Genomic DNA, 54801 nt, shown 5'->3' on the forward strand with positions numbered 1-54801 from the left:
TGACGTGATGTTGTCCGTCGCGATGCTCGCGTTCGCGCTCTCCCAGACCGACCCGGCCGAGAGGCCTGCGGTCGCCGAACGTGCGCGGAGGATCTTCCGCGACGCCTTCGCCCCGCGCGCACGGGAGTAGGAGCGCGCGAACCGTTGCGCCCGCCCCGGCGGCGTGCCTAGTCTCGGGGTATCCGACGAGCACGGAGGACCAGATGGGTTACCCGGAACGGCAGGACTCCCTCCCCGACTTCTCGACGCCGCTGGTTCATGAGGACGAACTGCCGTCGCACGGCGACACCGTCTCGACCGGAAGTCTCCCCGACGTCGAGCGGGTGACGACACTGATCGAGGCCGCTCACCGCCGCTACCGCGACCTCGACGAGGGGAAGGTCGCCGACTACATCCCCTCGTTGGGCGCGGCCGACCCGGCGCTCTTCGGAATCAGCGTCTGCGGGGTCGCGGGGCTGACGACCAGCGTGGGCGACGCTCAGCACCGGTTCTCGATCCAGTCGGTCTCCAAAGTGTTCGTGTTCGCGCTGGTCTGCCACGAACTGGGGCACGCGAATGTGTCGCGACTGGTCGGCGTCAACAACACCGGCCTTCCGTTCAACTCCGTCATGGCGGTGGAGCTGGCGGACGGCGACCCCCGCAATCCGCTGGTCAACGCGGGTGCGCTCACGACGACGGGTCTCGTGCCGGGAACGACGTCGGCAGCGAAGTGGAAGTTCATCCAGGACGGCCTCTCGCGCTTCGCGGGGCATCCGCTCGAGCTCGACATCGACGTCTACGAGTCGGAGGCCGCCACGAACCAGCGCAACATGGCGATCGCCCGGCTACTGCAGAGCTACGGGCGCATGGACTTCGACCCGATCAAGATCACAGATGTCTACACCAAGCAGTGCTCACTGCTGGTCTCGGCCGAGGACCTCGCCGTGATGGCGGCGACCCTGGGTAACGGGGGCGTGAACCCGATCACCCGTGAGACCGTCATCGACCCGTCCGTCTGCCGCGACACCCTCGCCGTGATGGCCACCTCGGGACTCTACGAGTTCTCCGGCGACTGGCTCTTCGAGGTCGGGATGCCCGCGAAGAGCGGCGTCTCCGGCGGCATCATCACGGTCGCACCCGGCAAGGGCGGACTCGGCACCTTCTCGCCGCGACTGGATCCGGCCGGCAACAGCGTTCGCGGGCAGCGAGCCGCGCGCTTCCTCTCGGGCGCCCTCGGCCTCGACATCTTCGCGTCGAAGCCCTTCGAAGCCGAAGCTGCGGTTCACTGACACCACCGTGCGGCTCATCGCAAACTCATAGCCTGCTCCGGGCTTTCTCCGAGCCGCCGTAAGGATGCGCAAAGAATCCGGCGTGATCGTGTTAACACAACCGACGATCAGCCTGGAGGCAGCACTGATGGAGACGCGACCATGAGCGCCGTAGCGACGCCCCGTCACGTCGGTGCGCGCCCCGGAGGCGCGAGGGCCCAGCGGCGGCACTCCCGTCTGGTGCGCATCGTGCTGGCGGCCGGGCTCTTCGGTGTGCTCTGGATGTGGTGGTCGAGCGTTCCCGCCGGCTACGCGGGGACACCGGCGAACCTCGCCACGACGCTGGGGGAACTGGCCGGTCTGCTGGGCGCCTACCTCGTCTGCGCCCAGCTGCTCCTCATCGCACGCGTGCCGTGGTTCGAACGCGCCGTCGGCCTGGACCGGCTGGTGTCGTGGCATCGATCGCTCGGGGCGACCGTGGTGTTCCTCGTCCTCGCCCACATCGCCTTCATGGTGCTCGGCGGCATGATCCTCGACCGATCGTTGCCGTGGACCGAATTCGTCGTGATCCTGCAGGACTATCCGGACATGCTCACGGCGCTCATCGGGACGATCGTGTTCCTGCTGGTGGGGCTCACCAGCGCACGCCTGATCCGACGGGCCCTCTCCTACGAGGTCTGGTACTGGATCCACGTCACCGCGTACGTCGCGATCTTCCTCACGTTCTTCCACCAGCTCAGCGGCGGCGTGCACTTCGTGTCGGATCCGCTGAACCGCGTGCTGTGGCTCCTGCTCTACCTCGGAACCGCCGCCGCGATCGTCACCTGGCGATTCGTGCTTCCCACGCTCGACGCGTGGCGGTTCCGGATGCGCGTCGTCGCGGTCGTCCCCGAGACGGAGGACACGACGAGTGTGTGGTTCCAGGGCAAGAACCTCGAGCAGCTCGGCGTCCGGGCAGGCAACTTCCTGAACTTCCGCTTCCTGTCGTGGGGTCACCTCCTGACCGCGCATCCGTACTCCGTGTCGTGGGTGCCGCGGGACGGTCACATGCGCATCACGGTGGGTGGGCTCGGCGACCACTCGCGGCTGCTCCGACAGATGCGGCCCGGGACCCTCGTCTTCGCGGAAGGTCCGTTCGGGCACTTCACCGCCGATCGAGTGAGCCGGGATCGGGTGCTGCTGGTCGCCGGCGGCGCCGGGATCGGTCCGATCCGGGCACTCGCGGAGGAGCTGCAGGCACGCGGGTTCCAGCCGGTGGTGCTCTACCGCGCGCACTCGGCCGCACACCTCGCCCTCTTCGAGGAGCTGCGGGCGATGCCGGGGGTGTCGGTCGTGCCACTGGTCGGTCGTCGAGCGGAGCTCGGCTACGACCCCCTGTCGGCCGCGGCGCTGCGGTCGATCATCCCCGACCTCCAGAACTGGGAGGTCTTCATCTGCGGACCGGAGGGCATGGCAGCTACCGTCGAGAGCTCTCTGCGGGAACTGAAGGTCCCGGGACGGTTCGTCCACCGCGAAGAATTGAGCATGTCATGAGACGCACGAAGTGGCGGGGAACGATTCTCTTCGTCCTGATCCTGACCGTGATGGGGCTGACCGCCGGGCTCCGGCTGTACGGGGTGGGCGCAGAGGCGGCCGTACCGACCGCCGCGGCCTCCACGGCGACCACTCCGTCGTCGAGCGCGACGACCACGACCGCTCCCGCGCCGACGGCGTCCGCCGCGGCTCCGTCGGCGGCGCCGACGCCGACCCCTTCGGCGTCGGCCGCTACCGCGCCGAAAGTTGTCGACGGGGCCGTGGAGGACACCCCGTACGGTCCGATTCAGGTCGAAGTCACCTTCGCGGGCACGAAGATCACGGCCGTGAAGACTGTGCAGACGCCCTCGCAGGAGGGTCGCTCCGTTCAGATCAACGACTACGCCACGCCGATCCTCGCCCAGGAGGTGCTCGCCTCCCAGTCGGCGCAGATCGACACGGTCTCCGGCGCGACCTACACCTCCGACGGCTACGCGCAGTCGGTTCAGTCGGCGATCGACCAGCGATGAGGTTCCTGGAAACCGTCATGGGCATCCCGATGTCGGTCGACATCAGGAACGAGAGCGACGAGGTTGCCGACGAGGCTGCCGCCGCCGCGTTCGAAGTGTTGCGCGACGCCGACCGGCGGTTCAGCCGCTATCGCCAGGACAGCGAGCTTCAGGCCGTCAACGGGGGACGGCTGGAGGAGGCGGGCTACAGCGACGACCTCCGGGAGGTTCTCCGGATCGGGCGGGCGGCCGCCGACGCGTCGGGGGGAGCCTTCACGCTCCGGGCATCCGACGGCTCGCTGGACACGGACGGCGTGGTCAAAGGCTGGGCGGCGGCGAGAGCGGCCCGCGCGCTCGACGGCCACGGCATCCGGAACTTCTGCCTGAACGCGGGCGGCGACGTCGTGGTCGCGGGGTCGCCGGACGGCCATGCCGCCTGGAACGTCGGTGTGCGTTCGGTCGACGATGCTCAGACGATGATGGCGGTGCTCGCGGTGACCGATTGCGCGGTGGCGACCTCCGCCGCGTACGAGCGGGGCGACCACATCGTCGACGGCCGCACGGGCCGGGCGGCGAGCGGGCTGCGGTCCGTCACCGTCGTCGCGCCCGACCTCACGACGGCGGACGTGCTCGCGACGTCGGTCTTCGCACTGGGAGAGGACGGTGTCGACTGGGCGCTCGGTCACGGCGCGCTCGGCGTGATCGCGATCGCGGACGACGGGCGGCTCCTCGCCGCCGGTGCGCTTCCGCTCGCCGTCGCCAGCTGACGCTGCAGCGACGCCGACGGCTCGCGCTACATTTTTCCGGCCGACGCGAGGGGTGCGGCGGCGGCCCGCACGTGCATCCGCTCGCCTTGGCTGTTGAACAGGCACAGCACCTCGAGCACCTCCGGTTCCGGGTTGCCGAACGCGTGCGGAGTGCGGGTGTCGAAGTCCGCGGCTTCGCCCGGCTCCAGCAGGAACTCCTCGTCGCCCAGCATCAGCCGGAGCCGGCCCGAGATGACGTAGAGCCAGTCCCAGCCGTCGTGGACGCGCTGGGTGTACTCGGCGTCGGGCCGGGGCGGGAGGATCTGCTTGAAGGCGTTCCACTCGGCGGTGCTCCGGGAGAGCGGGACGGTCGTCACGCCGTTGCGCAGAAACGGGCGCGGATGCACGCGCGGATCGCCCGTCGGCGGCGCACCGACCAGGTCGTCGAGCGGCACCCGGTATAGGCGTGCCAGCGGGAGGAGGAGCTCGAGGGTCGCGCGCCTGCTGCCCGACTCCAGCCGCGACAACGTACTGAGCGAGATGCCGCTCGCGTTCGCCGCGGCGGTCAAGGTCATGCGGCGGCTCTCCCGAATGGCCCGGATGCGAGCCCCGGCCGTCGCGAGCACCTCGCGGATGTCGTCGCCCATGTCGCCATCTCCCTTGCTGTTTCAGCAACCAAGCTTGCCAGAGCTGCGCCGCGCGATCCAGAGTCGAGGCATGCGAGACGACATCATCGACACCGAGCTCGACACCGACCTCGACACCGAGATCGCCATCGTCGGAGGTGGCCCGGCCGGCCTGAGCGCTGCGCTCGCGCTCGCCCGAGCTCGCCGTGCCGTGACCGTGATCGACGGCGGCCGGCCGCGCAACCGTTTCGCCTCGCACATGCACGGCGTCCTCGGTCACGACGGCCTTCCGCCGACCGAGCTGCTCCGGCTGGGCCGTGCGGAGGTCGAAGGCTACGGCGGCAGGTTCATCTCGGGTGACGTGACCGAAGCATCACTCGAGGGCGACACCATCCTGGTCGGCACGCCGGCAGGAACGGTTCGCGCCCGCCGCCTGCTCGTCGCCACGGGCATCCGGGATGAGCTGCCCGCCATCGAGGGCCTTCGCGAGCAGTGGGGGTGGGGCGTCGTGGTCTGTCCGTACTGCGACGGCTGGGAGCGCCGCAACGGTGTCATCGGCGTGATAGCGACGTCGCCGGTGAGCGTGGAACAGGCGCAACTGCTGCGGCAGTGGTCCGACCGCATCGTCTACTTCACCAATGGTGTCGGCGAGCCGGACACAGAGACAGAGCGCCGGATGCTCGCGCGAAGCATCCGGATCGAGCGCCGCGGTATCCGCCGGATCGTCACCGACGCGGCCGACACGCTCACCGGTGTGGAACTCGACGATGCGACGGTCGCCGAGCTGGGTGCGATCTTCACCGGCCCCACGATGGTCCCGCGCGACGACCTGCTGCGGGCGCTCGGCGCCGCCACGACGGTGGCGCACGGGAGCGTGTGGGTCGAGGTGGATGCCGACGGCCGCACCAGTGTGCCCGGTGTCTGGGCGGCGGGCAACGTCGTCGACCCGCGGGCGAACGTGCCCGTCTCGCTGGGCGCGGGCGCGCTGATCGCGGGGGCGATCAACGCCGACCTCGTGCGCGACGACGTCGAAGCGGCGGTGTCGGCAGCAGGGGTTGGCCGCTAGGCGCAAACATTGAGCCTTGAGAGTGGCAGATTGTCAACGATCAAGTCATGACCGCGTTGTTGCCGCACCGGCACGGCATCTAGCCACGAGCTTTTCCTATGCAGTGAACGCCGTCGCGGTGCGGTCGATCCCATCCATTTGCTTTGTGTGAGAATTCACAGATAACTTTGTCGTTGTCAGAAATTTCACCATGAGGAGTTACACATGACACGTTCGAAGAAGTCATGGCGGCTGATCGCTGCCGGCGCAACTATTGCAATCGCTTCATCAGTTGCTCTGGCGATGCCAGCTCAGGCCGCCGAGAAGTCCCTTGGAAACATCAAATGCGGGACCTTCCTGCCTGCCAACCCGGAGATTCACTCGATCTCGTCGGCGAAGGGGAACGTCGTCCACGAGATCTACGGCGCTTGGCAGTGCAGGCATGGCCGGTGACGAGCAGCGTCACGGCCGGCTACTCGAGCTCGTACTCTTCGTGGGACGTGCACCACTGGCTGTACTACAAGAACGAGAGTGGCGGTCGGATCAAGGGATCTACCGGAGTCACCTCCGGAAGCCTGCAGTGCCGGTAGCACCATCGGCTTCGGTGTGGCGAGTGGCAGTTGCGGTGCTGCTCGCCACCCCGCCGGTTCTCGCGCTCGGGGCATGCACCACGTCGAGTGGAGAAGCCAGCTCCACCAGTGAAGTTCGCCAGAAGTACCCCACTCCGATGGACTTGGCCCAAGCACGGGCTGAGTGCCTCAATGATCGCGGGTGGGGGGTCAAAGTGAATGAGAACGCCGAGATCGAAGCCGCCTATCCGAGCAACCGCCAGTCGGAGTATGAAGCGGACAACAGGCAATGCCTCGTTGAATTGGGCATCGATCCAGATGCGCCCACTTCTGAAGCAATCGTGGTGGACGCTTACCGCATCTACAAAGACGGCGCCAACTGTCTAAGCGATGCTGGCTGGGACATATCTGACTCACCATCACTTCAGAAGTTCAAGGACACTTACGAGTCTGACCCGTGGTATCCATGGAGCGAAGTGCCCGAACAGGACGCGACCGAGGCATTGAAGCTGTGCCCGGGTCCCGAGCCTACGTATTGAACGGCTGTCCTTGACTAAAGAACGCCAGCAAAGTCGGACAAGGCGGGTAGTCGGCTGGATCGCCGGCCTTGCTGCGGGAAGCGCATTTCTGCTTGGGACGGGGTGGGCTGGTGCGGAGGCGTTCCGCCCGAAGGCCGTCCCATCGGAAGCAACCAGTTTCGTATATGCCAGGGCTCAGATTGGCACTGTCGTGGACACGGTGCAATTGCGGGTTACTGCCGAATGGCAGCCGAGGGAGCCCGTGATGAATCAGGCCGATGGAACGATCACGAGCATCGACACTGACCCCAACAGCCCGATCAACGAAGGGGCGACCCTCTTCACGGTTGACCTTCGCCCTACTGTTGCTGGAGTTGGGGCGACGCCATCCTTTCGAGCGCTTGCCCGGGGAGCAAAAGGCCAGGACGTAAAACAACTCCAATCCCTCCTGTTCAGCCTTGGCTTTTACGAGGGATCGCTGGATGGCGGATTCGGAGCAGCGACGGAGGCCGCCGTCAGGCGATGGCAGTCCACAACGTCCGTCGCGGAGGACGGAATTGTGTAGCCAGGAGACGTCCTCTATTTCAAACAGCTGCCCACCAAGGTTTCACTAAACCGTGAGGCGCTCGTCGTGGGAAAGCGGGTAGCTGGCGGAGACTCGGTTCTACACGTCGTCGAATCGACGCCCTCGTTCAGCTCGGTTGCGACCCCTGCTCAAGCAGCCTTGCTCCCCGAGGGGACTGAAGTCGTCGTGAACTCATCGCACGGAGAGTGGCGTGGCCGAGTTGGCAGCCAACGCCCAAACGAGGACGGAAGCGTCACCGTTGCCATCGGTGGAGTTGGCCATGCCTCATTGTGCGGACGTCAGTGCGACAGGGTTCCTGAAACTCGCTCCCAGCTGCAGGCGTACGCGATCACTGTCCCGGAACAGATTGGAGTGCGCATCCCGGCGGCGGCAATCAAGACGAACGCCTCGGGGACCACGATTGTTATCGACAGGAAGGGCAAGCCCACAACCGTGCATGTCCTCGCCACAGCGCACGGACAATCGGTCGTGGAAGGGATCGCCGAAGGCATCGAGGTGCGAGTCGAGGCGGCGCGGTGATCGAAGCGCGAGGGGTCGCGTTCAAGTACCCAGGCACCGCGCATCTCTTCGAGCGATTGGACGCAACATTCGGGCAGAACGAGATGGTTGCGCTTACGGGCGCATCCGGGCGCGGGAAATCCACCTTGCTGTACCTGCTGGGCCTAATGCTCCAGCCTGTTGAAGGGGAAGTCTATGTATCGGGCGTCCCTGTTTCTGGTCTGCGAGACCGGGACCGGTCCAAGCTTCGAGCTCATCACTATGGCTTCATCTTTCAGGATGCTGCGCTAGATCCCTCCCGAACCGTGCTGGACAACGTGATAGAAGGCTCTCTCTACCGGGGTGACTCCCGCGCCAGCGCGAGGCTCAAGGCCATGGATCTGCTCGAACAGTTCGGAGTAGAGCCACGAAGTGATGCGAAACCGGGCCAGGTGTCCGGCGGGCAAGCTCAGCGAATCGCGCTTTGTCGCGCGCTACTTGGCGAACCCGCCCACCTCCTGGCTGACGAGCCCACCGGGAACTTAGACCCCCGAACCGCCGAAACAGTAATCGAGAGCTTGTCTGAACGCGCGCGCGAAGGCGCGACGGTCATAATTGCGACCCACGATCCCGTGGTCATTGAGCGATGCGACCGGCGGCTACACCTCCCATGATTGCCCTGCTCCGCGAGGCGGCTATGTCCGCAATCACCCGCGTGATTCCAACTATTCTGGCGATGACGATAGTCGCCGGCGCGACGACGACGGTGCTGATGACGACAGGTCGCACGGAGGGGGCTCACCAACGGATCCTCGCCACTGTGGACCAGGCGGGAACGCGCGCCGTGTCGCTGACCGCGCCGCCAAGCGCCGGTCTCGATTCTTCAATCGTGGAGCGTCTAGCCGGAATCGACGGAATCGCTTGGGTGGGTGCGTTCGGTGTCGCGCAGGATGGACGAAACAATCTCCTCCGGGGAGGAGAGGCAGTTGCCACGCGTTCCTTCTGGTCGACGAAGAACGGCTATATCCATCTGCCGGAGGGACGTGCGGAAGGAGGGTGGGCATCGGGCAAAGCCGTTTCCCGGTTGGGCATGGTCGATGGAATGGGTACGGTGCAATTGGACAGCGGTGTCAGCATCGACGTGGTAGGAACCTTTGAGCTCCCAGCGTTCCTCGATGGGCTGGAACCTTCCCTGCTGGTGCCACAGAGCCCAACGCAATACGAGCCAGTCACGTTAGTGGTTGCAATCGCAGACTCTCCTAACCGGGTGCAATCAGTTGGGCATATGCTCATTTCGGTTGCGGACCCCGCTGATGCAGAGAAGCTCAAGCTGCAGACAAGCGCAGAGCTTGCCAAATTGCGGTCGGCTATTGATGGCGGGCTGGGAGACTACGGGCGCGAGATCATGATCGGCAGTTTTGCTGTCACTGCCATTTTGATTGCGGCAGTACTGCTCTCTCTGGTGACAATGCGACGCAAGGACTTCGGGCGCAGACGCGCTCTCGGCGCTACTCGGGGCTATGTAGTTGGACTGATCACTACACAAGGTGCGACAACCGGTGTGGTTGGAGCGCTGTTTGGGGGGCTCACCTCCGCCATAGCACTCTATGGAACCGGTAGTCCATTGCCGTCTGTTGGGTTCATGCTTTCCATCATGCTGCTGATGTCAGTCATCGCCACTATTTCCTCCATTCCGCCAGCGGTGGTGGCTTCGGGACGAGACCCGGCCGCCGAACTGCGCGTTCCATAGCGACGCGCGACCCCCTCCTCCAGAACTGACGGCAGACCCAAGCGGATGCCGTTTGTCGGAGGCGGCCGCCCCAACGGAGATCGATACGCTTGTCGCCGGTGGGCGCGTCGCGAGGGCCAGACCAACGGCACGGGCGGACCCTTGTAGTACGGGCGCTTGGCACGCTCGTTCTCCAAGGAGGATGCCCATGAGCATCTTTACGATCACGGACGAAACCTACCGGGCCTCGTTCATCGGCGGCCCGCTCGACGGCGAGCTCGACCTGCGTCACACCACCGCTACCGAACCGGCCGCCTGGATCAGCATTCACGTAAAAGGTGACGGTGCCGCCTACTACCGCTGCATCGGCGGACACGGAGTCTCGGGGTTGGTCACGTGGGACTACTGGTACGAGTACACGATCCTTGACGACTAGCAGCACGACGTCGAAGCGGCGGTGTCGGCGGCGCCTGTGGCGTGACTCGGCCACCGCGCGCTCGTCGTTTGCCAGTAGGTATCGTCGACACGCCCGGGATAACTGCAACTAGTGGCAAACGACGGGCGCGCGCGGACCTGACCGCCGAAGCAGCGGTGCTCAGGTGATGGCGTCGTGCAGCGCTCGGGCGTTATCGGCGAGCCAGGTCTGACGCCGCAGGATGCGGTCCCCGACGCCTTCGTCCCACATCCGCTGCCAGCCGCCGCCCCATTCGGCCGCGTTGCGACGCATCAGGTGCCACGATCGCTCGGCCCCGTTGCGCGCCACCTCGACGATGCGTGCGCGATCGTCGGCGTCGAGTCCGTAGGCGTCGAGCAGCGCTGCTCCCCGGGCGGCGGCGTCGACCTCGGCGAGGGGCGCGGCGCGGTCTTCGGGCGGCATCCAGGCCGACCACCACAGCAGCAGGTTCACCAGCTCCTCGACGCGGGTCGCCGGGCGCACGAGGTCGAAGTCGATGAGGGCCGCGGCGCGGCCGTCCCGGAAGACGACGTTCTCGGGCGTGATGTCCAGATGCGCGAGGAGTACGCCGGGGCCGGCGATCGAGGGCGGGCATCCGGGAGGATCGGTCGGGCGCGCTGCACGCGACCAGTCCGGCGTTCCCAGGTCCGCGATCGCGTCGTCGTAGGAGCGCACCAGCCGCGCGACGCTGACCCCTCGCGCCTCGTCGCCGACCCACTCGGGCCACGGCCGGTCGGCGACCTCGCCCTCCAGATAGGTGAGCACGTCGCGGTTCGAGCCGTCGACGCCGAGGAAGTGCGGGGCTCCGGCGAAGCCTGCGGACTCGAGGTGGCCGAGCACACGCCGGACGAGTGCCGACGACCCTCCGACCGGACGACGCACGGTGTCGCCCACCCGCACGAGCCCTTCCGTCACGTCGCCGCCGAGAAGGGGTGTCTCCGGATGCACACCCGGCTGTTCGACGTAACGGATGGGCTCATCGATCATCGGCCCATCCTGTCAGAGCACACCCGTGCCGCGCGCGCCGCGCCCTTCCGAAACGCGCGCTTTCGTTCCGTCAGGCGGCATCCGGGATCGCCGGAGCCGCGGCCGGACGGGAAGGTGCCGCGGAGGCGACGGCAGCGTCGGCGCCGCCTCCGTGCACGACACTCGCTGTCGTCTCGCGGGCGAGGAAGCTGCCCAGTTCGCCGATCGTGCTCATCAGCGGTGCGGGGAAGACGACCAGCGTGTTCTTGTCGACGCCGATCTCGACGAGCGTCTGCAGGTTGCGCAGTTGCAGGGCGAGCGGATGCTCCATCATCGTGTCGCTCGCAGCGCCCAGTGCGGCTGCGGCCAGCGATTCGCCCTCGGCCGCGATGATCTTGGCGCGCTTCTCCCGCTCGGCCTCCGCCTGCTTCGCCATCGCCCGTTTCATCTCGTCGGGCAGCAGGATGTCCTTCAGCTCCACGAGGGTCACCTCCACGCCCCAATCGAGCGTCTGCCGGTCGAGGATCTGTCGGATGCTCACATTGAGCGTCTCCGTCTCGGCGAGCGTCTCGTCCAGACTGTGCTGGCCGACCACCTTGCGCAGGGTCGTCTGCGCGATCTGGTCGATGGCCTCGGTGACCGACTGGATCGCGATGACCGACTTGACCGGGTCGACGACCCGGAAGTAGGCGACGGCCGAGACGCCGACGCTTACGTTGTCCCGCGTGATGATGCCTTGCGACTGGATGGGCATGGTCACGATCCGCAGTGAGACGCGGTGCATCACGTCGGCGATGGGGATGATGAAGCGGAGGCCGGGGTCGCGCGTGCGGTGCAGCTTGCCGAACCGCAGCACCACTCCGCGCTCGAACTGTTTGACGACTCGCACGGACATGAAGAACAGGATGATCGCGATGAGAAGGACGATCGCCAGCACGACATAGAACACAACCATGAGACTCAACTCCATGGCGCCGGGTGGATCTCGACGTCGCTCACGCTCATTGTCTCGCCGCCGGACGCCCATGTGGCCATTCGTCGGCATCCTCACAGCGACCGCGATCCCTTCGTAGAGGAACAGAGCGGCGGAACGCGGAACGGCCGGTGCCTCACGGGGAGGCACCGGCCGCGGAGCCGACAACAGTCCTACTCAGCTGATCTTGCGGCGGTAGGCCGCGATCGCGAAGGCGTAGGCGACGACGAGGATGCCGACGAGCCAGGCCAGGGCGACCCAGATGTCGTTGCCGACGGGTTGCCCGGCGAACAGCGCCCGGATGGTGTTCACGATGGAGGTCACCGGCTGGTTCTCGGCGAACCAGGCGACCGGGGCCGGCATCGACTCCGTCGGCACGAACGCCGAGCTGATGAACGGCAGGAAGATCAGCGGGTAGCTGAACGCGCTCGCCCCGTCGACGGTCTTCGCCGTGAGCCCGGCGATCACGGCGAGCCAGGTCAGGGCGAGGGTGAAGAGGATCAGGATGCCGGCGACGGCCAGCCAGACGGCCACGGATGCTCCCGTGCGGAACCCCATGATCAGCGCGACGCCGATGACGATCGCGACCGAGACCACGTTGGCGGCCAGGGACGTGAGCACATGCGCCCACAGCACGCTCGACCTCGCGATCGGCATGGACTGGAAGCGTTCGAAGATCCCGCCCTGCAGATCGAGGAACAGCCGGTACGCGGTGTACGCGATGCCCGATGCGATCGTGATGAGCAGGATGCCCGGGAGCATGTAGTCGATGTACGACTCGTTCGTTCCGATGTTGATCGCACCGCCCAGCACGTACACGAACAGGAGCATCAGCGCGATCGGGGTGACCGCGGTGGTGATGATCGTGTCGGGGCTTCGGAGGATGTGGCGCAGCGAGCGTCCGGTCAGGACGCGGGTGTCGCCGAGGACGTGGGTGGTCATCGGGATTCCTTTCGTGCGGGGACCGTGACGCTGGTGTCGTCGTCGGCGGTGGCGGTCTCGCCGGTCTCCCCGACGAGGGTGAGGAAGACTTCCTCGAGGGAGGGCTGCTTCTCCACGTATTCGACCTTGGCCGGGGGGAGGAGCTGCTTGAGTTCGGTGAGCGTCCCGTTCTGGATGATCGTGCCCTTGTGCAGGATCGCGATGCGGTCGGCGAGCTGCTCGGCCTCGTCGAGGTACTGGGTCGTGAGCAGGACTGTCGTGCCCTGTCCGGCGAGCTGCTTGACGGTCTGCCACACCTCGATGCGCGCCTGGGGGTCGAGCCCCGTTGTCGGCTCGTCGAGGAAGATCACCGGGGGGTTGCCGATCAGGCTCATCGCGATGTCGAGCCGGCGTCGCATACCGCCGGAGTACGTCGCCGCCTTCCGGTTCCCTGCATCGGTGAGCGAGAAACGTGCGAGGAGGTCGTCGGCGATCGCACCCGGGTTCTTCAGGTGACGCAGCCGGGCGACGAGCACGAGGTTCTCCCGGCCGGTGAGCACTTCATCGACCGCGGCGAACTGGCCGGTCAGGCTGATCGACTGCCGCACGTCGCCGGGCTTCGCAGCCACGTCGAAGCCGTGGACCGTCGCGGTGCCCGCGTCGGACTTCAGCAGGGTCGAGAGGATGCGCACCAGTGTGGTCTTGCCCGCACCGTTCGAGCCGAGGAGCGCGAAGATGCTCCCCGCCTGGACGTCGAAGTCGACGCCTCGAAGCACGTGCAGGTCTTTGAAGGACTTCTCGATGCCCTTCACCCGGATGGCTGGTTCCGAGGTCATTTCTGCTCCTCTCGCTCGGCGTCCTCGATCGCCTTGTTCAGGCGGGCGCGCTCCTTGTCGATCCACTGCTGGCCGGTGTAGGCCTGCGCGAAGCTCTCGGCGAACTCGACGGGGTCGTCGCCGACGATGTCGCGCACGGGCGTCCCGTCGACCGCGGCGCGCTCCCACAGGTCGGCCAGGTCGCCGAACATCGTGATGAGGGTGTCGCCGTCGGTGATGCCGCCGTAGTACATCAGGTACCGGTGCACGGCCTTGGCCGCGGTCCCGTAGGGCTCGGGCAGGGCATCGATGCGGGCCTTGTCCTGCTTGTACTGCTTCTTCTGCTCAAGCGACCCGGTGAGGGTCTCGATCCATTTGGCGGCCATGATTACTCTCCTTCTTCCTGCGGGTGTTCGATGTGGTGGTGAAGCTGTTCGATCCGTTCTGCGAGGAAACTCCACGACCCCCAGAACTCTTCGAGGTACGCGCTGCCCTGTGCGTTCAGCGAGTACACCTTGCGCGGCGGACCTTTCTCGGACGGGACTTTTGCCACGTCCACGAAGCCGCGCTGCTCGATCCTGACCAGCAGCGCGTAGACAGTGCCCTCGACGATGTCGGAGAAGCCCTGCTCGCGCAGCCGCGCCGTGATCTCGTAGCCGTATGCCGGCTGCACGGCCAGGATGGCGAGGACGATGCCCTCGAGCGTGCCCTTGAGCATCTCGGTCATCTGCTTGCTCATGGAACCCTCCTTTCAACTACTCAGTGTTGCTGACTACCACTAGATAGTAACACCGAATAGCGGTCGCGCAAGAGAAACTTTTCGGCGAATCCGAACGGTCTGCTGGCAGCGAACGGGCGCCCCAGCGGCACCGGCCCGGCGTACGCTCATGATCCTCATGAACGATCAGCCCGGGATGGATGACGAGGGCCTCCTCGACGCGTACTCGCGAACCGTCGTCGCTGTGGCGACACGCGTACTGCCCAGCGTGGCCAGCGTCACGGTCCGCACCGGTCGTGGAACCGGCGCCGGCAGCGCGAGCGTCATCACACCGGACGGCTTCCTCCTGACGAGCGCCCACGTGGTCGCAGGGGCGAACAGCGCCGAGGCCGCCTTCGGCGACGGCACCACGACTCAGGCCGATGTGGTCGGCCGTGACACCCTCTCGGACCTCGCCGTACTGCACGCGCGTGGCGCGGTGCCGCATCCGGTCGAGCTCGGCGACGCATCGCGATTGCACGTCGGCCAGGTGGTGGTGGCGCTCGGGAACCCGCTCGGCCTCGCCGGGAGCGTGACGGCCGGAATCGTCTCGGCCCTCGGCCGTTCGCTGCCCACCCAGTCCGGGCGCGTGATCGACGAGGTCATCCAGACGGACGCCGCGCTGAACCCGGGCAACAGTGGAGGGGTCCTGGCGGACAGCTCGGGCCGGATGGTCGGGGTCAACACCGCCGTCGCCGGCATCGGTGTCGGCCTGGCCGTTCCGATCAACGCGACGACGCGGGAGATCATCACCGCGCTCATGACGAAGGGCCGCGTGCGGCGCGCGTGGCTCGGGATCGCGGGGGCGCAGGTGCCGCTCTCACCGGAACTGGCCGCGCGGATCGGGTCGCCGACCGGCCTCCAAGTGGCCGGCGTCTCCCCCGGAAGTCCGGCCGCGGAGGCGGGTCTCCGGCGCGGCGACATCGTCGTGGAGTTGGCCGGCAAGCATGTGGTCACGGCCACCGCCGTGCAGCAGTTGATGGTCGAAGACGCCATCGACAGACCGATCGAGATCACCGTCTGGCGCAACGGCGCGCTGGTCGACGCCATCACCGTGCCCAGGGAGCTCGACGAGTCCTGAACGGGCATCCCATCGCGCCGGTTCCGGACGTAGGGTGAGGAAATGACAGGACTACAAGACCGTGCCGCCGAGCTCCGCCGGCTGCACGAATCCCCGGAAATTCTGCAAGTCGTCAACGTCTGGGACGTGGCGAGCACTCGCGTCATCGCCGATCTGCCCGAGACGCGTGCTCTCGCGACGGCCAGTCACTCGATCGCGGCCTCGTACGGCTACGAGGACGGCGAGCACATTCCCCTCGACCTGATGATCCAGGCGGTCGGACGCATCGCCGCCGCCACGGACCTGCCGGTGAGCGCCGACCTGGAGCGCGGTTACGGCGACCCCGGCGCGACCATCCGGCGTGCGATCGGGGTCGGCATCGTCGGCGCAAACCTCGAGGATCAGCGCCGCCCCTTCGACCAGGCTGTCGCCGCGGTGCGGGCGGCGATCGCCGGCGCCCAGGCCGAGGGCGTCGCCTTCGTTCTCAACGCGCGCACCGACGTGTTCCTCGGCGACGACCCGCGACCGGACGACGAGAAGGCCCGGGATGCGATCGAACGCGGGCGCGCCTTCCTCGACGAGGGTGCGACCTGCGTCTTCGTCCCGGGCAAACTGGATGAGCGGACCGTGGAACAGCTGGTCGGCGGCCTCGGGCCGCAGAAGCTCAGCGTGATCGGCGCCCCCGGCTCGCTCGCCCCGGCGCGGCTGCAGGAGCTCGGCGTGGCGCGCATGTCGTACGGCCCCTGGACCCAGCGGGTCGCCCTCACGGCGCTGCAGGATGCCGCGAGTGCGCTGTATGCCGGAGGAGCCCTCCCGAGCGGCACGCGCGCGCTGAACTGAGCGATGGTGACCCCGGAGGAGGCCGCGCAGTTCCTGGCAGACCGCGACCCAGTCATCGCGCGCCTGCGGGAGGAAGATGGACCGCCGCACGTTCCGTTCCCGCCCGAGACGCCGTTCGCCGGCTTGGTGCGCGGGATCACCTCCCAGCAGATCGGCGGCGCCGCCGCCACGGCGATCCATGGCCGGCTGATCGCGGCCCTCGGAGGGGAGGTCACGCCCGAGCGCATGCTGACGCTCTCTGACGCGACGCTTCGGACGGTAGGTCTCTCGGGTGCGAAGGTCCTGTCGTTGCGCGACCTCTCCGCCAAAGTCAGCTCCGGTCAGGTGGAACTGACACCGCGCGCGCTCGAGCATCGGACGGACGACGAGATCGTCGCGCAGCTCAGCGCCGTGCGCGGCATCGGACGCTGGTCGGCCGAGATGTTCCTGATCTTCCAGCTCGGGCGGCTGGACGTCTGGCCGACCGGCGACCTGGCCGTGCGCAAAGGATTCGGGCTCGCCTGGGGGATCCCCACCCCGACGCCCAAGGAGCTCGAACCGCTCGGCGAGCCCTTCCGCCCGTATCGCACGATAGCCGCGTGGTACTGCTGGGTCTCCGCCCGGCTCTACGGGCGCTCGTCAGCTGGGCCGACCGGCTGACTCGAAGACCCAGAGCGTGCGCACGGCCTCGCCGAGCGTCGGGAACGTCCCGAGCTGCCGGTCGGCCCAGTCCGAGAGAAGATACCCGGTCGCGGTGCGCCACACCTGTCCGGCCACGAGAAGCGTTTCGTGCAGCTGGATGTCCCAGCGTCCTTCACCCGCATCGACGACGTCGAATGCGTCCGCGTAGCTCATGAGCCACCTCCTGCGGTGATCGGCCTTCCGGTGATCGAGGAAGGCTAACCCCGTGAGATGACGGGAGAGCAAAGCCCGGACGAATTGCCGCCTTCCCGGCCGGGTGCGTGTTTCGCCGACTTCAGCCGAACAACCCCTGCTGTTCACTCCGGATGCACCAAGCGGACCCGCTCGCCGTCGAGAATCGAATCGTTCACCGATGGTTCGCTTCGCCACGAGCCTCGATGCGCCGCCTAGCGAATCGTTTGCGACTCGACGGCGACGGCGTGACCGGCGCCGTGGGGGTGGCCGGTCACGCGCTCATCTTGACTTCAAGCGCTTGAAGTCTGTTGTGATGGTGTGCATGACCACGTTGACCATCCAGGATGTGTCCCGGCAGAGCGGACTCAGCGAGCCGACCCTGCGCTACTACGAGGAAGCCGGCCTCCTCGGACCGATCGCCCGCGACGCTCGCAGCGGACACCGGCGTTACAACGACAGCGACCTCGATGCCGCACAGGTGCTCGCCTGCCTGCGCGCTATGGGCGTCGGGATCGAAGACATGCGCACCTATCAGGCGAATCGACGGCGCGGGCACGATGCGGCCGGCGAGCAGCGAGACATCCTGCTCCGGCACGCCGACCGCGTCGAAGCGCAGATCGCGACCCTTCGTGTGCACCTCGAGTACCTCCGAGTGAAGGCAGCGCTCTGGGATGCACGCGATCGTGGCGATGTCGCCGCCGAAGCGGAATCGCACATCGAGCTCGAATCCATCCTTCCCCGACTTGAGGAGACATTCCGATGACCACCACGACCACCACACCCACCACGCTCGTCACCGGCGGAACCGGGTACCTCGCAACCCGACTCATCGCAGACCTGCTCGCATCCGGTGTCGACGTCCGCACGACCATCCGCACACTCGATCGTGCCGACGAGGTTCGCGCAGCTGTTCGCCGGGCTGGCGTCGACGATGCCGGATTGTCGTTCACGGTGGCGTCGCTCACCGACGATGCCGGGTGGGACGACACCCTGTCCGGGATCAGCGAGGTGTACCACGTCGCGTCGCCGATGATTCAGTCGACGAACCGTGACGAGGTCGTCGTGCCCGCACGCGACGGAACGCTGCGCGTGCTCCGCGCGGCCCGTAACGCCGGTGCCCGCCGTGTCGTCCTCACGTCATCGTTCGCCGCCGTCGGCTACTCCCCGAAGCCGGTGCGCGACTACGACGAAACCGACTGGACCGACCCGGCCACCCCCGGACTCCCGGCTTACCCGCTGTCGAAGGCGATCGCTGAGCGTTCCGCATGGGACTTCATCGAGCGGGAGGGCGACGGCCTGGAGCTCGCCGTCATCAACCCGACCTGGATCGCCGGTCCGACCCTGACAGCGTCGGCGCGTTCCTCGCTTCAGGTGTTCACGGGGATGCTCGACGGCACGATGACGGCAGTTCCGCGGCAGCGCTTCGGGCTCGCCGACGTGCGAGATGTCTCGTCGGCGCACATCGCGGCGATGGCGACTCCAGCGGCCGCGGGGAAGCGCTACCTGGTGCTCGCGGACGGGCCGACGCGGACGTTCCTCGACGTTGCGAACGTGCTGCGGGCCGAACTCGGCGACCTCGCCTCACGCGTCCCGACCGAGGAGCTGCCCGGGGACGAGCCCACGCCTCTCACTATCCACAACGAACGCGCGAAGAACGAGCTCGGCCTGCGACCGCGTCCCGCCGTCGAGACGATCGTCGAGACCGCCGAGAGTCTGCGCGCCTTGGGATTGCTCGCGAACCCGGCCACCCCGGTGGGCTCAGACGAGACGGAATGATGGCGCCCACCCGCACCACGTGACCGTCCGATACGGATGGCGCTCGGCCCTGCAGCGACATCCGCTCACCAGAGCTGCGTGCTTTTGGAGTTCGGCGGTGTCTCTGTCAGATGATGAACCGGTGAGCATCGACCACGATCGACACGAAGGAGTGCCCAAGACGGGCGCCCGGATAGAACTCGTGCGCTGGATCCGCGGGTCCGACGGGCTCGTGCCCACCGTCGTCACCGGGACCTACCTCGGTGTCGAAGATGACGTGTGGGTGATCCGCCACCCCGACAACAGCGAATGCCGGTATCCGCGCGCCGATTGGATCCGCTGCCAGCCCTGAGTACCGGTGGCAATGCGACCTCCTCGCATCTGTACGCGTGAAGCATGGGTCTTGTCCCCCGTGGGGGAATACTTCTCCAGTTCAGGCGTAGCAAAGGGTCGCCGGTCACGCGCTCCGTGCGCCTACCGCGTGGGTGGATTCGTCGGGCCCGCTCCGAGGGGCGGCAGCGTGGGGATGATCGTGCCGAGCGGCGGCGGCGGTTGCGCAGGCAGACTCGGCACGGCGGGAAGCGTCGGAGCCGGAACGGGGACCGGGACGGGCACGGGAACAGGGTGCACCGGACGGCCGCTGGGCGGCGGTGCCGTCGGCCGGGTCGTTCCTGAAGCGGGTGCGTTCGGCGTCGTCGGGGCGGTCGGGTGCGGGCCGGCAGGAGACGGGGGAGAGACCGGATGGTTCACGGTCGTGGGCCGGACAGCCCCGGGCACCACGGCGTTCACGACGCTTCCGATCCCGGACTGCACGGACGCGCGGAACTCCGGACTCACGGCGGCGGCAGCGGATGCGCCGATTCCCGCCGTCGCGATCGCCGCGACCAGCGCGATGGTCGTGGTGTGCCAGCGGGAACGCTTCGCTGTGCGCTCGCGAGGGGCCATGAGTGCGGCGAGCTCGGCGGAGGGGGCGGGTGCCGGAGCGTGCGCGAGCGCGCGGATGCTCGCCAGCGCGAGGAGGAGGGCCTCATCACCGTCGGGTGCGCTGTCGGAGCCGGGCCGCGCATCCGGGGTGGGCTCGTCGAACGCGCGGAACTCGCCCGCTGCCGCCGACGCGCGGTCTTCTGCGATCAGGCGCGCGAGGAGCTGCGTGCCGAGATCCGTGTCGTGGTCCGTCATGGTGTGCCCTGGACTTCCCTTGCGAGCTGGTTGCGGAGGTTGGTGAGTGCGCGGTGCTGCAGTTGCTTCACGGCGCCCGTGCTCTTGTTCATGATGGTCGCGGTCTGCCCGAGCGACAGATCGGCGACGACGCGGAGGCTCAGCACCTCGCGCTGGTCGTCGTTCAGCCCGGCGAGGAGTTCGAGAGCGCCGGCGCCGGCCAGCGACTCGAGTGCCTGGTCCTCGGCGGAGCCGGTGGTGCGCTGATCCGATTCGGGGTCGTACTCCGTCGTCGGGGGAACCGAGGCCCGGCGCCGGTGGTGGTCGACGGAGCGTGCGTGTGCGATGGCGAAGACGAGCATCCGAAGCCCGGATGCGCCCCCGCGGATCGAGGACAGCTGCGGATACAGCGCGAGGAACACGTCGTGCGTCACCGCCTCCGGGTCGTCCACCCCGCGCGTCTTCAGGTAGCCGCGGACCGACGGCGCCAGGTGGTGGTAGGCGTGTTCGAGCAGCACGGACGGCTGGGTGCGCCCGAACGTCACCAGTTCGTCGGTCAGTGCTTCCATGTCCTCATCCGTGGCCGCCCCGCGGCCGGCGCACCGTCTACCCGAAAGACGTGCGCCGCCGCGGGGCGACCAGGTCGTGCGGGGCGCCCGCGGTGGGCGCCGCAGCGGCCCAGCCTACTTCGAGGCCGGGTCCTGAAGCGTGTGCGAAAGGTCGGGAACCGTCGACGGCACGCCCGGCACAGACGGAACGCCCGGCACGGAAGGAACGGTCGGAACGGCGGGTGCAGAAGGCACGGCGGGGATGCTCGCGGAGCCCGTTGCGGAGCCCGACCCGGTGGCGGAGGCCGACGCGCTGACGGGCAGTCCGAGCGCCCGGTCGCAGTAGGCGGTGACGTTGACGTCGCCGTCGGCGGCGACCGAGAGGGAGTGGTAAGCGGCGGTCGACGTGCCGAGCCCACCGGCGACGAACGCGCTGCAGAGGCTCTTCGCGTCGAGGGTCGTGCTGGCGGTGGCAGCGGCGGCGGTCGACGAGTCGTTTCCGCGCGTCGCGCTCGCGGCGGCGGTCGTCGTGGAGTCCGTGCTCGCGCCTGCAGCCGATGCCCTTCCGCTCACGGTGGCGCTGCGGTGCTCGATCAGCTCGCCGGCCTTCTGCGCCGCGGCGGCGGGGGCGCCGAGCAGGTCGTGGGCGGCCTGCTGCGCGGGGGTCGGGAGTGTTCCGTTCAGGGCCGCCGTTGTTGCAGCGGTGCCGCCGGCCGCGACGGTGCCGAGAGCGAGAGCGCTCACGACGAGCTTGCCGGTGAGAAGCGAAGAGAAGATAGGCACGAGGCCTCCGGTTTCGTATCGATGTGCTGGTGTACGCGTGGGATCTCGCCCACACACCCGAGTAATCGAATGCCGGACCGGAAAGGTTACGGGTGCGCCTGAAATTCTTTCGCGTCTTTGGAACCCCGGCCGTAGGTTGGTTCCAGGACCATCCCCCGTAAGGAGCTTCATGAAGATCGTCGTCATCGGTGCGACCGGACATGTCGGCGGCTACCTGATCCCGCGCCTGGTCGCCGCCGGCCATGAGGTCGTCGCTCTCAGCCGGGGGACCTCCGAGCGTTACCGCGACGATCCGGCCTGGGAAAAGGTCGAGCTCGTCACCGCCGACCGGGAGGCGGAGGACGCCGCCGGCACGTTCGGCGCGCGCATCGCATCCCTCGAAGCGGATGTCGTGATCGACATGATCTGCTTCACCCCGGAGTCCGCGAGGCAGCTCGTCGACGCGATCCGCGGCCGCTCGCGGCTCGTGATGTGCAGCACGATCTGGGTCTACGGGACGCTCACCGCGGTCCCCGCGACGGAGGATGACGCCGCGAGCAGTCCTCCGTGGGGCGGGTACGGCACGGGCAAGGCGGCCATCGAAGCGCTGTTGCGCGAGGAGGGCGAGAACGGTTTCCCCAGCCAGGTGCTGCGACCGGGACACATCAGCGGTCCGGGCTGGAAGGTCATCAACCCTCAGGCGAACCTCGATCTCGGCGTGTGGGAGAAGCTCGCGAGCGGCGAGACGCTGACCCTGCCGAACTTCGGCCTGGAGACCGTTCACCACGTGCACGCGGACGACGTGGCGCAGGCGTTCGCCGCGGCGGTGGAGGTGGGACGCCCCGAGCGCACCGAGTTCTACAACATCGTCTCCGACCGCGCCCTCACGCTCCGGGGTTTCGCGGAGGCAGTGGCGTCGTGGTTCGGACGCAAGGCCTCGATCGAGTACGCACCGTTCGACGAGTTCCGCACCCGGGTGGCGGCAGCCGACGCGCGGACGACCGAGGAGCACGTGGCACGCAGCCACTCGATGAGCATCCGGAAGGCGCGCGACGAGCTCGGCTACGCGCCCGCGTACACCAGTCTCGAAGCGGTGCGCGAGGCCGTCGACCAGCTCCGGGCCGTCGGCCTGATCCGGGTGCCGTAACCGACCCTCACTGCACCGGATGCCCTCCCCGGCCGCAACCCGAAGTGGGGCTGCCCGCGCGTTGTCAGGCCGTGAGACCGTTGCAGCAGGATCACGCCGACGTGCTCCCGCACTTTCGAACCCGAATCGAAGGACGAACGATCATGACGTATACAGCTGACCCTTCTGTCGACCCCGACGCGGCCGCTTCGCTCGCGCACGTGCTGCTCGAGTCGGAGATCGAGGCGCGCATCGGCGCCGTCCGCGAACTCGCCCGGCAGCGCAATGTCCTCCACTCGGCGCTCGCCGCCTACGAGGAGGGCTGGCACTCGGCCGTCAAGGCCGGCTGGACGGTCGAGCAGCTTCAGCAGATCGGCCTGAAAGAGGCCGAGCACGAGAAGCCGGTCGACGCTCGTCCGGCAGCCGACGAAGCCGACCTCCCGTATGCTGCGCCGGTGACCCTCCACACCGAGTTCCGGTCGGACCCGATCACGGCGCCGAGCTACCAGTCGTTCGCCGGCCCGGTCGCGGTTCCGTTCAACAGCTGACCGAGCCGACGAGGCGCGGCTGACCGAGACGCGAAGAGGACCTGTCCGTCAGGCCTCTCGCGTCGCGGGCGACCGCTCGAACGTGCGGGAGGCGTCGCGCTCGACGACGTCGCCGAGGACTTCGTCGATCCGTCCCACGAGCTCGGCGGGGATGGTGACACCCGATGCCTTCACGTTCTCGACAACCTGCTCGGGTCGCGAGGCCCCGATGATCGCGGTCGCGACGTTGTCGTTCTGCAGGACCCACGCGACGGCGAGCTGGGCGAGGGTGAGATCGAGCTCGCGCGCGATCGGGGCGAGCTCCTGCACCCGGGTGAGGACGTCATCGCCGAGGAAGCGCTTCACGGCGCCGGCGCCTCCCCGCTCGTCCGTGGCGCGGCTTCCCGCGGGCAGAGGGGCTCCGGGCGCGTACTTGCCCGTGAGCACGCCTTGCGCGACGGGCGACCAGACGATCTGCGAGATCCCGAGCTCCTTGGAGGTGGGAACGATCTCCTCCTCGATGACGCGCCACAGCGCGGAGTACTCCGGCTGGTTCGAGATGAGCTGGATCTTCAGCTCCTTCGCGAGGGCGGCGCCGGCACGGAGCTGGTCTGCCGTCCACTCGCTCACGCCGATGTAGAGGGCCTTGCCCTGCCGGACGACGTCGGCGAAGGCCTGCATCGTCTCTTCGAGCGGCGTCTCGTGGTCGTAGCGGTGAGCCTGGTAGAGGTCGACGTAGTCGGTCTGCAGGCGGGACAGCGAGCCGTCGATCGACTCGAGGATGTGCTTGCGCGACAGTCCCACGTCGTTGTGGCCTTTGGGTCCGGTCGGCCCGAAGACCTTGGTGAAGATCTCGAGGGACTGCCGGCGCTCACCCTTCAGGGCTTCACCGAGAACGGACTCGGCTGCTGTGTTCGCGTACACGTCGGCTGTGTCGAAGGTCGTGATGCCGGCATCCAGAGCGGCGCGCACACAGGCGGCCGCGATGTCGTTCTCGATCTGCGATCCATGCGTGAGCCAGTTTCCGTAGGTGATCTCTGAGATCTTGAAACCGGATCGGCCCAGATACCTGAACTGCATGGCGTTCCTCCTGAGAAGCAAAAAATGGGTGATGGTCGCGACTGCGCGTGGGGGTGACAACAGCCTATAGGATCGCGTGAATCGATTCAAAGAGCAGATGTGACGACGACGGAACGCCCTGCGTCGTTCGTGACGCAGGGCGCTCCGCCGTCTCGGGGATGGATCAGCCGGTGATGCGGACGTCGACGTCGACGTAGCGCGGACGGTAGTTGTCGACGTTCGAGTAGACGTCGGCCGTGTCGAAGCTGTTGACGTTGTACGTCACCAGCAGCGTGTCGCGATCGCCCAGCTCCGGATGCGCCTTCGCGTTGTAGGTGAAGACGTTGCCGGAGGTCTCGGGGGTCGTGTAGAGCACGGTCTTGTTCAGGAACGGCCCGGTGAGGGCATCCGATCGGTACATCACGGCCTTCGCGCTCAGGGCCTCGGTCGTGTCGCCGGTCACCAGGGTGTACTTGCCCTGGAACTTGGTGACACTGAACTCGTTGGCGACACCGCTCATGATGCGCGCCGACGTCGACTCGTCGGCCGACCATCCGGAACCCGTCCAGAACTGCCACGACCCGGTCGTGAGGTGGCCGGTGCGCACCCGCGAGAGGTGCAGGTACTTCGTCGCTCCCAGGTCCTCGACGCCGTAGACGTAGGTGTATCCGCCGTCCTCGTAGATGGCCGAACCCCACTCGACCAGACCGGCCGGGCGCTGCGTGATGCCCTCGAAGCGCATGCTCGGCAGCGAGAACGATGCGATCGCGGTGCGCTGGAACGCGAAGTCGAACGATCCCGTGCCGGTCTTGGCGAACTCGAGCAGTGAGACCCGGAGGTGGTTTCCTTCGACCGTCCCGTCGCCGAACCAGTACCAGTCCTGGCCTTCGTCGCCGCCCGGAACCCGGACCAGCGACTCGGGAGCCGCGGCCGTGCCGCCGGTGTGGGTGGTCAGCGTGCCGTGGTCGTCGACGACGATCGAGTTGTGGATGAACGGCGAGTCGGTCGGGCGCGAGTGGTCGGCGTTCACCGTTCCGAGGAACGTGTCGGAGTACAGCCAGGCGATCTTGCCGCCGGGAAGCGGGACGCTGTAAGCCGAGTCCGCGCCGGTCCAACGGCCGGCGGTGTCGCCGTAGGTGCCGAGTTTCTGAGTCAGCGGCTGGTCGACGGTGGCGCTGGTGGTGATCGTCTCGGCGCCGCCGGGGTGGGCGGCGGGGCTTCCCGCGGGTGCGGCGAAGGCCGCGAGCGGGGTCGTCGCGGCGATGGCCGCCCCGAGGAGTACTGCTGTCGCGGCACGGAGGTGGGCGCGATGGAACGTCATGATTCTCCGATCGTGTCGATCGGCCATCCGAATGCCCGGACGGCTCTGTCCAAAGATGAAACGCTGCTGATATCGTTACCAACGTGGGTCAAGCTACACCGATGCGACCGCGCTGTACAGCAACAATCCGCTGCGCGAATGCCGACCGGTAGTAGGTTGAGTCCCGACCGACGCGGCCGTCAGACGAGGAGCGAGCATGACCACTACTCCGCTGAGCGGTGCGGCCAGGCAGCCGACGATCAGAGAAGTGGCCGCCCTCGCCGGCGTGAGCCCGATGACTGTCTCGCGCACGCTCGCCGGCGGCAAGAATGTCCGGCCGGATGTGCAGGACCGGGTGTTCGAGGCCGTGCAGTCGCTGGGCTACCACCGCAACGAGAACGCGCGGAGCCTTCGTCCCGGCCAGTCGAGCGGGCTCGTGGGAGTGGCGATCACAAACCTGGGCAACCCGTACTACGGAAACTTCGCGCTCGGTGTCGAAGAGGTCGCCTCGCACTACGGCCGCCGGATCGTGCTCGGGAACACCGGGGAGGACGTCGGACGCGAACGTCAGCTGATCGCCGACTTCATCGGACGGCAGGTCGAAGGGCTGATCGTGGTGCCGTCGGGCGGCGACGACGCGCACCTGCAACGTGAGTCGCTGCGCGACACCCCGCTGGTGCTCGCCTCCCGCACCGTGCCGGGAGTGACGGCGGATGCTGTCGTGCTCGACGACATCGGCGGCGCCTACCGTGGCACCTTGGCCCTGCTCGACGCCGGGCACACCCGTGTCGCGTACCTCGGCAACGTGACGAGCGTGTTCACCGGGCAGCGCCGTTTCGAGGGCTACCAGCGAGCGCTGGCCGAGCGCGGCATCCCGCTCGACTCCGAGCTGGTGAGGCGCGGGCAGCAAGACGTCGAGACGGCCAGTGCGGCGATGAGCGCCCTGCTCGACCTCGCCGAGCCGCCCACCGCGGTCTTCAGCGCCAACAACCGCAACTCGATCGGTGCGCTCCAGGCGATCGCCGCCCGGTTGCGGGCGGACCCCGACGCGATGCGCCCGTCCATCGTCAGCTTCGACGACTTCGAGCTCGCCGAGCTGATGCCGGTGCCGGTGACGGTCGTCGACCACAATCCCCGCGAACTCGGCCGGGAGGCCGCGCGGCTGCTCTTCGCCCGTCTGCTCGAGGCTCCGGATGCTCCAGCGCACGAGGTCGAGATGCCGACGCTCCTGCGGGTGGCCCGCCCGTAGCAGGCCGCCCGCCCTATGGCGGAGCGCAGGGTGAGAGGCGCGCATCCGGCGGGGAGCTGCGGCGGCCGGATGAGGGAGCCGACTTGACGACAGGTCGGCGATGTGCGCTATGGTAACGATACCAACCACGACGATGTCGCCGACAGAAGGAGAGACGATGACTGCATTGTGCGTCGACTTCGGCGGCACCGAGATCAAGCTGGGCCTGCTCGACGGCGGCGAGATCCTCGCCGCGACCGCCCTGCCGAACACCGGTCGCGAAGCCGATCTGGAGACCGTGCGCGTCGCCGCGCTCGAGCTGGCCGGCCGCGCCGCCGCGCGCATCGACGGTGTCGGCATCGCGCTGCCCGGCGTGGTCGACCGCACGCGCGGCTCCCTGGTCGCAGCCCACGACAAGTACGACTGGGCGACCGGACGCGACCTGCGCGCCTGGGCCGCTGAAGCATTCGGCGTTCCGGCGCTCGTCGAGAACGATGCACGTGCGGCACTGCTCGGCGAGACAACGTACGGCCGCGCGGCCGGAGCGACCGACGCGGTGCTCGTCACGCTCGGGACCGGCATCGGCACCGCGGCGATGATCGACGGCGTGCTCCTGCGCGGAGCACGCGACCACGCGGGCATCCTGGGCGGGCACATCACCGTCGACCTCGACGGGCCGCCCTGCAACTGCGGCAACGTCGGATGCGCCGAAGCCGTCGCGAGCACCTGGGCCCTGCAGCGCGACGCCGCCGCCGACCCGGACCTCGCCGCAGCCCTGGCCGGAGACCCCGCCGCCGGAGACCGCGCCTACGGCGACGCCACCGGCACCGCCGCCACAGGCGCCACCGCAGCCCGCCCCGGCCTCAAGGAACTCTTCGAGCACGCCGCAGACCCCCGCGTCGCGCCCACTGTCGACCGCTACCTCCGCGCGTGGGCCGCTGCCATCGTCGGCCTCTGCCACGCGTACGACCCGAGCGTGGTCATCGTCTCGGGCGGCGTGATGCGCTCCGCAGAGTTCGTGCTCCCCCGCCTCACCACGCTCGTCCACGAGCACCTGTGGTCATCGTCGTACCGCCCGCCGCTGGTCACACCTGCGGCGCCGGAGCACTCTGTGCTCCTCGGCCTGTCGGCCGCCGTCTCCCGAAAGGACACTCCGTGACGTCATCCCCTTCGAGCTACGACAAACAGCCGTCCGTGCCGCTGCCCGCCGGCAGCCGCGTCTGGCTGGGCGCCGAAGCGTGGCAGCAGCTCGACGAGGCTGCTCGGGCGGCCGCCGGCGACCGCGCGCCGATCGTGGCGGTCGACTGCTACCCCGGGGTCGACGTGGCCGCCCTCGTCGCGGAGCTGAGCGAGGCGCTTCCGGCGTACGCGGTGATCGACATGGAAGGCGCCGCGAAGCCGATCGAGCAGATCGACTCCCTCATCTGCCGCTCGCTCACCGACGATCGCGTCTTCGGCGTGATGAGTCACTTCACCCTCGACGAGTTCTACGTCGAAGCCGAGCTCGACGCCCTGGCCGATACTGTCGTGGAGACCGCCCGGCCGACGATCCTGGTCGGCTGGGGCGCGGCGCTCGTCCCTGTCGAGTCCGACATGCTCGTGCTGGCTGACCTGGCCCGCTGGGAGATCCAGCAGCGCCAGCGACGCGGCGCCACGAACTGGCACACGGACAACGCCGGCGAAGACAAACTGCGCAAGTACAAGCGCGGCTTCTTCGTCGAATGGCGCACCGCCGACCGGCACAAGCGCACGCTGTTCGACCGCGTCGACTTCGTGCTCGACACCAACTCGAGCATCCGGAACGCCGGGCTCATCACGGGCGATGCCTTCCGCGGCGCACTCGCCCGGGCCGCGGCCGCACCGCTGCGCGTGGTGCCGTTCTTCGACCCCGGCGTCTGGGGCGGTCAGTGGATGAAGGAACGCCTGAACCTCGACCCGTCCGCCGACAACTACGCCTGGTGCTTCGACTGCGTGCCGGAGGAGAACTCGCTGCTGCTCGAGGCCGACGGCCGGGTGGTCGAGATTCCAGCGATGGACCTGGTGCTCACCCAGCCGCGCGCGCTGCTCGGCGAGAAGACGTTCGCCCGTTTCGGGGCGGAGTTCCCCATCCGGTTCGACTTCCTCGACACGATGGAGGGCGGCAACCTCTCACTGCAGGTGCATCCGCTCACCGACTACATCCTCGACACGTTCGGGATGCACTACACGCAGGACGAGAGCTACTACATCCTCGACGCCGAGCCCGGCGCCCAGGTGTATCTCGGCCTCAAGTCGGGCATCGATCCGGATGCGATGGTCGCGGCCCTGGAGGCGGCGACCGATGGCGAGCATCCGTTCGTCGCCGAGGACTTCGTCAACACGTTCCCCGCCCGCAAGCACGACCACTTCTCGATCCCGGCCGGCACCGTGCACGCGTCGGGCGCGGACGCGATGGTGCTGGAGATCTCGGCGACGCCGTTCATCTTCACCTTCAAGCTCTGGGACTGGGGTCGGGTGGGCATCGACGGCATCCCGCGGCCGATCCACCTCGACCACGGTCGCAAGAACATCCAGTGGGATCGCGACACCGAGTGGGTCGAGGAGAACCTGATCGACCAGGTCGAGCTCGTGCGCGAGGACGAGGATGTGCGCGAAGAGCGCACCGGGCTGCACAGTCTCGAGTTCATCGAGGTCCGGCGCCACTGGTTCGACAGCGAGGCGCAGCTCGACACCGAGGGCACGGTCAACGTGCTGAACCTCGTGGAGGGCGACGTCGTCGAGGTGGCGAGCCCGACGAACGCGTTCGAGCCCTACCGCATCCACTACGCAGAGACCTTCATCGTGCCCGCATCCGTCGGGCCGTACCTGATCCGCCGCACCGCAGACTCGACCAGCGAGACTTTCGCCACGGTCGCAGCCTCGGTGCGGGGTACCCGCACCACCGATAACTGAACACAGTCCGCACCACAGCACCACAACAAGTCCGCGTCCTTGCAGGGCACTAGGAATCCTGCTAGCTTTGCTTGCGGTATTGGTAACGATACCAAGCAGGTGGGGGCGCAGGTACGGCCGAACGGCCGTACCCGAACAAAGGAGTTCAGATGAACAGAAAACGCACCATCGGACTGGTCGCCTCCGTGCTCGCGACCGGCCTCCTGCTTGCCGGATGCTCCGGCGGGGGCTCGAGCACCGCGACGACCGGAACCCTCAAGTTCTACACGGACAAGGCCGCATGGAAGCCGCAGTTCCAGTCTCTCAACCCTACGTCGCAGAAAGACGTGAAGATCAGCCTGAACACCACGGGCTACTCGGATGAGAACCAGTACCAGGCGTTCGTGAAGCAGTCCTTCCGCACGCAGCAGAGCCCGGGCCTCTTCACCTGGTCCACCGGCGACTCGCTCAACCAGATCGTCGACCAGAAGCTCGTCGCCGACACCTCGTCGGTCTGGAAGCAGGCGATCGCCGACGGCAACGTCAGCAAGGACCTCGAGAAGTACTACACGGTCGACGGCAAGCAGTACTGCGTGCCGATGAACATCGCGTACTGGGTCATGTACTACAACAAGAAGATCTTCGACAAGTACGGCATCCAGAAGCCCACCACCTGGCAGGAGCTGATGGATGACGCCGCGAAGCTGAAGAAGAACGGGGTCACGCCGTTCTACCAGACCAGCACCCTCTTCACGTTCCCGTGGTTCGAGACGCTGGTCGCCGGAACCGACCCCGCCCTCTACAACGGCCTCGCCGACGGCTCGGTCAAGTACACCGACCCGAAGATCGTCGCGATCATGAACGAGTGGCTCGCGCAGGAGAAGAAGGGCTGGTTCAGCGACGCCGGAAGCAAGACCGATCCGGCCCAGATGCTGAAGCAGGGCGACATGGCCATGATCAACTTCGGCACCTTCTTCGGCGCCTCGCTCGACGGCGTCGGGATGAAGGCCGGCAGCGACTACGACTACTTCATCATCCCGAAGGTCGACCCGAGTCTCTCGAAGACGCCCGTCCCCGTCGAGACCGGACCGATGTGCGTCGCGCAGAGCTCGAAGCAGAAGGATCTCGGACTCGCCTACTCCAAGTGGTGGATGAGCCCGAACGCCCAGACCGCCTGGAGCAACGCGCGCGGCGACGTGCCGTTCAACCCGAAAGCCGAGGCGAAGGACGCCGGACTCAAGAAGCTCGGTGAGGATGTCGCTGGTGGCGACTACCAGCTGGTGACGCGCTACTTCGAGGCAGCGCCGACCCCCGTCCTGAACGTGGCGCTCGAGGAGTTCGGGGCGTTCTCGGCCAACCCGGGCAACCCGCTGCCCCACCTGCAGAAGATCCAGGACGCCGCCGACAAGTACTGGGCAAGCAAGAAGTAGTGAGCGACAAGAAACAGCAGTACCGCTGGGCCGCCCGGGGTTTCGTGACCCCGGGCGTGCTCCTGGTGGCGGTCCTCCTCTACCTGCCCCTGCTCTGGACGGTGTTCCTGAGCTTCACCGACTACAACGGCCTCGGCGATCCCACCTGGACCGGCTTCTCGAACTACATCGAGATGTTCGAGGACCCCGACTTCCTCAACTCGCTGTTCAACACCCTGCTCTGGGTGGCCGGCACTCTGATCATCCCGGTCGGCCTGGGGCTGATGCTGGCCCTCCTCACCTGGAACCTCAAGGGCGGGGTGTGGCTGCGTCTCCCGTTCCTCATCCCCTACGCGATCTCCGGCATCGGCGTCGGCCTCATCTGGTCGTTCGTGCTGCAGAGCAACGGAGCCCTCGACCAGGCACTGCACTTCTTCGGCGTCGGGAGCACGCCGCGATGGCTCCTGGATGCTCCGCTGAACACGGTCGTCATGATCATCGCCGCCGCCTGGCAGGGTGTCGGCGTCAATGCGCTCCTCTTCACGATCGGACTGCAGTCCATCCCGAAGGAGCCGTTGGAGGCCGCACGGCTCGACGGCGCCCGCGGGTTCCGGCTCTTCGGCAGCATGCTCTGGCCCATGCTGCGGCCCCTGACCACCGTGGTCATCGGGTTGTCGATCGTCGCCAGCCTGAAGACCTTCGACATCGTGCTCGGAATGACCAAGGGCGGACCGGGCCGGGTGTCCGAGACGCTCGCCCTCACCATGTACAACGACACGTTCGTGAACAGCCAGTACGGCCTCGGGTCGGCGATCGCGGTGTTCCTCACCGTCGTGACGCTGCTCGCGAGCATCCTGTACCTGCGCCAGCAGCTGTCGAAGAAGCACGAGATCTAGGAGCACCCCGATGGCATCGACCGCATCCCGCGCGTGGCGCACCGCCGTGCTCGTCTTCTTCGGCCTCATCTGGCTGCTGCCCGTCTACCTGCTCGTGATCAACGCGAGCAAGTCGCCGCAGGCGTACGACTCCCGCCAATCGTGGATCCCGAACGGCACCGACCTCATCAGCAACATGGTGGAGGCCTGGAACCTGAGCAACCTCGGCGACAGCCTGACGAGCACGGTGATCTACTCGATCGTGTCGCCCGTGATCGCCGTGCTCGTCGGGGCCGGCGCCGGGTTCGCGATCGTCGCGCTCGGCCTCAAGCACGGCTTCTGGTGGTTCGTCTTCATCTTCGGCGGAACGGTGTTCCCGCTGCAGATGGTCCTCCTGCCGTTGTTCGACGGCTACTCCCGCACCGGCCTGTTCGACACCCAGCTCGGAATGATCCTCGTCTACACGGCGATCTCCATCCCGTTCTCGGCGTTCGTGATGCGCAACTTCTTCACCGGCATCGCGCACAACGTGTTCGAGGCGGCGGTGGTCGACGGCGCCTCCAGCTGGCGCATCTTCTTCCGCCTCTACCTGCCGATGGCGTCGAGCGCGCTCATCGCGGTGTTCATCCTGCAGGCCACCTTCATCTGGAACGACCTTCTCCTCGGCCTCACCCTGAGCCAGTCCGACAACGTCCGGCCCATCGTCACGACGCTGGCCGGCATGCAGAGCACCTACGGCGGCGCGCAGCTGTCGACCGTGCTCGCGGCGGGCATCCTGGTGTCGCTGCCGACGGTCGTGCTGTTCCTCTTCACGCAGAAGTTCTTCTCCCGCGGTCTGGCCCTCGGCCAGTACTGACCTCAGCTAGGAGCATCCATGCCCCGCACCATCCCCACCGTCGACGACCTCGCCGCCGATGTGATCACCCACCACTACGACGACCTGATCGCGCCGCCCGGGCTCACGAACTTCCTGGGCACGACCGTCGTCGGGCACGACCTCGCGTCGTTGCAGGCCGTGACGTTCCCGCCGGTGTCGCAGGGCCTCGCCCAGACCGGTGCGCTGTTCGTCGACGGGCGCGTGTTCGAGTCGTTCGGCATCCCGATCGCTCACGCCTGGCGGCCCGACCGCGTCGTGCGCAGCGCGTCGGTCGACGGGCTCGACCTCGAGACGACCACCGTGTGCGTGCCCGGCGAGACGGCGGTCGCGATCGACGTGCGCGTCACGAACCGGGGGAGCGAACGACGTTCGGTCACGCTGACCTTGGCGGTCAACGCCCGGGTCGTGCAGGCCGAGGGCGCCTGGGGCGACGCCGAGTCGCCGAGCGAGCGCAACGAGGTCGAGGTGGATGCCCGGGGCGACCGCCTCGTCTTCGCTTCGTCCGCTCAGACCGCGTGGAGCATCCAGGGCCTCGACCGCCCGTCGCGGGCCGCCAAGAGCGCGGTCCCCCCGACACCGGTCGACGAGTTCGAGGTGGGGATCGGCGGCGCCGGTCGCGGCGGCGAGCTCTCGACCGTCCTCGAGCTGGCGCCGGGGGAGACCGGCCGGTTCGGCTACGTGCAGGCGATCGCGACCACCCGCGACGAAGCCGAGGCGGTGTTCGCTCGAGTGTCCTCCGACGTGCCGGCTGCCGTCGCCGCCGCCGAGACGATGTGGAACGACCAACTCGAAGCGATCTTCACGCCGAACAACAGCGAATACTCCGGCCACCTTCCTGCGCTCGAGACCACCTCGGACACGCTGCGCCGCCTCTACTGGTGGGGCGCGCTCGGCGTCATCTGGTTCCGCCGCGAGTTCGCAGGCAACGTCCACGGCCGCAGCTACGACACCCTGATGCCCAACTACTGGTCGACGACCACGTTCATCTGGGACTACAGCCTCAGCTCGGTCGTGCACTCGATGCTCGACCCGGAGGAGATGCGGCGGCAACTCCGGCACTGGATCGCCAGCGACATCCACACCCATTTCGGCACGTCGTCCCTCACCGGCGGCGCTGTCGGCCGCTGGTACTCGGTCAACGACTACGCCATGACCCGGCTGGTCGACGACTACGTGCGTCACACCGGCGACCTCGGCTTCCTCGAGGAGCTCATCGGAGCCGGCGACCGCGAGGCCACCCGGGTCGCCGACCACGTGGTCGAGTGGGCCGAAGCCTGGAAGGGCCTGCGGAGCGCGAGCGCGCTGGCCGACTACGGCGAGATCGACAACCTGCTCGAATGCGTCAGCTCCTACACGCACGAGGTCGCGAGCCTCAACGCCGCGAACGTGTGGAACCTGCGGACGGCTGCGGGCATCCTGGAGCGGCTCGGCGACACGGCCGGAGCCGAACGCCTACGCACGGAGGCGGAGCAGCTGCTGCCCCAGGTCCTCGCGCTCTACCTCGACGGCACCGGCCATTTCGCCGCCGGGCAGCCCGACGGCACGCGCATCCCGGTGAAGCACTGCTACGACTTCAACGTGGTCGGCACCACTATCGCGGCCGACCTCGACCCGCGCATCCGCGAAGAGATGGTGCGCTTCTTCCAGCACGACCTGCAGACCGACAACTGGATGCGCGCACTGTCGCCCTGGGATCCGGATGCGAGCTTCAGCGTGCGGCCCGACCACCAGTGGAACGGTGCGTACCCGGCGTGGCCGGCCGACGCCGCCCGCTCACTGTTCGCGCTCGGCGCGGAGGACGTGGCACTGCCCTGGCTCGACGGTCTCGTCCGCTCCACCAATCAGGGGCCGGCCGGACAGGCGCATTTCGTCGAGGAGGCCCTTCCCGGAATCAACGGGGGCGCCCGCAAGGCTCCGCCGCAGCTGCCCTACATCAACGACTGGGCCTGCGCCTCGTCGGGCGCCTGGGTGGCGATGATCCTGGAGTCGGTGTTCGGCGCACGCGTCGGCATCGACGGCACCGTGACGGCCGGCGGATGCGCGACCCGGCTCGACCCCGAGGCCACGCTCACCGGATTCCGGGCGGGCGGCCGCAGCTACACGATCCACGCCGACGGGCGTGTGGAGGAGGAGTGACGGGCGAGGCGGTGGTCGGCGCGGTCTCGCTGACGGATGCGCGGCTGACCGACGTGCCGCTGACCGACGTGCCGCTGGAAGGCGGCCCGGCCGAGATCCGCGGCGCGATACGTGTCGAGCGCACCGTGCGTGGCGGACTGCTGGCGCGTCGCCTCGGTGCCGCCCAGTGGTCGCAGATCCCCGACGACTTCATGCTCGCCTCGGTGTCGCAGAGCGCGGGCATCCGGCTCGCCTTCCGCACCGCGGCGACCACGCTCGAACTGGACGTGCTCGCCACCAAGATGATCGAGAGCGAGACGGCGCCGATGCCGGATGCCCTCTACGAGCTCGTCGTCGACGGCGCGCTGGTGCAGGCGCAGCCGTCGTCGGCCGGCAACCGGTTCGTCTTCACCTTCGAGCGGCCCGAAGCGTACATCGTGCCCGGCGAGCCCGACACCCTCCGCTTCGACGGGCTGGCGGCCGGCCCGAAAGACGTCGAACTGTGGCTGCCGTACAGCGACGAGGTCGAGCTCCTCGCCCTCCGCGCCGATGCACCGGTGGAACCGCCCGCGCCGGTCACCACCCTGCGCTGGCTCCACCACGGGTCGTCGATCAGTCACGGTTACGTCGCCACGCGCACGACCCGCACCTGGCCGGTCTCCGCGGCACGGGCATCCGGGGTCGAGCTCACGAGCGTCGCGTTCTCCGGCAACGCGATGCTCGACCAGCTGACGGCGCGAACGATGCGGGATGCGCCCGCTGACGTCCTCAGCGTGAAAGCCGGCATCAACATCGTGAACGGCGACCAGATGCGGCTCCGAGTGTTCCGCACGGCGGTGCACGGTTTCCTCGACACGATCCGGGACGGGCATCCGGATGCTCCGCTGCTGCTGATCTCACCGGTGTTCTGCGGGCCCGTCGAGCACTCCGCCGGTCCGACCATCCAGGACCCGAGCCGGACAGACCCGTGGACGATCTCGGCGGGCACCCCGGAGGAGGTCGCCGAGGGCAAGCTCAGCCTCTCAGTGATCCGCGCCGAGCTGCAACGGATCGTGGGCGAGCGGTCGCAGACCGACCCGAACCTGCACTACCTCGACGGCCTCGAGCTGTACGGCGCGGCCGACAACGAGCGCCTGCCGATGCCCGACAACCTGCACCCGGCCGACGATGTGCAGCAGCTGATGGGCGAGCGGTTCGCGCGGCTCGCCTTCGGACCGCACGGCCTGCTCCGGGGTTAGACGACGACGTCCGGGCTCAGACGACGAGGAGGGTGCGATCATGACGAGGGTGAAGCAGTATCCGGCTCCCGAGGTGGTGGTCCGCGCTCAGGCGGCCGTCGGCGAAGGGCCCGTGATCGACGAGCGGAGCGGACGGCTCTGCTGGGTCGACATCGAGAACGGGCTGCTCTTCGAGACGGACCTCGAGTCGGGAACGACGACCTCGACGCCGACGGGAACGACGCTCGGCGCGGCGCTCCCCCGGGAGACCAATCCCGGCTTCGCGGTCGCCGTCGCCGACGGGTTCGGGATCCTCGATGACGGCGGCCTGAGCATCATCGACCCGGTGCTGCCGGAGCCGTATCGGAGGATGAACGACGCGGCGTGCGATTCGCGCGGACGCCTCTGGGCGGGGAGCACCCATCGCGAGTTCGTACCCGGCGTGGGCGCGCTGCACCGGTGGGACGGCGCGGGACCGAGCGAGATCGTCGCCACGGGGCTCACGCTTCCCAACGGCATCGGGTGGAGCCCGGACGACACGCGACTGTATCTCGCCGACAGCATGACCCACGAGCTGCTGGTCGCCGGCTACACCGCCGAGAGCGGGGAGATCGGCGAGTTCGAGACTCTGTGCCGGATCGAGGCCGGCCTGCCCGACGGTCTCGCGGTCGGCGCCGACGGCTGCGTGTGGATCGCCGTCTGGGGCGCATCCGTGGTGCAGCGCTACACGCCGGCCGGCGAGCTGATCGGAGAGTGCGCGCTGCCCGTGACGCAGGTCTCCAGCTGCGCTTTCGGGCACGACGGCACGCTCTACATCACGTCGGCGCGCTCGGGCCTCACCGAGAAGGAGCTCCGTGCTCAGCCGCTCGCGGGATCGGTCTTCGCCGTCGCCACCGACACCGGGGGCGCGCCCGTGCACGCCTTCGCGGGGTGACCATGTCCCTCATCCGGCTGGAGACCGAGGCGATCCGCGCCGACATCGACCCGGGTCGCGGCGCCGACATCCTGTCGCTGGTCGACGTCCGCACCGGAATCGACCTCCTCTTCCGGACGCCGTGGCGTTCCCATGCCGACGCTGTGCGTGCGGGCCGTGCGCCCTCGACCGCGGATCCGACGGCTGCATGGCTGGAACAGTACCGGGGCGGATGGCAGACGCTGTGCCCGGTCGCCGGAGACCCGCGCAGGGTGCACGGCGCACCGGTCGGGTTCCACGGCGAGGTCTCCATCGTCCCGTGGTCGGTCGATGAGGTGAGCACTGCCCGGGCGCGGCTGCACGTCGAGCTCTTCTCCGTTCCGGTCAGGATCGACCGCGTGGTGGAGGTGGACGGGGCGACGATCACGGTCACCGACATGCTCAGCAACGGCTCGGACGTGACGATCGAGCTCGACTACGTGCAGCATCCGGCGTTCGGAGGGGTCTTCCTCGATGGCCCGTGCGTCATCGAGACGGGCGCCACGCGTTTCGTCAGCGATCCCGAGCGTGCGACGGCGCTCGCCGCCGGAGCGGAATTCGAGTGGCCGAACGCCGTCGACCCGACCGGCGGCTCCGTCGACCTCGCCGCCGTTCCCGGTCCGGAGACCCGGCGGGAGCTCTTCGGCTGGCTCGGCGGATTCACCCGCCCCTTCGCGTCCATCGTCAATCCGCACCTCGGCCTCGGTGTGCGGCTCGACTGGGACGGCGAACTGCTGCCGTACGCCTGGGTGTGGCAGGAGCTGAACGAGACGGCGTCGTTCCCCTGGTACCGGCGCGCGCGGGTGCTCGCGATCGAACCGGCCAGCGTCCCGACCAGCGGACCCGACCGCACGAGTACGCTTCGCCTCGGGCCCGGCGCATCGACGCGCATCCCGCTCAGCATCACCATCGAAGACAGGAGGGCATGATGCCCGAACAGGACGGGCGCGTCGCCCTCGTCACCGGCGGCTCGCAAGGGATCGGCCGAGGTGCGGCCCTCGCCCTCGCGGGCCAGGGCGCAGCGGTCGTCGTCCATGGACTCGACCTCGCCGGTGCGGAGCAGACGGCAGCCGAGATCGCCGATGCGGGCGGACGTACCGTCGCGGTCGCCGGGCCGATCGACGACCCCGAGACGAGCGAGGCCGCCGTGGGCGCGGCGCTCGAGCACTTCGGAGCGCTCGACATCCTCGTCACGTCCGCGGGCATCCAGCGGTACGGCGATGTGCCGTCGACCTCCCTCGAGACCTGGAATGAGGTCTTCGCGGTCAATGTGACCGGAGTCTTCCTGGCGGCGCGGGCGGCCCTGCCTGCATTGCGAGCGAGCGGTGCGGGCGCGATCGTCATCGTGTCGTCGGTGCAGGCGACCGCGACCCAGACCCAGGTGGCCGCCTACACGGCGAGCAAGGGTGCGCTGATCGCGCTCACCCGCTCGCTGGCGGTGGACGAGGCGGCGCAGGGCGTGCGCGTGAACAGCGTCAGCCCGGGTTCGGTCGACACCCCGATGCTCCGGGCATCCGCTGTGCTGTTCGGCGAGGGCGCCGAGCACGACGTCGAGGACGTGCTCGCGAACTGGGGCACCGCCCACCCGCTCGGCCGCATCGCGCGCGCCGACGAGATCGGCGAGGTCGTATCGTTCCTCAGCAGCCCGCGGGCCAGTTTCGTCACCGGCGCCGAGCTGCGGGTCGACGGAGGCCTCCTCGCCCGCCTGGCCGCAGCCATCCCGCCTTCGACCACTACCGCCTGACCACCAGCGCCTGAGCCCACGCGTCTGACCCAACCCCTGGCTCCCCGCGAGCCGGCGCCGAACGGAGGAACACGATGATCCAACTGAGCGAGATGCTCGCACCACGGCCGGAGCCGCTCTGGAAGCTGGTCAAGCAGTGCGGGGTCGACACCGTCGTCGCGACGCTGAACGGCGCCGAACAAGACCAGCGGATGTTCGCCTCGGTCGGCAAGGACGGCTTCGTCGGGGCGGCTGCCGACGACACCCCGTGGAGCGAAGCGGCGATTGCGCGAGACATCGAGACGTTCGCCGACCACGGGCTGACGACCATCGCGATCGAGGACACCGCGCCGATGGACAAGGTCAGGCTTGCACAGCCCGGCCGTGACGAACAGATCGACAACGTCATCACGCAGGTGCGGGCGATGGGTCGGCTGGGCATCCGGACGCTCTGCTACAACTGGATGGCCATCTCGAGCTGGGGACGCACCAGCACCGACACCGTCGGCCGCGGCGGCGCGCTCGTGACCGGGTTCCGTGCCTCCGACTCCGAGGGGCTCCCCCCTCTCGCCGAGGCCGGCGAGGTGACCGAGGAGCAGTTGTGGGCGGGGCTGCAGTACTTCCTCGACGCGGTCATCCCGGAGGCCGAGGACGCGGGCGTCCGCCTGGGGATGCATCCGGATGACCCGCCGCGGGCGATCGGACGCAACGTCCCGCACATCATGCGCTCCCCGGATGCCTACCGGCGGCTCATGGCGTTGAAGCCGTCTCCCAGCAACGCGATCACGTTCTGCCAGGGCAACTTCGCGCTGATGGGTGAGGACCTCCCCACCCTCATCCGTGAGTTCGGAGCCCGCGACCAGATCGCGTTCGTGCACTTTCGCGATGTGCGCGGGACGGCGGACGACTTCGTCGAGACGTTCCACGACGAGGGCCAGACCGACCTGCCCGAGTGCATGCGGGCGTACGCCGAGATCGGCTTCTCCGGTCCGATGCGCCCCGACCACGTGCCGACTATGGAGGGCGAGACCAACGAGCGCCCCGCGTACGGCACCCTGGGCAGACTGTTCGCGATCGGCTACATCCGCGGCCTCGAGCACGCCGTCTACGGCAAGCCCTCACGCAGACGAAGCGAGCGGGCTGCGGGTACTCAGCAGCGTTGAAACGGCGGCACGGAAGGCTGTTTTTGTGGTCGCAATCAAGTAGATTTCCAGTAGATTTTCATTGGATTCAGCGCGCCTCGGTGTTAGTGTGCTGGTGAGGTGATTCCGATGAACATTGCTGTGACGGCTCGCAACGCCCATGCGGCTTCCGCAAAGCTGGGCATCCGAGAGATTACGAGGCGCTTGAACTCTGCCCTCGGGGCGACTCTTGTCGCGTCGTTGGCTGGCAGCAAGGATCCCAAAATCAGTTACAAGTGGGCGCGCGCTGATGGCCCCGAGCCGAAGAACGAGGCGGTGCGCCGCCTGCAGTTTGCACACACCCAGTGGCTTGCGATCACTGCGTCTGAGGGTGAACACGTCGCTCGATTGTGGTTCATCGGGTCGAACCCGCTGCTCGATTACGACACCCCGGTGGATGCGATCCGAGAGAACCGGTTCAAAGAAGCGGCGGCGGCGGCTGCTGCCATGGTGGAAGATGGCTTCCTCGGGTGACTGATCGGCTAGATAAGGCCAGCGGACTGCGTCTGGTTAAGAGTCCAAGCACGCTGGTGCACCGGGTGGCCAAATCGTCCTACGGACCCATGAGTCCGCCCGTTCGCAGCGGCTCGAAGCGACGGAGGTGGAGCCGGTGGGATACGCCCGGGCGAACCGTCTACGCGTCGGATAGCGCTGCGACGGCATACATTGAGGCGCTGGCGTGGGCGCACGAGGAAGCCGTCGCTCATGACAGAGCCATTCGGAAGACGGCTGAACTGTTCGGGATTTCAGCCAAGAAGGCCCGAGCAATGGTCGAAGACGACTGGCTGAAGGCTGGGAACATGCAACCGGGGTGGTTACCAACGGTTTGGCGTGATGGCCGGAGGATCTACGAAATCACCTTTCCTGATGGCTGGTGGGTGGACGTGGCTAGCAGCGACACGTTGTCGACCGTCTCCGCAGCCCTCGAAGAAACACTCCTCAAGTGGGGTATCACCGGCACGTTGACGTTGTCGGAGTTGACGTCGAGCGACCGAAAGCTCACAACGCGCATTGCGACCTGGCTCCGAGAAGAAGTCACCCTGGACGACGGCTCGCAACCGCTCGGTATTCAGTTCCCCTCGAAGTACGGACGCTCGGGCGAGGCCGCCGGAACCTCGTGGGCGTACTGGATGCGGGCGGTCGACGCGGGACTGTCGAAAGAGCCCGCGGTAGTGGACAACGGCTTGCCGATCGAACTGTCCGATCCCGATTTCAAACACGCATTGCGGTTCCACCACATCGAATCTCGCTGAACCGCGCCGCGCGGGAAGCTACCGTTCGCCTTGCGCGACGGCTGCGTCCGACTACTCTCGCAGCAGGCCGCGCAGTGTCTGGATGGTGTCGGCGTCGGCCGGCGGCTTGTCGTCTCGGTAGCGCTTGACCCGCGCGAACCGCAGTGCGATGCCGCCCGGGTAGCGGCTCGAGCGCTGCACGCCGTCGATCGCGATCTCGACCACCGTCGTCGGCGCCACCCACACCGTGCCGGCTGTGCGCCGCACCTCGATCTGCGGGAAGTACTCGGTCTGCCACCGCAGCAGTTCGTCGGTGAGCCCCTTGAACGTCTTGCCGACCATCACGAAATCGCCCGGATCGCCGAACTCGCCCGTCGGGTCGAGTGCGCCGAGGTGGAGGTTCGAGAGCCAGCCCTGACGCCGGCCCGACCCCCACTCGCACGCGAGCACCACGAGATCGTAGGTGTGGACCGGCTTCACCTTGATCCAGCTCGAACCGCGACGCCCCGCCGCATAGGGCGAACCGATCGCCTTCACGACGACGCCCTCCTGACCGGCGGCGAGGGCGTCGCGCGAGACGCGCTCGGCCACCTCGGGGTCGGCGGTGACCTCTCCGGGGATGCGGTGGGCGCCGGCGACCCGCTCGAGTTCGGCCAGTCGTATCGCGAGGGGCTCGTCGAGCAGGTCGCGACCGTCGACGTGCAGCACGTCGAAGAACCACGGATGCAGCAACGTCTCGCGCGCCGCCTCCGCGCCGAAGCGCGACATCGTCTCCTGGAAGGGCCGCGGTGCGCCGTCCTCGTCGAGTGAGAGGGTCTCCCCGTCGAGGATGATGTCGTGCACGGGCAGGCGCCGCACGACGTCGACCACTTCGGGCACCCGGCGGGTGATGTCCGCGAGGTTGCGGGTGAAGACACGCACGTCGTCGCCGGCCCGATGAACCTGGATGCGCGCGCCGTCGAGCTTGTATTCGACCGACGCCTCGCCGGTCGTTGCGAGGGCAGCGGACGCGCTCGCCGCCGTCGCCGCGAGCATCGGGAGCACCGGCCGCCCCACCACGAGCCCGACGGCGTCGAGCTCCGCCGCGGTGCCGGTGAGCGCGAGGCGAGCGGTCTCGCCGAGGTCGCCGGAGAGCATCGCTGCGCGGCGCACCACGTCGCCCGGCCGGTCCGCAGCGCGCGCGATCGCGTCGGTCAGCACCCCTTCGAGCGCTCCCGTTCGCATCTCGCCCAGCAGCACCCGGCTCACGAAGTCCTGTTCGCGAGCGGTGGCGCGTGCGGTGAAGTCCCGGAGCTCCCGGCTGCGATCCGCGGCCGAACCGGCGCCGGAGGTCGTGGCGAGCCGGTCGAGGAACGCATCGAAGTCGGCGACGGTGAGGCTTGGGGCGTCGGCCGGGTCACCCATAGCGGAGGCGAGACCCCTCCAGCCGACACCCACGCGACCCCGCCGCGGCTTGCCGACGAGGAACCCGACGGCGGGCGCGATCTCGTCCGGCTCGAGCGCCGCGAGCAGGGTGGCGAGCGCATCCACCTTGGCCAGTCGCGACCGGGTGGATGCGACGGCATCAGCAGTGTTCACGAGCTCGTCGAGCAGCACGCCCCCAGTCTCGCACCAGGGTCCGACGAAACGCGCTCCGGATGCTTCCCGCGTGAGGGTAAACATTTCGGGCTACCCGGACCCCGGATCAGCGAATCGTCCGGGTGATGCATTGAAACGCATCTTCCCAAGCCACTCGGTTGAATTCTAGAGTCCTCGATATGTCCGCATCAGATGCCAGCTTCCCTCTGCCTCCGACCCCTGCCGACCAGCAGGACGCACCTGTCGCCGCGTGGAGTGAACCGGTTGAGTTGCGGACCTACGAACCGGGCACACCGGAACGCATGCCCGCCTTCCTCGAGACCAGGGTCTACCAGGGGTCATCCGGTCGCGTCTACCCGCTCCCGTTCATCGAATCGATCAGTCACGAGCCGCGACAGCGACTCTGGCAGGCGATCCACCTGGAGAACGAGTACGTGCGTCTGGCGATCCTCCCTGAGATCGGCGGACGCGTGCACATCGCGATCGACAAGCTCACCGGACTCGACTTCTTCTACCGGAACAACGCGATCAAGCCCGCGCTCGTCGGCCTCGCGGGTCCGTGGATCTCCGGAGGCATCGAATTCAACTGGCCGCAGCACCACCGGCCGGCGACCTTCCTCCCGATGGATTGGACGATCGAGCGCGAGCCCGACGGCTCCATCACCGTGTGGTGCTCCGACCACGACCCGTTCGCGCGGATGAAGGGGATGCACGGCATCCGGCTGCGCCCGGGCAGTTCGGTCATCGAGGCGCGCGTCCGGCTGTTCAACCGGACCGCCGTCACCCAGACCTTTCTGTGGTGGGCGAACGTCGCCGTGCGCGTGCACGACGACTACCAGTCGTTCTTCCCCTCGGACGTCCACGTCGTGGCCGATCACGCGAAACGCGCTATCACGGCCTTCCCGGCCGCCGATCGCGCCTACTACGGCATCGACTACCCGGCCCGCGCCGACCCGGACAGCGCCGAGTACAGCGGACCGGACGCCGACCGTCTCGACTGGTACCGGAACATCCCCGTGCCCACCTCGTACATGTGCGTCGCCAGCGAGGACGACTTCTTCGGAGGATACGACTACGCCTCCGAGCTCGGTTTCGCGCACGTCGCCGACCACCACATCGCCCCAGGGAAGAAGCAGTGGACGTGGGGCAACTCGCCGTTCGGCTGGGCGTGGGATGCGAACCTCAGCGACGGCGACGGAGCGTACGTCGAGCTGATGGCCGGCGTCTACACCGACAATCAGCCCGACTTCTCGTACCTGGCGCCGGGCGAGACGAAGACGTTCAGCCAGTACTGGTTCCCGTATCACGGCATCGGGCCCCTCAGCCAGGCGTCCACGGAGACCGCCCTCAGCCTCCGTGTCGCCGACGATGAGGCCGGCCGGTTCGCGAGCATCGGCGTCGCGATGACCTCACGCCGGTCCGCCGTCTCCGTTCGCCTGCTGGACGACGCGTCCGCGGTGATCTGGGAGACCGAGACCACGATCGAGCCCGGTCGTCCGCTCATCGAGCGCGTGCCCGTACCGGCCGACGGCGACGTCGAGCTGATCGTGAGCGATGCCTCAGGCGAGCTCGCCCGTGCATCCACCCGCTATCGCGACGCGGCGCCCGGCGAAGTCGAGACGGCGACGGAGCCGCCTCCGCCGTCGGACATCGAGTCGATCGAAGAGCTCTACCTGACCGGTGTGCATCTGGCTCAGTACCGTCACGCGACGCGCTCGCCGGAGCCGTACTGGCGCGAGGTCCTCCGCCGCGACCCCGGCGACTCGCGAACGAACGTCTCGCTCGCGTCGCTCTGTCTTGCATCCGGCCGGCTCGACGAGGCCGAGGCCCACCTCCGCACCGCACTGGCGCGCCAGACGCACCGCAACCCGAATCCGGCGGACGGCGAGGCCTCCTACCTGCTCGGCGTGGTGCTCGCGGCTCAGCGCAGGGACGCGGAAGCCGCCGACTCCTTCGCCAAGAGCATGTGGAACTTCGCCTGGCGGTCGCCGGCCGGCCTGCAGCTGGCGCGGATCGCAGCACGCGCCGGCCGGTGGCGGGAGGCGGCGGAACGCGCAGAGGCGGTGTCGCGCCTCGACGCCGATCAGCTCCAGGCGATCGCGATCCGGGTGATCGCCCTGCGGCAGCTCGGACGCGACGCCGAGGCCGCAGCCCTCCTCGACGGCGCGCGCACGATCGACCGGCTCGATGCGTGGCTCCGCGATCTCGCCGACGGCCGGGTGGACACCGACGCGGGCACGCTTCGGGATGTCGCGGAGGAGTACCGCGCCCTCGGCTTGGTCGACGACGCCCTGCGGACGCTCGACGCTGCGGCGCAGGCCGCGCGGTTCAGCCCGGTCGACGGCGCCGGCGATCCCCTTGCCCTCATCCAGTACGAGCGAGCCGAGATCCTGGAGAAGCGGGGAGAGACCGCCGCAGCCACCGACGCGCTGACCCTCGCGCGCACGGTCAGCGCTGACCGCTGCTTCGCATCCGGGCTCGACGACGCGCTGATGCTTCAGCGGCGGATCGCGCACACGGACGACGCGCGAGCCCACGCCCTCCTCGGGCACTGGCTCTACTTCCATCGCCGCTACGACGACGCGATCGCGCACCTTCGACGCGCGGACGAACTGGCTCCCGGCGATCCGGTGGTCTTGCGCGGACTCGGACTGGCCGCCTACAACGTGCAGCGCGATTCCGTTCGGGCCGTCGAGTCCTATGCGAAGGCGCTGGCCGCCGCTCCGGGCGACGCCAAACTGCTCTACGAAGCGGACCAGCTCGCCCGGCGGGTCGGTGTGCCTGCCGAGCTCAGAATCGCGGCTCTGGATGCCCATCCCGGCTCCGTCTCGACACGCGACGATCTCGCGCTCGCCTATGCGGAGCTCCTCGTCCTCGTCGGTCGCGAGGACGAAGCCATCCATTTCATGGGCGAACGTCGGTTCAGCCCGTGGGAGGGCGGCGAAGGCGAGACCGTGCGCGTCTGGTCGATGGCCCAGCGAGCGGTCGCGCGACGCGCCAGGGCCGAGAACCGTCCGCACGACGCAGTGAGCGCGCTCCGTGCGGCGATCGACGTGCCGGGCTTCCTCGGCGAGGCACGCCACCCGCTCGCGAACTTCTCCGACATCCTGCTCGAACTGGGTGATGCCGCCTGCGAGGCCGGCCTCGACGCGGAGGCGCACGACGCCTGGAGCTCCGCCGCGAGCAGTGGAGGCGACTTCACGACGATGCTGACCGTTCCGCATTCGCCGATGACGTATTACTCCATCGTGGCGGCGTCGCGACTCGGCGACGCCGAGCGCGCTGCGAGCCTCACGGACGGACTCCGGGAGTACGTCGAATCGAAACGGCACGAGCATCCGGTCATCGACTACTTCGCCACCTCGCTGCCGTCGATGCTGATCTTCTGGGACGACCTCGAGCAGGGGCACCGCGATCTGGTGACGGCGATGGACGCGCAGCTCGCGCTGCTGGCGGACGAGCCGGAGAAGGCGCGCGGTCTGCTCGAGCCGATCGCGGAACGCGATCCGGCGAACGCGCTGGCCCGCGAGCTGCTCGACGAGGCGGAGCCGGCCACCGTCACGCGATGACCTGACCGTCGAGCACCGCGATCAGCCCTTGTGCTGGTCGCGGTACTCGCGCGGCGTGACCCCGTGGATCTTCTTGAACTGCCGCGCGAAGTAGAACGAGTCCGGGTAGCCCACCTCGGCGGCGATCGCGGCGATCGTGGCCGACGTGACGTCGAGCAGCTCCCGGGCCCGCGCCATCCGGAGCAGGGTCTGGTACTGCAGCACCGGGTAGCCGACCTCGCGCTTGAAGAGCGCCGCGAAATGCGAGCTGCTCAGTGAGGCCATCGCGGCCAGCTCCGGCACCGTGATGCGGTCGACGATGTGTGTTCGGATGTACTCGACCGCGTGCTCGATGACATCGCCCGAATCGTCGGATCGTGCACGTTCGGCCGCCAGTCGGGTCAGGACATGCCAGGCCGCTCCCGACGCGGCCACCAGACTCGTGGTCGTCGAATCGCGCTCCATCCACTGCAGGACTTCGGACATGAGCGAGACCACGGGGTAGAGGTCCCTCGGCCGGCGGACAGGATTTCCGGCGGTGATCCCGGCCACGCGCAGGAACGGCTCGATCTCCGGACCCGACGCATGGAACCACCAGAGCGTCCACGGATCGACGGCGTCGGCGCCGTAGGCGTGGGGCTGACCAGGGGGCAGGATGACCACCTGGCCTTGCTGCACCGGGAATCGTCCCGCCTCGGTCTCGCACCACCCGGCCCCCTCGACGCACGCCATGACGACGACCTGGGCGATGGGGGCGATCCGCCGGCGCCCGTGCGACTCGGCCTCCGGGAAGTACCCGCAGTCGGTCACCACGAGGCGCGTCGTGCCCTCCTGATGCAGGAATTCACGCACGCGCGGGCGAGGGAGGACCAGCATTCGCTGGCCGGGGAATCCGTCGGGGATGAGCACCGCACGATTCTGACCCAGCGTCGTCGAATTGTCCAGATACACCGACGCTTTCTTCTACGCCGACGCAGGGAGCGGACATATCGTAGAGGTCGTTCAGCCGTAGGATCATCCTTCGGCCCCTGTCACAGCCCTCGCGAATCACATCACGAAATGGAGTCGAAGATGACCCGGAAAACCTCTCGATGGCTTGCCGCACTCGGCAGCACCATCGCAGCCACAGCCTTGCTCGCCGGGTGCGTCTCGACCGCCGGCACCGCCCAGCCCGTGAAGAGCGGCCCGGATGCGTCGGGACCGCTCGTTCTGCAGTCGCGCTTCACCGACGCGGAGAAGGGCGGCATCGAAGAGCTCGTCAACAACTTCAACGCGAAGGGCGAGGGGCAGGTCAAGCTCAACAGCATCCCGACCGCCACCTTCAACACGCAGCTTCCCTCGTACCTCACCTCGAAGAACCCGCCGGACGTCTACACCTGGTACGCCGGGCAGGCCACGCGTGACTTCGCCGACCAGAACCTCCTGCTCGACCTGTCGAGCGTGTGGGACAACCACAAGAAGGACTTCCCGGATGCTCTGCAGAAGCTGAGCCAGGACTCCAGTGGTAAGGAAGTGTTCGTCCCGACCGGGTATTACTGGTGGGGTGTGTACTACTTCAAGAGCGACTTCGCGAAGCTCGGCATCACGCCTCCGAAGACCTGGGACGAGTTCATGGCCGCGAGCGCCAAGATCAAGGCTCAGGGCGTCAAGCCGTTCACGATGGGGCTCAGCGACAACGCGTGGCTCGCGTCGGCTTGGTTCGACTACCTCGACCTCCGCATCAACGGCGGCGACTTCCACCTGCAGCTGCTCTCCGGCAAGAAGTCGTACGACAGCCCCGAGGTGAAGAAGGTGTTCGCAGCGTTCAAGCAGGTGCTCCCCTACGTCGACCCCGCCGTGCTGGGGCTCACGCAGAACCAGGCCATGAGCGACTTCACGCAGGGCAAGTCGGCGATGTACCTGCTCGGCGCCTGGGCTCAGCCGTCCGTGCCGGCGAACAAGCAGAGCGATCTCGCGTTCTTCCAGTTCCCGATCATCGACCCGTCCGTTCCTGTCGCCGAGGAGGCTCCCACCGACGGGTTCATCGCGAGCGTCAAGACGGACAAGCCGAACCTGACCAAGAAGTTCCTGGACTACGTCGCGAGCCCCGAGGCCCAGACGAAGCTCGCGAAGGGTCAGCAGGGCAGCGCGCTCCCCGCGAACGTGAACTCGACCCTGCAGCTCGACGCGCTCTCCTCGCAGGGGAAGAAGATGCTCGAGTCGGCGAAGCAGATCACCCAGTTCTACAACCGTGACGCCGGGGATGCCCAGCAGACGCCGGCCGACACGGCGCTGACCAGCTTCATCGCGCATCCGGAGAACCTCGACCAGATCCTGAAGGACTGGGACGCAGCCGCAAAGAAGGTCCGGGCGACTTCGTGACCACTGCTCCACTAGTACGCGGTCGGCGGCGGATCAAGGTCCCGCCGCCGATCGTGTTCGCCCTCGTGCTCGTCCCGTTCCTGATCGAAGCGGTCGGCGTCTTCTGGCCGGCCTTCCAGGGGGTCGCGCTGTCGTTCCTCCACTGGAACGGCATCGGCCCGGCCGAATCGGTCGGGGTTCAGAACTTCGTCGACCTGTTCAGCGACCCGATCTTCCTGACGGCGCTCAAGAACACGGCGATCTGGATCGTGCTCTTCGGCGGGATCTCCTTCGTCGCCGGGCTCGGCGTCGCGCTGCTGTTCCAGTCGGAGCGGCGCGGAGTCGGCGTGTACCGCACGGCGCTGTTCCTCCCCATCGTCTTCTCCCTCGTGGTCACGGCTCTGATCTGGGGTGCGTTCTTCCAGCCGAACGGCGTGCTCAACAACATCCTCGACGCCGTGGGGCTGCACAGCTGGACCCGCGTCTGGCTCGGCGACTCGAGCACGGCCCTCTACGCGGTCATCGTCGCCGCCCTCTGGCGCGAGATCGGCTACGTGATGGTGCTGTTCATCGCCGGCCTGAAGGCACTGGACCCGTCGGTCCAGGAGGCGGCCCGCGTCGACGGCGCGACGAAGTGGCAGCGTTTCCGGCTCGTCACTCTCCCGCAGCTGCGAAGCGTCAACCTCGTGGTGCTGTCGGTGCTGATCATCGACTCGCTCCGCTCGTTCGACATCGTCTGGGCGATGACGAAGGGCGGCCCGTACCACTCGACCGAGCTGCTCAGCACCTACATGTTCTCGACAGCGTTCGAAGGGCACGCGCTCGGCTACGCCTCCGCCATCGCCGTGGTCATCTTCGTGCTGGCGATCGCGGTGATCGTCTCGTACCTGGTGCGAGCGCTCTCCGAGGAGAAGGAATCATGACCACTGCCACCGCGACACGCACGGCCACCGCTTCGGCGCATCCGGTCGCACGCCGGCGCAGCCGCAGGCGCACGGCCGCCACCGTCGGCTTCCACGCCTCCGGGATCCTCATCTCGCTCGCGTGGTTCGCCCCGATCCTCGTCGTTGTCGTCACCTCGTTCCGCACGTTCGACGACGTGTCCGCCAACGGGATCGCGAGCCTCCCGCACACGTTCACGCTGCAGACCTACGTGCAGGCGTGGAACCAGGGCGGCCTGTTCCAGGCGCTGGTCAACAGCATGGTCGTCACGATCCCTACGGTGATCCTCTCGCTCCTGCTCTCGGCGGCCGCCGCTTTCGGCCTCAGCCGGTTCCGGATGCCCCTCCGCCGGACGATCCTCCTCGTGATGCTCGCCGGCAACCTCCTGCCGGTGCAGATGCTGCTGATCCCCATCTCCCGCATCACGCAGCAGATCAACATCTACGACACCCTCGGCGCGCTGATCGTCGTGCAGGTCGCCTTCGGGATCGGCTTCTACACCTTCGTGCTCTACGGCTTCATGCGCACGATCCCGCACGAGCTGCAGGAGGCGGCGACGCTCGACGGAGCAGGGACGATCCGCATCTTCGTGCAGCTGATCCTGCCGCTGACCCGTCCGGCCCTCGCGGCCCTGGGCGCGCTCTCGTTCACCTGGATCTTCAACGACCTGCTCTGGTCGATCACCCTCCTCCAGACCTCGGAGAAGCTGCCGATCACGGCGGCCGTGCTCTCGCTCCAGGGTCAGTACGTGTCGAGCTGGTCCGTCATCGCTGCGGCGACCGTCGTCGCCGCGATCCCGTCCACCATCGTCTTCCTCGTCTTCCAGCGCAGCTTCATCGGGGGCCTCGCCCTCGGATCGGTGAAATAGTCGACTATGCCCACTGCCAGCACCATCAGCCATCTCCGCGCCGGTGGAACGAGCGTCGTCGTCGTGACGGACGACCGTCTTCCGCGCATCCTGTACTGGGGCGACGACCTCGGAGACCTCGGAGCCGACGAGCTCGAGACGATCGCCCGCACGGCACTGCCGGCCGTCGGCGACAGCGCGGTCACGTATCCGCAGCCCGTCCCCGTGCTCGCGCAGGTCAGTGAGGGGTGGCTCGGCCGCCCCGGCCTGGTGGGCGACAGCGGCGGGCGGCGCTGGGCAGCGCGGTTCCGGATGCTCACCGCGCAGTCTGCGGACACCGACGCGGGTGCCCGTCTGGTGGTCGACGCCGTCGATGCCGAATACGAGCTCGCGCTTCGCATCGAGATCGAGGTGCTGGCCGCAAGCGGTCTGGTGCGGCAGCGGGCGACGCTGCGCAACGACGGGAGCGATCGCTTCCGGGTGGATGGGATCGAGCTCGCTCTTCCCGTTCCCCACGAGGCCGACGAGATCCTCGACCTGACCGGGCGCTGGTCGCTCGAGCGGGTGCCCCAGCGCCAGCCGTTCAACGTCGGCGAGTGGGTGCGATCCTCCCGGGGCGGCAAGCCCGGCCTCGAGCACACCCTTCTGCTCGCCGCCGGCCGCCAGGGGTTCGGGTTCCGCTCCGGGGCGGTCTGGGCCACGCACCTCGCGTGGAGCGGCAACCAGTCGCTGACCGCGGAGAGGACGCCGGCCGACACGCGCCGGCTCGCCGTCCGCGAGGGCCTCGCCTCCGGCGAGGTCGAGCTCGAACGTGGCGCCGAATACACGACGCCGTGGCAGTACGGCTCCTGGGGAGACGGACTCGACGAGCTCGCCTCCCGCTTCCACCGTCACCTGCGCGCTTCGCCGGCGCATCCGTCGACACCGCGGCCGGTCATCCTGAACACGTGGGAGGCGGTGTACTTCAAGCAGGATCTCGAGACGCTCGTGGCCCTCGCGGAGGAGGGCGCCGCGGTCGGCGCGGAGCGGTTCGTCGTCGACGACGGCTGGTTCCTCGGCCGGAGAGACGACACCAGTGCGCTCGGCGACTGGGACGTGGATCCGGAGATCTGGCCGACGGGACTCGAACCACTGGTTGCCCGGGTGCGCGAACTGGGGATGGACTTCGGTCTGTGGTTCGAGCCGGAGATGATCAACCTCGACTCGCGGCTGGCGCGCGAGCATCCGGAGTGGATCTTCGACGCCGGCCACGGCGCGGGGCTGCCCTCGCGCCACCAGCACGTGCTCGATCTCGGGCATCCGGAGGCGTACGACTACGTGCTCGGTCGGATGTCCGCGCTGATCGGCGAGCTCGGAATCGACTACATCAAGTGGGACCACAACCGCTACCTGCTCGACGCCGGCCACACCCCCGAGGGGCGTCCCGGGCTGCGCGAACAGACGCTCGCCGCCTACCGGCTGATGGCTGAGCTCGCCGCACGGCATCCGGGACTCGAGATCGAGTCGTGCGCCAGTGGTGGTGGCCGCATCGACCTCGGGGTCCTCGAGCACACGCAGCGCGTCTGGTCGAGCGACTGCAACGATCCGCACGAGCGGCTGGAGATCCAGCGCTGGACCGGTCTCGTCGTGCCGCCGGAACTGCAGGGGACCCACGTCGGCGCGGAGGAGTCGCACACCACGCACCGCGTGCACCCCCTGTCGTACCGTGCCGAGAAGGCCATCTGGGGGCACATGGGCGTCGAGCTGAACCTCCTGACCTCCGACGACGAGACCAAGGCCGAGCTCGCCTCGTGGATCGCCTTCCACAAGGAGCACCGCGGGCTGCTCCACAACGGCACGAGCGTCCACGCCGACACCGGCGACGACGCTGTTCGCCTCGAAGGGGTCGTCGGGGCCGACCTCCGCGACGCGCTGTATGCGTTCTCCCTGACGGAACGGCCACGAACCTGGCCGATCGGCCGGCTCGCACTGCCGGGGCTGGACGACGCCGTCTCCTACCGCGTCACCGCCGTCTTCCCCGGTGATAAGCCCCATGGTGCACAGCCGCCGTGGCTGGCGGACGGAGCCGTGCTCAGCGGGCGGGCCCTGCGCCTCGTCGGGCTGGAGATGCCCAGCCTGGACCCGGACCGATCGGTGCTCCTCAGCGTCCATGCCGCGTGAGCTGATCCGGCTCTCCGCCGAGATCGGCGGTCACGAGCTGCGTGCCGACATCTCGACGGTCGGCGCGAGCATCCAGGGCCTGTGGGTGGACGGGATGCCGCTCGTGCGCGGAAGCGGGATGGCGGAGCCGGCGATGACGTCCGGCGTCGTCCTGGTGCCATGGCCGAACCGGGTGCGGGACGCACAGTGGCCGCTCGACGGCAAGACGCAGCACCTCGAGGTCACCGAGCCGGCAGCGGGCAACGCGATCCACGGGCTGCTCGCAGACACGGAGTACTCCGTCGTGCGGTCGGACCGCGACAGGCTCGTCCTGACGGCGCGAGTCGAGCAGCCCCCGGGGTATCCGTTCGATCTCGAGACCGACGTGGAGTTCGCGCTCGTCGCATCCGGGATCGAGTGCCGGATCGAGGTTCGCAACCGCGGGGTGCGCGCGGCGCCTGTCGCGGTGGGAGTCCATCCGTACGTGCGGCTCGGAAGCGCATCGCCCGACGACCTGACGCTGGCCATTGAGGCGGCTCGGGCGCTCCCGCTCGGCGACGACAACTTCCCGCTGGCGTCGATCGACGTGCAGGGAACCCCCTTCGACCTCCGGGGCGGCGTGCCGCTGGCCTCCGCCCCACGCCACGCATGCTTCACCGGGCTGCGGGCCGAGGATGGGCGGGTGCGGCTCCGGATGCTCGGCCAGGACGCATCCGTCGAGGTCTGGGGCGACAGCCGGTTCCGCTGGGCGCAGCTCTACCTCACCGACGACTTCCCGGGACTCGCGCCGGGCGAGTTCGCGATCGCACTCGAGCCGATGACGGCGCCGCCGGACGCCCTGAACTCGGGGACCGACCTCCACTGGCTGGTGCCGGGCAGGCGCTGGCGCCGCACGTGGGGCATCTCGCTGTCTGCGGCCTAACGGAGCTGGTTGACATGGTTGACACGAACCGGCAAGAATGGTTGACGTAGTTGACATGAACGAGGTCTTCCATGAGCACCATCTCTCCCGAACGCCGCCCGGCCCGCGCTGCACGGCGCCTGGAGCAGGAGCACGCCGTCGACGAGATCACAGCCGCGATCCGCGCGAAGCTCCTCGAACGCGTTGATCGCGGCGAGGAACTGACGAGCCTCGGAGACGCGGAGGATGTCGCCGAGCAGATCGTCGACCGTCTTCCCGTCGCTGCCAGTCCCTGGGCCGAGCTGGTCGGTCCGGTCTACACCAGCGGGTCGCTGCAGCGTGAGCTGAACATGGGCCGGGCCGGGCTGTCGAAAGCGGTTGGAGACCTCCGCGCGCTCCGCCTGAAGACCGCGGATGGGCGGAACGTCTACCCCGCGTTCCAAGTGACCAACGGGGCACTCGTCGCGGGCATGCGCGAGGTGCTTACCGTGCTCCAGAGCGGGGTCGCCGACCCGTGGACCTGGGCACAATGGCTCAACGCCGCGCTCCCCGACCGATCGCGGGATGCGACAGGCGCCGACGTCTCCCGCCGCCGCAACATCGACCTCCTGATCGCGGGCGACGTCGACGGCGTCATTCAGGCCGCAGAGCGCACCGCCGCGAGCTGGGCCGCGTGACCGCAGTTCAGGGTCCACCGGATCGCAACATCAGCTACAGGGGGTTCCCCAAGAAGCCCATCGCCGCCGAGACGGAGCTGTACCGCGCACACAGCATCTCGCGGGAGGCATGGTGGTTCGACAACAGCGCATATGGTCGCTTCAACCTCCCTAGTCCCCGCGGTACCTGCTACGCCGCGTCCCGGGCTGAGACGGCGGTCCGGGAAAAGGTCCGCGACGAGGTCAGCTCCTCCGGTGTGGTCTCTCGCGCTCTCGCTGAGACCTTCATCGTCTCGATCGTGAGGGCCCCGATCGACTACAAATGTGCCGCCGTGAGCTCCACCGGCGCGGCACGCTTCAACGTCGTCCGCGCCCTGGTCACGATGGACGACTACGACGTTCCGCAGGAATGGGCGGAGACCTTCGAGGCGCACACCTTCGACGGGGTCTACTACGGCTCCGCCTACACGACCGGCGGGCCGAGCGCCCTGGCTCTTTTCGGTGACGAGGGAGACCCGGGCCCCCTCTTCACCGCCACCCAGCACATGACCGGCCCGCAAGCCTGCAAAGCGGCCGGGATGACCGTCGCCGGCCCGCCGTCGTTCGGCGCACTCACCGTCATCTGAGGTCGCCCAGGGAAGACGCGGAAGGGGGCCCCGGGGTGGCCGCCTGCCCCATCCGGTGCAGCCAT

Annotated in this window: 58 protein-coding genes (1 of these 58 running past the window's edge); 43 read left to right on the forward strand and 15 right to left on the reverse strand. The window is 68.1% G+C overall.

Going from position 1 to position 54801, the window contains the following annotated elements; all coding sequences use genetic code 11:
• The 5 genes from ACFVV5_RS01190 to ACFVV5_RS01210 all read left to right on the forward strand — a co-directional run.
• Window positions 1-130 carry the 3' end of a TetR/AcrR family transcriptional regulator gene (locus ACFVV5_RS01190; protein ID WP_387237683.1) on the forward strand. Its footprint begins 437 nt before the window's first position, so only the last 130 of its 567 coding nucleotides appear in the window; the start codon falls outside the window, past its left edge; the stop codon is at window positions 128-130.
• A gap of 73 nt (window positions 131-203) precedes the next feature.
• Window positions 204-1268, forward strand: a complete 1065-nt coding sequence (glsA, locus tag ACFVV5_RS01195; RefSeq protein ID WP_387237686.1) for a glutaminase A — start codon at window positions 204-206, stop codon at window positions 1266-1268.
• 141 nt (window positions 1269-1409) lie between these two features.
• The gene (locus ACFVV5_RS01200) at window positions 1410-2780 is read left to right on the forward strand and encodes a ferric reductase-like transmembrane domain-containing protein (RefSeq protein ID WP_387237689.1); all 1371 of its coding nucleotides are present in this window, start codon (window positions 1410-1412) and stop codon (window positions 2778-2780) included.
• Window positions 2777-3289: an FMN-binding protein gene (locus tag ACFVV5_RS01205; RefSeq protein ID WP_387237692.1), complete on the forward strand. Its 513-nt coding sequence runs from the start codon at window positions 2777-2779 to the stop codon at window positions 3287-3289. Before ACFVV5_RS01200 ends, ACFVV5_RS01205 begins: the two co-directional genes overlap by 4 nt.
• On the forward strand, window positions 3286-4035 hold the full coding sequence (locus ACFVV5_RS01210) for an FAD:protein FMN transferase (RefSeq protein ID WP_387237695.1): 750 nt from the start codon (window positions 3286-3288) through the stop codon (window positions 4033-4035). Before ACFVV5_RS01205 ends, ACFVV5_RS01210 begins: the two co-directional genes overlap by 4 nt.
• 26 nt (window positions 4036-4061) lie before the next feature.
• Here ACFVV5_RS01210 and ACFVV5_RS01215 read toward each other — a convergent pair whose 3' ends face one another.
• Window positions 4062-4661 (reverse strand): helix-turn-helix domain-containing protein, encoded by a 600-nt coding sequence (locus tag ACFVV5_RS01215; RefSeq protein WP_387237698.1) that lies wholly within the window; start codon window positions 4659-4661, stop codon window positions 4062-4064.
• A 70-nt stretch (window positions 4662-4731) separates the two neighbouring features.
• Here ACFVV5_RS01215 and ACFVV5_RS01220 point away from each other — a divergent pair, with 70 nt between their 5' ends.
• The 8 genes from ACFVV5_RS01220 (at window position 4732) to ACFVV5_RS01255 (ending at window position 10000) form a co-directional block, all read left to right on the forward strand.
• Window positions 4732-5706: an NAD(P)/FAD-dependent oxidoreductase gene (locus tag ACFVV5_RS01220; protein WP_387237701.1), complete on the forward strand. Its 975-nt coding sequence runs from the start codon at window positions 4732-4734 to the stop codon at window positions 5704-5706.
• A gap of 204 nt (window positions 5707-5910) precedes the next feature.
• A complete protein-coding gene (locus tag ACFVV5_RS01225) occupies window positions 5911-6138 on the forward strand; it encodes a hypothetical protein (RefSeq protein ID WP_387237704.1) in 228 nt (75 codons plus the stop codon).
• A 160-nt stretch (window positions 6139-6298) separates the two neighbouring features.
• Window positions 6299-6793, forward strand: coding sequence for a hypothetical protein (locus ACFVV5_RS01230; protein ID WP_387237707.1), 495 nt, complete (start codon window positions 6299-6301; stop codon window positions 6791-6793).
• Between the two features lie 244 nt (window positions 6794-7037).
• A complete protein-coding gene (locus ACFVV5_RS01235) occupies window positions 7038-7337 on the forward strand; it encodes a peptidoglycan-binding protein (protein ID WP_387237710.1) in 300 nt (99 codons plus the stop codon).
• Window positions 7338-7709: 372 nt separating this feature from the next.
• The gene (locus tag ACFVV5_RS01240) at window positions 7710-7877 is read left to right on the forward strand and encodes a hypothetical protein (protein WP_387237713.1); all 168 of its coding nucleotides are present in this window, start codon (window positions 7710-7712) and stop codon (window positions 7875-7877) included.
• Entirely contained in the window at window positions 7874-8509 is a 636-nt protein-coding gene (locus tag ACFVV5_RS01245; RefSeq protein ID WP_387237716.1) for an ABC transporter ATP-binding protein, read from the forward strand. Before ACFVV5_RS01240 ends, ACFVV5_RS01245 begins: the two co-directional genes overlap by 4 nt.
• Before the next feature lie 23 nt (window positions 8510-8532).
• Window positions 8533-9585, forward strand: a complete 1053-nt coding sequence (locus ACFVV5_RS01250) for an ABC transporter permease (protein ID WP_387237719.1) — start codon at window positions 8533-8535, stop codon at window positions 9583-9585.
• Window positions 9586-9772: 187 nt separating this feature from the next.
• Window positions 9773-10000 carry a hypothetical protein gene (locus ACFVV5_RS01255; RefSeq protein ID WP_387237722.1) on the forward strand — a complete coding sequence of 76 codons (228 nt, stop codon included), beginning with the start codon at window positions 9773-9775 and terminating at the stop codon, window positions 9998-10000.
• A gap of 159 nt (window positions 10001-10159) precedes the next feature.
• On the opposite strand, the gene ACFVV5_RS01260 is transcribed toward ACFVV5_RS01255, so the two are convergent.
• The 6 genes from ACFVV5_RS01260 to ACFVV5_RS01285 form a co-directional block, all read right to left on the reverse strand.
• Complete coding sequence (locus ACFVV5_RS01260) at window positions 10160-11005, reverse strand: phosphotransferase (RefSeq protein WP_387237724.1); 846 nt, start codon at window positions 11003-11005, stop codon at window positions 10160-10162.
• A gap of 70 nt (window positions 11006-11075) precedes the next feature.
• Window positions 11076-11939, reverse strand: coding sequence for an SPFH domain-containing protein (locus ACFVV5_RS01265; protein WP_387237726.1), 864 nt, complete (start codon window positions 11937-11939; stop codon window positions 11076-11078).
• Window positions 11940-12134: 195 nt separating this feature from the next.
• Window positions 12135-12899, reverse strand: coding sequence for an ABC transporter permease (locus tag ACFVV5_RS01270; RefSeq protein WP_387237729.1), 765 nt, complete (start codon window positions 12897-12899; stop codon window positions 12135-12137).
• Window positions 12896-13714 (reverse strand): ABC transporter ATP-binding protein, encoded by an 819-nt coding sequence (locus tag ACFVV5_RS01275; protein ID WP_387237732.1) that lies wholly within the window; start codon window positions 13712-13714, stop codon window positions 12896-12898. The genes ACFVV5_RS01270 and ACFVV5_RS01275 overlap by 4 nt, the downstream gene beginning before the upstream one ends.
• Window positions 13711-14079 carry a DUF1048 domain-containing protein gene (locus ACFVV5_RS01280; RefSeq protein ID WP_387237735.1) on the reverse strand — a complete coding sequence of 123 codons (369 nt, stop codon included), beginning with the start codon at window positions 14077-14079 and terminating at the stop codon, window positions 13711-13713. Before ACFVV5_RS01280 ends, ACFVV5_RS01275 begins: the two co-directional genes overlap by 4 nt.
• A 2-nt stretch (window positions 14080-14081) precedes the next feature.
• The gene (locus tag ACFVV5_RS01285) at window positions 14082-14432 is read right to left on the reverse strand and encodes a PadR family transcriptional regulator (protein ID WP_387237738.1); all 351 of its coding nucleotides are present in this window, start codon (window positions 14430-14432) and stop codon (window positions 14082-14084) included.
• A 157-nt stretch (window positions 14433-14589) separates the two neighbouring features.
• Between ACFVV5_RS01285 and ACFVV5_RS01290 the strand changes: the two genes are divergently transcribed.
• From ACFVV5_RS01290 to ACFVV5_RS01300, 3 genes are read left to right on the forward strand one after another with little or no spacing between them, the layout of a single operon-like run.
• The gene (locus tag ACFVV5_RS01290; protein ID WP_387237742.1) at window positions 14590-15531 is read left to right on the forward strand and encodes a S1C family serine protease; all 942 of its coding nucleotides are present in this window, start codon (window positions 14590-14592) and stop codon (window positions 15529-15531) included.
• A 42-nt stretch (window positions 15532-15573) separates the two neighbouring features.
• Window positions 15574-16350: an isocitrate lyase/phosphoenolpyruvate mutase family protein gene (locus tag ACFVV5_RS01295; protein WP_387237745.1), complete on the forward strand. Its 777-nt coding sequence runs from the start codon at window positions 15574-15576 to the stop codon at window positions 16348-16350.
• Window positions 16351-16353: 3 nt separating this feature from the next.
• Complete coding sequence (locus ACFVV5_RS01300) at window positions 16354-16989, forward strand: DNA-3-methyladenine glycosylase family protein (protein ID WP_387237748.1); 636 nt, start codon at window positions 16354-16356, stop codon at window positions 16987-16989.
• Here ACFVV5_RS01300 and ACFVV5_RS01305 read toward each other — a convergent pair.
• Window positions 16969-17184, reverse strand: a complete 216-nt coding sequence (locus tag ACFVV5_RS01305; RefSeq protein ID WP_387237751.1) for a hypothetical protein — start codon at window positions 17182-17184, stop codon at window positions 16969-16971. The genes ACFVV5_RS01300 and ACFVV5_RS01305 overlap by 21 nt on opposite strands.
• Before the next feature lie 343 nt (window positions 17185-17527).
• On the opposite strand from ACFVV5_RS01305, the gene ACFVV5_RS01310 reads away from it, so the two are divergent.
• The 3 genes from ACFVV5_RS01310 (at window position 17528) to ACFVV5_RS01320 (ending at window position 19312) form a co-directional block, all read left to right on the forward strand.
• A complete protein-coding gene (locus tag ACFVV5_RS01310; RefSeq protein ID WP_387237754.1) occupies window positions 17528-17968 on the forward strand; it encodes a MerR family transcriptional regulator in 441 nt (146 codons plus the stop codon).
• Complete coding sequence (locus ACFVV5_RS01315) at window positions 17965-18981, forward strand: NAD-dependent epimerase/dehydratase family protein (RefSeq protein ID WP_387237757.1); 1017 nt, start codon at window positions 17965-17967, stop codon at window positions 18979-18981. Before ACFVV5_RS01310 ends, ACFVV5_RS01315 begins: the two co-directional genes overlap by 4 nt.
• A gap of 121 nt (window positions 18982-19102) precedes the next feature.
• On the forward strand, window positions 19103-19312 hold the full coding sequence (locus ACFVV5_RS01320) for a hypothetical protein (RefSeq protein WP_387237760.1): 210 nt from the start codon (window positions 19103-19105) through the stop codon (window positions 19310-19312).
• Between the two features lie 122 nt (window positions 19313-19434).
• Here the strand turns inward: ACFVV5_RS01320 and ACFVV5_RS01325 are convergent, their stop codons facing one another.
• The 3 genes from ACFVV5_RS01325 to ACFVV5_RS01335 all read right to left on the reverse strand — a co-directional run bounded on the left by ACFVV5_RS01325 (window position 19435) and on the right by ACFVV5_RS01335 (window position 21449).
• Window positions 19435-20139, reverse strand: a complete 705-nt coding sequence (locus tag ACFVV5_RS01325; protein WP_387237763.1) for a hypothetical protein — start codon at window positions 20137-20139, stop codon at window positions 19435-19437.
• On the reverse strand, window positions 20136-20687 hold the full coding sequence (locus ACFVV5_RS01330; RefSeq protein ID WP_387237766.1) for an RNA polymerase sigma factor: 552 nt from the start codon (window positions 20685-20687) through the stop codon (window positions 20136-20138). The genes ACFVV5_RS01325 and ACFVV5_RS01330 overlap by 4 nt, the downstream gene beginning before the upstream one ends.
• 114 nt (window positions 20688-20801) lie before the next feature.
• On the reverse strand, window positions 20802-21449 hold the full coding sequence (locus ACFVV5_RS01335; protein ID WP_387237769.1) for a protein tyrosine phosphatase: 648 nt from the start codon (window positions 21447-21449) through the stop codon (window positions 20802-20804).
• A gap of 169 nt (window positions 21450-21618) precedes the next feature.
• On the opposite strand from ACFVV5_RS01335, the gene ACFVV5_RS01340 reads away from it, so the two are divergent.
• Together ACFVV5_RS01340 and ACFVV5_RS01345 are read left to right on the forward strand one after the other, a co-directional pair.
• Window positions 21619-22575 carry an NAD-dependent epimerase/dehydratase family protein gene (locus ACFVV5_RS01340; RefSeq protein ID WP_387237772.1) on the forward strand — a complete coding sequence of 319 codons (957 nt, stop codon included), beginning with the start codon at window positions 21619-21621 and terminating at the stop codon, window positions 22573-22575.
• A 143-nt stretch (window positions 22576-22718) separates the two neighbouring features.
• A complete protein-coding gene (locus ACFVV5_RS01345; protein WP_387237774.1) occupies window positions 22719-23102 on the forward strand; it encodes a hypothetical protein in 384 nt (127 codons plus the stop codon).
• 48 nt (window positions 23103-23150) lie between these two features.
• Here the strand turns inward: ACFVV5_RS01345 and ACFVV5_RS01350 are convergent, their stop codons facing one another.
• Both ACFVV5_RS01350 and ACFVV5_RS01355 read right to left on the reverse strand, forming a co-directional pair.
• On the reverse strand, window positions 23151-24161 hold the full coding sequence (locus ACFVV5_RS01350; protein WP_387237777.1) for an aldo/keto reductase family protein: 1011 nt from the start codon (window positions 24159-24161) through the stop codon (window positions 23151-23153).
• A gap of 163 nt (window positions 24162-24324) precedes the next feature.
• Complete coding sequence (locus ACFVV5_RS01355) at window positions 24325-25461, reverse strand: DUF4185 domain-containing protein (protein ID WP_387237780.1); 1137 nt, start codon at window positions 25459-25461, stop codon at window positions 24325-24327.
• Window positions 25462-25657: 196 nt separating this feature from the next.
• On the opposite strand from ACFVV5_RS01355, the gene ACFVV5_RS01360 reads away from it, so the two are divergent.
• The 14 genes from ACFVV5_RS01360 (at window position 25658) to ACFVV5_RS01425 (ending at window position 41180) form a co-directional block, all read left to right on the forward strand.
• Complete coding sequence (locus tag ACFVV5_RS01360; RefSeq protein WP_387237783.1) at window positions 25658-26689, forward strand: LacI family DNA-binding transcriptional regulator; 1032 nt, start codon at window positions 25658-25660, stop codon at window positions 26687-26689.
• A gap of 157 nt (window positions 26690-26846) precedes the next feature.
• Complete coding sequence (locus ACFVV5_RS01365; protein ID WP_387237786.1) at window positions 26847-27827, forward strand: ROK family protein; 981 nt, start codon at window positions 26847-26849, stop codon at window positions 27825-27827.
• Window positions 27824-29599 (forward strand): class I mannose-6-phosphate isomerase, encoded by a 1776-nt coding sequence (locus ACFVV5_RS01370; protein ID WP_387237788.1) that lies wholly within the window; start codon window positions 27824-27826, stop codon window positions 29597-29599. The genes ACFVV5_RS01365 and ACFVV5_RS01370 overlap by 4 nt, the downstream gene beginning before the upstream one ends.
• A 149-nt stretch (window positions 29600-29748) precedes the next feature.
• Window positions 29749-31008, forward strand: a complete 1260-nt coding sequence (locus ACFVV5_RS01375; RefSeq protein ID WP_387237791.1) for an ABC transporter substrate-binding protein — start codon at window positions 29749-29751, stop codon at window positions 31006-31008.
• Window positions 31008-31883 carry a carbohydrate ABC transporter permease gene (locus tag ACFVV5_RS01380; protein WP_387237794.1) on the forward strand — a complete coding sequence of 292 codons (876 nt, stop codon included), beginning with the start codon at window positions 31008-31010 and terminating at the stop codon, window positions 31881-31883. The genes ACFVV5_RS01375 and ACFVV5_RS01380 overlap by 1 nt, the downstream gene beginning before the upstream one ends.
• A 10-nt stretch (window positions 31884-31893) precedes the next feature.
• Window positions 31894-32718, forward strand: coding sequence for a carbohydrate ABC transporter permease (locus tag ACFVV5_RS01385; RefSeq protein ID WP_387237797.1), 825 nt, complete (start codon window positions 31894-31896; stop codon window positions 32716-32718).
• Window positions 32719-32736: 18 nt separating this feature from the next.
• Window positions 32737-34875 carry a hypothetical protein gene (locus ACFVV5_RS01390; protein ID WP_387237801.1) on the forward strand — a complete coding sequence of 713 codons (2139 nt, stop codon included), beginning with the start codon at window positions 32737-32739 and terminating at the stop codon, window positions 34873-34875.
• Window positions 34872-36092 carry an SGNH/GDSL hydrolase family protein gene (locus ACFVV5_RS01395; RefSeq protein ID WP_387237804.1) on the forward strand — a complete coding sequence of 407 codons (1221 nt, stop codon included), beginning with the start codon at window positions 34872-34874 and terminating at the stop codon, window positions 36090-36092. The genes ACFVV5_RS01390 and ACFVV5_RS01395 overlap by 4 nt, the downstream gene beginning before the upstream one ends.
• Before the next feature lie 40 nt (window positions 36093-36132).
• Complete coding sequence (locus ACFVV5_RS01400) at window positions 36133-37005, forward strand: SMP-30/gluconolactonase/LRE family protein (RefSeq protein ID WP_387237807.1); 873 nt, start codon at window positions 36133-36135, stop codon at window positions 37003-37005.
• Window positions 37006-37007: 2 nt separating this feature from the next.
• A complete protein-coding gene (locus tag ACFVV5_RS01405; RefSeq protein WP_387238787.1) occupies window positions 37008-37952 on the forward strand; it encodes a DUF4432 family protein in 945 nt (314 codons plus the stop codon).
• The gene (locus ACFVV5_RS01410; RefSeq protein ID WP_387237810.1) at window positions 37952-38767 is read left to right on the forward strand and encodes an SDR family NAD(P)-dependent oxidoreductase; all 816 of its coding nucleotides are present in this window, start codon (window positions 37952-37954) and stop codon (window positions 38765-38767) included. Before ACFVV5_RS01405 ends, ACFVV5_RS01410 begins: the two co-directional genes overlap by 1 nt.
• A 74-nt stretch (window positions 38768-38841) precedes the next feature.
• Window positions 38842-39909, forward strand: a complete 1068-nt coding sequence (locus tag ACFVV5_RS01415) for a mannonate dehydratase (protein WP_387237813.1) — start codon at window positions 38842-38844, stop codon at window positions 39907-39909.
• Window positions 39910-40017: 108 nt separating this feature from the next.
• Window positions 40018-40401, forward strand: coding sequence for a hypothetical protein (locus tag ACFVV5_RS01420; protein WP_387237816.1), 384 nt, complete (start codon window positions 40018-40020; stop codon window positions 40399-40401).
• 293 nt (window positions 40402-40694) lie between these two features.
• Window positions 40695-41180, forward strand: a complete 486-nt coding sequence (locus tag ACFVV5_RS01425; RefSeq protein ID WP_387237819.1) for a hypothetical protein — start codon at window positions 40695-40697, stop codon at window positions 41178-41180.
• 51 nt (window positions 41181-41231) lie between these two features.
• On the opposite strand, the gene ACFVV5_RS01430 is transcribed toward ACFVV5_RS01425, so the two are convergent.
• The gene (locus ACFVV5_RS01430; protein WP_387237822.1) at window positions 41232-42755 is read right to left on the reverse strand and encodes an ATP-dependent DNA ligase; all 1524 of its coding nucleotides are present in this window, start codon (window positions 42753-42755) and stop codon (window positions 41232-41234) included.
• Window positions 42756-42916: 161 nt separating this feature from the next.
• Here ACFVV5_RS01430 and ACFVV5_RS01435 point away from each other — a divergent pair, with 161 nt between their 5' ends.
• Entirely contained in the window at window positions 42917-46306 is a 3390-nt protein-coding gene (locus tag ACFVV5_RS01435) for a DUF5107 domain-containing protein (RefSeq protein WP_387237825.1), read from the forward strand.
• Between the two features lie 21 nt (window positions 46307-46327).
• Here the strand turns inward: ACFVV5_RS01435 and ACFVV5_RS01440 are convergent, their stop codons facing one another.
• Complete coding sequence (locus ACFVV5_RS01440; protein ID WP_387237827.1) at window positions 46328-47236, reverse strand: AraC family transcriptional regulator; 909 nt, start codon at window positions 47234-47236, stop codon at window positions 46328-46330.
• Window positions 47237-47356: 120 nt separating this feature from the next.
• On the opposite strand from ACFVV5_RS01440, the gene ACFVV5_RS01445 reads away from it, so the two are divergent.
• The 7 genes from ACFVV5_RS01445 to ACFVV5_RS01475 all read left to right on the forward strand — a co-directional run bounded on the left by ACFVV5_RS01445 (window position 47357) and on the right by ACFVV5_RS01475 (window position 54736).
• Entirely contained in the window at window positions 47357-48646 is a 1290-nt protein-coding gene (locus tag ACFVV5_RS01445; protein ID WP_387237830.1) for an ABC transporter substrate-binding protein, read from the forward strand.
• Complete coding sequence (locus ACFVV5_RS01450) at window positions 48643-49548, forward strand: carbohydrate ABC transporter permease (protein WP_387237833.1); 906 nt, start codon at window positions 48643-48645, stop codon at window positions 49546-49548. Before ACFVV5_RS01445 ends, ACFVV5_RS01450 begins: the two co-directional genes overlap by 4 nt.
• Window positions 49545-50435 (forward strand): carbohydrate ABC transporter permease, encoded by an 891-nt coding sequence (locus ACFVV5_RS01455; protein WP_387237836.1) that lies wholly within the window; start codon window positions 49545-49547, stop codon window positions 50433-50435. The genes ACFVV5_RS01450 and ACFVV5_RS01455 overlap by 4 nt, the downstream gene beginning before the upstream one ends.
• A gap of 6 nt (window positions 50436-50441) precedes the next feature.
• Window positions 50442-52574 (forward strand): alpha-galactosidase, encoded by a 2133-nt coding sequence (locus tag ACFVV5_RS01460; RefSeq protein WP_387237839.1) that lies wholly within the window; start codon window positions 50442-50444, stop codon window positions 52572-52574.
• The gene (locus ACFVV5_RS01465; RefSeq protein WP_387237842.1) at window positions 52564-53475 is read left to right on the forward strand and encodes a hypothetical protein; all 912 of its coding nucleotides are present in this window, start codon (window positions 52564-52566) and stop codon (window positions 53473-53475) included. Before ACFVV5_RS01460 ends, ACFVV5_RS01465 begins: the two co-directional genes overlap by 11 nt.
• 71 nt (window positions 53476-53546) lie before the next feature.
• The gene (locus ACFVV5_RS01470; RefSeq protein ID WP_387237845.1) at window positions 53547-54131 is read left to right on the forward strand and encodes a hypothetical protein; all 585 of its coding nucleotides are present in this window, start codon (window positions 53547-53549) and stop codon (window positions 54129-54131) included.
• Window positions 54128-54736, forward strand: coding sequence for an RES family NAD+ phosphorylase (locus ACFVV5_RS01475; RefSeq protein ID WP_387237848.1), 609 nt, complete (start codon window positions 54128-54130; stop codon window positions 54734-54736). The genes ACFVV5_RS01470 and ACFVV5_RS01475 overlap by 4 nt, the downstream gene beginning before the upstream one ends.
• Window positions 54737-54801: the final 65 nt, after the last annotated feature.

The sequence above is a fragment of the Leifsonia sp. NPDC058248 genome (genome assembly GCF_042881905.1).
Taxonomy (GTDB): Bacteria; Actinomycetota; Actinomycetes; order Actinomycetales; family Microbacteriaceae; genus Leifsonia.

Coding starts and splice junctions, on each gene's coding strand:
- ACFVV5_RS01455 (WP_387237836.1), top strand. CDS start 49,545: ATGACCACTGCCACCGCGACACGCACGGCCACCGCTTCGGCGCATCCG.
- ACFVV5_RS01420 (WP_387237816.1), top strand. CDS start 40,018: ATGAACATTGCTGTGACGGCTCGCAACGCCCATGCGGCTTCCGCAAAG.
- ACFVV5_RS01330 (WP_387237766.1), bottom strand. CDS start 20,687: ATGGAAGCACTGACCGACGAACTGGTGACGTTCGGGCGCACCCAGCCG.
- ACFVV5_RS01355 (WP_387237780.1), bottom strand. CDS start 25,461: ATGACGTTCCATCGCGCCCACCTCCGTGCCGCGACAGCAGTACTCCTC.
- ACFVV5_RS01415 (WP_387237813.1), top strand. CDS start 38,842: ATGATCCAACTGAGCGAGATGCTCGCACCACGGCCGGAGCCGCTCTGG.
- ACFVV5_RS01405 (WP_387238787.1), top strand. CDS start 37,008: ATGTCCCTCATCCGGCTGGAGACCGAGGCGATCCGCGCCGACATCGAC.
- ACFVV5_RS01325 (WP_387237763.1), bottom strand. CDS start 20,139: ATGACGGACCACGACACGGATCTCGGCACGCAGCTCCTCGCGCGCCTG.
- ACFVV5_RS01300 (WP_387237748.1), top strand. CDS start 16,354: ATGGTGACCCCGGAGGAGGCCGCGCAGTTCCTGGCAGACCGCGACCCA.
- ACFVV5_RS01315 (WP_387237757.1), top strand. CDS start 17,965: ATGACCACCACGACCACCACACCCACCACGCTCGTCACCGGCGGAACC.
- ACFVV5_RS01295 (WP_387237745.1), top strand. CDS start 15,574: ATGACAGGACTACAAGACCGTGCCGCCGAGCTCCGCCGGCTGCACGAA.
- ACFVV5_RS01205 (WP_387237692.1), top strand. CDS start 2,777: ATGAGACGCACGAAGTGGCGGGGAACGATTCTCTTCGTCCTGATCCTG.
- ACFVV5_RS01435 (WP_387237825.1), top strand. CDS start 42,917: ATGTCCGCATCAGATGCCAGCTTCCCTCTGCCTCCGACCCCTGCCGAC.
- ACFVV5_RS01350 (WP_387237777.1), bottom strand. CDS start 24,161: ATGCAGTTCAGGTATCTGGGCCGATCCGGTTTCAAGATCTCAGAGATC.
- ACFVV5_RS01235 (WP_387237710.1), top strand. CDS start 7,038: ATGAATCAGGCCGATGGAACGATCACGAGCATCGACACTGACCCCAAC.
- ACFVV5_RS01210 (WP_387237695.1), top strand. CDS start 3,286: ATGAGGTTCCTGGAAACCGTCATGGGCATCCCGATGTCGGTCGACATC.
- ACFVV5_RS01220 (WP_387237701.1), top strand. CDS start 4,732: ATGCGAGACGACATCATCGACACCGAGCTCGACACCGACCTCGACACC.
- ACFVV5_RS01200 (WP_387237689.1), top strand. CDS start 1,410: ATGAGCGCCGTAGCGACGCCCCGTCACGTCGGTGCGCGCCCCGGAGGC.
- ACFVV5_RS01250 (WP_387237719.1), top strand. CDS start 8,533: ATGTCCGCAATCACCCGCGTGATTCCAACTATTCTGGCGATGACGATA.
- ACFVV5_RS01225 (WP_387237704.1), top strand. CDS start 5,911: ATGACACGTTCGAAGAAGTCATGGCGGCTGATCGCTGCCGGCGCAACT.
- ACFVV5_RS01345 (WP_387237774.1), top strand. CDS start 22,719: ATGACGTATACAGCTGACCCTTCTGTCGACCCCGACGCGGCCGCTTCG.
- ACFVV5_RS01400 (WP_387237807.1), top strand. CDS start 36,133: ATGACGAGGGTGAAGCAGTATCCGGCTCCCGAGGTGGTGGTCCGCGCT.
- ACFVV5_RS01260 (WP_387237724.1), bottom strand. CDS start 11,005: ATGATCGATGAGCCCATCCGTTACGTCGAACAGCCGGGTGTGCATCCG.
- ACFVV5_RS01265 (WP_387237726.1), bottom strand. CDS start 11,939: ATGGTTGTGTTCTATGTCGTGCTGGCGATCGTCCTTCTCATCGCGATC.
- ACFVV5_RS01280 (WP_387237735.1), bottom strand. CDS start 14,079: ATGGCCGCCAAATGGATCGAGACCCTCACCGGGTCGCTTGAGCAGAAG.
- glsA (WP_387237686.1), top strand. CDS start 204: ATGGGTTACCCGGAACGGCAGGACTCCCTCCCCGACTTCTCGACGCCG.
- ACFVV5_RS01365 (WP_387237786.1), top strand. CDS start 26,847: ATGACTGCATTGTGCGTCGACTTCGGCGGCACCGAGATCAAGCTGGGC.
- ACFVV5_RS01470 (WP_387237845.1), top strand. CDS start 53,547: ATGAGCACCATCTCTCCCGAACGCCGCCCGGCCCGCGCTGCACGGCGC.
- ACFVV5_RS01340 (WP_387237772.1), top strand. CDS start 21,619: ATGAAGATCGTCGTCATCGGTGCGACCGGACATGTCGGCGGCTACCTG.
- ACFVV5_RS01305 (WP_387237751.1), bottom strand. CDS start 17,184: ATGAGCTACGCGGACGCATTCGACGTCGTCGATGCGGGTGAAGGACGC.
- ACFVV5_RS01425 (WP_387237819.1), top strand. CDS start 40,695: ATGGTCGAAGACGACTGGCTGAAGGCTGGGAACATGCAACCGGGGTGG.
- ACFVV5_RS01390 (WP_387237801.1), top strand. CDS start 32,737: ATGCCCCGCACCATCCCCACCGTCGACGACCTCGCCGCCGATGTGATC.
- ACFVV5_RS01290 (WP_387237742.1), top strand. CDS start 14,590: ATGAACGATCAGCCCGGGATGGATGACGAGGGCCTCCTCGACGCGTAC.
- ACFVV5_RS01385 (WP_387237797.1), top strand. CDS start 31,894: ATGGCATCGACCGCATCCCGCGCGTGGCGCACCGCCGTGCTCGTCTTC.
- ACFVV5_RS01310 (WP_387237754.1), top strand. CDS start 17,528: ATGACCACGTTGACCATCCAGGATGTGTCCCGGCAGAGCGGACTCAGC.
- ACFVV5_RS01275 (WP_387237732.1), bottom strand. CDS start 13,714: ATGACCTCGGAACCAGCCATCCGGGTGAAGGGCATCGAGAAGTCCTTC.
- ACFVV5_RS01375 (WP_387237791.1), top strand. CDS start 29,749: ATGAACAGAAAACGCACCATCGGACTGGTCGCCTCCGTGCTCGCGACC.
- ACFVV5_RS01410 (WP_387237810.1), top strand. CDS start 37,952: ATGCCCGAACAGGACGGGCGCGTCGCCCTCGTCACCGGCGGCTCGCAA.
- ACFVV5_RS01460 (WP_387237839.1), top strand. CDS start 50,442: ATGCCCACTGCCAGCACCATCAGCCATCTCCGCGCCGGTGGAACGAGC.
- ACFVV5_RS01255 (WP_387237722.1), top strand. CDS start 9,773: ATGAGCATCTTTACGATCACGGACGAAACCTACCGGGCCTCGTTCATC.
- ACFVV5_RS01270 (WP_387237729.1), bottom strand. CDS start 12,899: ATGACCACCCACGTCCTCGGCGACACCCGCGTCCTGACCGGACGCTCG.
- ACFVV5_RS01465 (WP_387237842.1), top strand. CDS start 52,564: ATGCCGCGTGAGCTGATCCGGCTCTCCGCCGAGATCGGCGGTCACGAG.
- ACFVV5_RS01285 (WP_387237738.1), bottom strand. CDS start 14,432: ATGAGCAAGCAGATGACCGAGATGCTCAAGGGCACGCTCGAGGGCATC.
- ACFVV5_RS01215 (WP_387237698.1), bottom strand. CDS start 4,661: ATGGGCGACGACATCCGCGAGGTGCTCGCGACGGCCGGGGCTCGCATC.
- ACFVV5_RS01360 (WP_387237783.1), top strand. CDS start 25,658: ATGACCACTACTCCGCTGAGCGGTGCGGCCAGGCAGCCGACGATCAGA.
- ACFVV5_RS01445 (WP_387237830.1), top strand. CDS start 47,357: ATGACCCGGAAAACCTCTCGATGGCTTGCCGCACTCGGCAGCACCATC.